The following is a 56731-nucleotide window of genomic DNA, read 5'->3' as shown; positions in this document are numbered from 1 at the left end:
CACGGTCTGTACTGCGCGAACAGTCAGAAGCGAGTTATGACCCTCCTCCTCCCTTCAAGTCCTACCATACAAGCGGGTTTACCCGCGAAGAGGCCGGCACAGGCTGCACATGGCCCCACAGTCGCGTAAACTACGCCGCCCATGTGGAGGCATCATGCAAGACGACGATTTTTCCCTGTTCAAGGCTGAAGTGCGCGGCGTAAAGCAAATCCGCCACGACCGTGCCGACGTCGGCAAGCCCAAGGCCGACCGCCAGAAGCTGGCTGGCCTGCGCCAGGCGGCGACCGTGCGCAGCGACAAGGCCCTGGTGATCGACGGCATGTCCGATCAGTTCGTTATCGACGTTGGCGCCGAAGACGAACTGATGTGGCGCCGCGACGGCGTGCAGGAAGGCCAGCTGCGCAAGCTGAAACTGGGGCAGATTCCGTTCGAAGGCAGCCTCGACCTGCACGGCATGACCGTGGAAAAGGCCCGCGAAACCCTGTGGGACTTCATCGCCGAAGCCACCAGGCTGGAGGTGCGCTGCGTGCGGGTGACCCACGGCAAGGCCGCACGCCTGGACGGCAAGCGCCCGATGATCAAGAGCCACGTCAACACCTGGCTGCGCCAGCACCCGCAGGTGCTGGGTTTTGCCTCGTGCAGCGCCCGCCACGGTGGCACCGGGGCCGTGTATGTAATGCTCAAGCGAACCATGCTCGAAGGCCGCGAAGAGTAACGCCGCGCTTGCAGCGCCGTCCGCACCGCCGTACCCTTCGTTTTTGCGATTTTTCCTACAGGTAGATCCATGTCCCTGGAACAGAACTACACCGAGATCCTCAGCCAGATTGGTGAGGACGTCTCCCGTGAGGGCCTGCTCGACACGCCCAAGCGGGCAGCAAAGGCGATGAAATACCTTTGCCGCGGTTATGAGCAAACCCTGGAAGAAGTCACCAACAACGCGTTGTTCAGCTCTGACAACAGCGAAATGGTGCTGGTCCGGGACATCGAGCTGTATTCGATGTGCGAACACCACATGCTGCCGTTCATCGGCAAGGCACACGTTGCCTACCTGCCCAAGGGCAAGGTACTGGGCCTGTCCAAGGTCGCGCGTATCGTCGACATGTACGCCCGCCGCCTGCAGATCCAGGAAAACCTCAGCCGCCAGATCGCCGAAGCCGTGCAGCAGGTAACCGGTGCTGCGGGTGTGGCCGTGGTGGTCGAAGCCAAGCACATGTGCATGATGATGCGCGGTGTCGAGAAGCAGAACTCGACCATGATCACCTCGGTGATGCTGGGCGAGTTCCGCGAAAACGCCGCCACCCGTAGCGAGTTCCTCAGCCTGATCAAATGATTGGCTGCTGACCCCAAGCCGACCCTGCAGGGTCGGCTTTTTCATTTCAGGAGTTGCCCATGATCGTCAAAGCCCTGCGGGTCGGCCTCGGCCAGCTTATCGTGTTCGGTGACTGGATCAGCCGCCCGGCCAAGCGCAAGCGCGATGCCGCCGCCCAGGCCCGCGTCGAACAAGCGGCCAAGGGCCTGGCGCTGTACCAATTCCATGCCTGCCCGTTCTGCGTCAAGACCCGCCGCGCCCTGCACCGCCTGAACGTGCCGGTGGCGCTGCGTGATGCGAAGAACGACCCGGTGCACCGCCAGGCCCTGCAGGAAGGTGGCGGCCGGGTGAAAGTGCCGTGCCTGCGCATCGAGGAAGGTGGCAAAGTGACCTGGATGTATGAGTCCAAGGCCATCATTGCCTACCTGGATGAGCGGTTTGCTTCGGCCTGACAGCTTGTAGTTTTCCTGCACAGGCCTCTTCGCGGGTAAACCCGCTCCCACAGGTACCCCACTGTTCTCAGGTCCAGTGATATCCCTGTGGGAGCGGGTTCACCCGCGAAGAGGCCGGTACAATTAAAAACTATCCCACCATCGGCACATGCCGCGGGTGGCTGCTCACGCGCTCCAGCCAGGCCCTTACTGCCGGGTAGTCAGCCAGGTCAAACCCGCCCTGCTGCGCCACGTGGGTGTAGGCATACAACGCCACATCGGCAATCGAGTACTGCTCACCCACCAGGTACGGCGTCATCTGCAACTGCCGCTCCATCACCTTCAGCGCCTTGTAGCCACCCTTGTGCAGCTTGCGGTACTCCTCCAGGCGTTCGTCCGGCAGCCCCAGGTAGAACTGGATGAACCGGGCCACGGCAATATACGGCTCATGGCTGTACTGCTCGAAGAACTGCCACTGCAATACCTGCGTGCGCAGGCGCGGCTCGCTGGGCAGGAACTCACTGCCATCGGCCAGGAAGTTGAGAATGGCATTGGACTCCCACAGGTAGCTGCCGTCTTCCAGCGCCAGCACCGGCACCTTGCCGTTGGGGTTCATCGCCAGGAACTCGGGTGTTTCGGTCTCGCCCTTGAGGATGTCCACCGGGTGCCATTCATACGAATGGCCCAGCAGGCTCAACATCAGCTTGACCTTGTAGCAGTTGCCCGACTGGTAGTCGCCATAGACCTTGTACATTGCCCCTCCCCTTCCAAGCAGTTTTGCATTTGCGCCCAATAGTTGGCGACTGTACGGCTAAAAGCAATGGCCGCTGTATGGCAAGGATCAACCTTGCGCGCTGTAGTCTGAAAAAACTGCTTACACCTTTACAAGGACTTTGTTCATGACCGATGCCACTTCCGCACGCCTGCGGCCCCTGGCAGACACCTCCCCGTCGGCGGTGGTCGCCGGCTTTATTGCCATGCTTACCGGTTATACCAGTTCGCTGGTGCTGATGTTCCAGGCCGGCCAGGCGGCCGGGTTGACCAACGCGCAGATCTCGTCATGGATCTGGGCGCTGTCGATCGGCATGGCGGTTTGCAGCATCGGCCTGTCGCTGCGCTACCGCACCCCGATCACCATCGCCTGGTCCACCCCCGGCGCGGCTTTGCTGATCACAAGCCTGGGCGGGGTGAGCTACGGCGAGGCCATTGGTGCCTACATCACCTGTGCCGTGCTGGTGCTCATCTGCGGCCTGACGGGCAGCTTTGAGCGCCTGGTCAAACGCATTCCGGCTTCGCTGGCCTCGGCATTGCTGGCGGGCATCCTGTTCAAGATCGGCAGCGAAATTTTCGTTGCCGCGCAGCACCGCACACTGCTGGTGCTGGGCATGTTCTTCAGCTACCTGCTGGTCAAGCGCCTGTCGCCGCGTTACTGCGTGCTGGCCGCACTGCTGGTAGGCACGGCGTTGTCCGGCGCGCTGGGCCTGCTGGACTTCAGCGGCTTCCACCTGGAAGTGGCCAAACCGGTATGGACCACACCAAGCTTCTCGCTGGCGGCAACCATCAGCATTGGCATTCCGCTGTTTGTGGTGGCGATGACCTCGCAGAACATGCCCGGGGTGGCCGTGCTGCGTGCCGACGGCTACCAGGTGCCGGCCTCGCCGCTGATTTCGGCCACCGGCTTTGCCTCGCTGCTGCTGGCGCCTTTCGGTTCGCACGGGGTAAACCTGGCGGCGATCAGTGCGGCGATCTGCACCGGGCCGCATGCCCATGAAGACCCTGCCAAGCGTTATACCGCGGCGGTGTGGTGCGGGATTTTCTACGGGATTGCCGGGGTGTTCGGCGCGACTTTGGCGGCGTTGTTTGCGGCCCTGCCGAAAGAGCTGGTGCTGTCGATTGCCGCACTGGCGCTGTTCGGCTCCATCATGAACGGGCTGACCGTGGCCATGAGCGAGGCGCGTGAGCGGGAGGCGGCTGTGATCACCTTTATGGTGACGGCTTCGGGGCTGACCTTGTTCTCGATTGGTTCGGCGTTCTGGGGGATTGTGGCGGGGGTTTTGGCCCTGCTGATCCTCAACCCGCGCAGGGCCTGAGACCTGCGCGATCCCCTGTAGGAGCGGCCTTGTGTCGCGAAAGGGGTGCGAAGCGCCCCCGGGATTTTTGCATCGCTGCAAATATTGCTGGGGCCGCGTTGCAGCCCTTTCGCGACACAAGGCCGCTCCTACAGAGACCGTGTCTCGACCCAAAATGGCTAGAGGCTGAAATGCCTCACCATCCCCTTCAGGTCGCTACCCAGCTGCGCCAGTTCGATACTTGACCTGGCATTGTCCTGCATCGCCAACGCCGCCTGGTCGGCACTGCCGCGGATCTGCGTCACGCTACGGCTGATCTCTTCCGCCACCGAGCTCTGCTGCTCGGCCGCCGCCGCAATCTGCTGGTTCATCTGCTGAATCAACGACACCGCCGCCGCAATGCTGCCCAGTGCACTTTCAGTCTGTAATGCGTCAGCCACCGCCAGGCGCACCAGTTCGGTACTGCCACGGATCTGCGCCACCGATTGCTGCGCGTTACCGCGCAAGCTGGCGACCAATGCCTCGATCTGCTCGGTAGACTGCCGGGTACGCCGCGCCAACGCACGCACCTCATCGGCCACCACGGCAAAACCGCGCCCCTGCTCACCCGCGCGGGCGGCTTCGATGGCGGCGTTCAGCGCCAGCAGGTTAGTCTGCTCGGCCACGCTTTTGATCACTTCCAGCACATCGCCGATGGTGTGGATTTCGGCACTAAGGCTGTCGATGCCGGCGCTGGCCGTCTCCGCCGCCGCCACCAGTTGCTCGATGCGCTGCATGCTCTGACGCACTACCTGCTGGCCAGAATCGACCTTGTCGTCCGCCGCCTGGGCTGCCTGCGCAGCTTCTTCAGCATTGCGCGCCACGTCGTGCACGGTGGCCGTCATCTGCTGCATGGCAGTGGCGACCTGCTCGGTTTCTTCCTTCTGGCTCCCCACCTCGCGGTTGGTCTGCTCGGTCACCGCAGACAACGCCTGGGCATTTCCGGCCAGTTGCTCGATGCCCTGCTGCAAGCCGCTGACAATGCCCGATAGCCCCGCCGCCATCTGTTGCATGGCTTGCATCAATTGCCCCACTTCGTCACGGCGCGGTGCCTGGGCGTCAAACGCCAGCTCGCCGGCTGCAATGCGCCGGGCGCGGGCAATCACGTGCTTGAGTGGGCCCACCACTGCACGGGTGATCAGCCAGGCCGCGAGCACACCGACCACCAGCGCCAGCACGGTTGCCAGGCCGATGGCCAAGGCATTGCGCTGCAGTTCGCCCTGCAGGGCCTGCTCCTGCCCCAGATAGGCCTGGTCGACCCGCCCGGTCACCTGCTCGGCACTGGCTTGCAACTGGGCCTTCAGCCCCTGCTCACGGGCCAGCTGGTCGGTATATTCGTTGAGCTTTTCCGAAAAACTGCCAATGTGCCCGGCCACTTCACCCAGCACACTCTGGTAGCCGGCATCACTGACCGCGCCCTGCAACTGGCCGACCAGGCTGGCGGCCTCCACCGTCTGGGCAATGCGTTCCTGGCTTACGCTCCCTTCGCCCTTGCGGCTTTTTTCCAGCCGCACCCGCGCTTCGTCCATGGCCTGCAGCATAAGCCGCGACACCTGAGACACCTGCGCGGCCTGCTCCAGAAACTCGCCGCCCTGCTGGCCTTGGGACTGTTTGAGGGTATACACACCGTCGTCGGCCAAGCCGGCCTGCAACACATCCAGGTTATTGGCCACGCTGGATACCGACCAGCTGGCCATGTCCAACGCCAGCTCTTTGGCCTGCACCGCCGACACAAAGGCTTCGAACGCCTGGCCGTAAGCTGCCAGGTCGGCTTCAGCCGCCGTCAGTGCCGGCAAGCCGCGGACGCGCTCGGCCAGGCCCTGCAGCCCGCTGCGCAAGGCTTCGGCCTGCTGGATGTCGGAGCGCAGGGCAAACGCCTGCTCATGCTGACGCAAGCGCAACAGATCAGTATTGAACTGGGCCAATTGGCGCAAACTGTCGAAGCGCTGGCCAACGCTATGTAACGCGGCGATGCCGATGGCCGCCACCGCCAAGGTCAGCACCAGCACCAGGGCAAAGCCCAGGCCGAGTTTGCGGGCCATGCCCAGGTTGGCCAGCACACCGTGCTTGCTCGCGCCCATGCCGATTCCCCTTCTGTGTGCCAGGTTTTCCCGAAGGCCAAGGGTGGCAACGTTGCCAACCGGTGGACAAGGGCCTGGCGTCAGAATAGTGTCAAATAGCTATGAGCGTGTCGCTAACAGGTTGGTAGAGGTCGTGGTGTGTGCGGGTGGGCAGTATGGGCTGACATCAGCGTTGGCAGGCCCGGCCTCTTCGCGGGCGTGCCCGCTCCCACAAGGATCGCACCCAACCCGAGGCCAGCGCTGTACCTGTGGGAGCGGGCGAGCCCGCGAAGAAGGCGACGCGGTCCGCGCTCAAATCGCCGTAGCCCCACCATCCACCGTCAGGCAATGCCCGGTAGTAAACGCCGCACCGTCACTGCACAGGTACAGCACCGCGCTGGCAATTTCCTCGACCTTGCCAATACGCCCGACCGGGTGCATGGCGGCGGCGAACTCGGCCTTGCGGGGATCGGCCTCGTAAGCGCGGCGGAACATGTCGGTGTCGATAACAGCCGGGCACACGGCATTCACGCGGATGCCCTTCTTCGCGTACTCGATGGCCGCCGACTTGGTCAGGCCGATCACCGCGTGCTTGCTGGCACTGTAGATGCTCATCTTCGGCGCCGCCCCCAGTCCCGCTACCGAGGCGGTGTTCACGATCGCCCCACCGCTTTGGGCCAGCAGCAAGGGCAGCTGGTATTTCATGCACAGCCACACACCCTTCACGTTCACGCCCATGATGGCATCGAACTCCGCCTCGCTGCCTTCAGCGAGGCGGTTTTGCTCTATCTCGATGCCGGCGTTGTTGAAGGCGTAGTCCAGCCGACCGTATGCGGCAATCAGACGCTCGTGCAACTGGCGCACCTCGGCGTCCCGGGTAACGTCACAGGCAATGAACAGCGCTTCGCCACCCGCCGCCTGAATTGACGCCACGGTCGCCTCACCGCCAACCGGGTCAAGGTCGGCCACCACCACTTTCAGGCCCTCACGGGCAAACGCCAGGGCGGTTGCCCGGCCAATGCCGGCGGCAGCGCCGGTAACCAGGGCTACCTGGCCAGAAAAGGTCATGCTCATCGCGTGCTCCTGTGAAGGTCTGATGGGGTTCAGAGCATAGTCAGGCACCGCTTGGCCGGGCAGCATCATCACCCCACCGGTTGGGCTACCATGCTTGTCAGTGATGTTAACCACCTGCCTACATCAACAAGGTAGATTGAACCCCTGAATCCCTCCACTGCCCACAAGGACCCGCCATGACCCAGACCAACCGCCGCTTCCTGCTCGCCAAACGCCCGGTCGGCGCCGTGCGCCGTGACGACTTCACCTTCGAAAGCGTACCTGCCGAACAACCTGGCGAAGGCCAGGTGCTGGTGCGCAACCTGTACTTGTCGCTGGACCCGGCCATGCGCGGCTGGATGAACGAAGGCAAGTCGTACATTCCACCCGTGGCCCTGGGCCAGGTGATGCGTGCGCTGGGCGTGGGCGAAGTGGTTGCCTCTAACAACCCTGCCTTCAAGCCGGGCGACCACGTAAGCGGCGCGCTAGGCGTGCAGGACTACTTCACCGGCGAGGCACAGGGCCTGCACAAGATCGACCCCAACCTGGCGCCCCTGCCCCGCTACCTGTCGGCGCTGGGCATGACCGGCATGACCGCCTATTTCGCCCTGCTGGACGTTGGCCAGCCAAAGGCCGGCGACACCGTGGTCGTCTCCGGCGCGGCCGGTGCGGTGGGCAGCATTGTCGGGCAGATTGCCAAGGTCAAAGGTTGCCGCGTGGTCGGCATTGCCGGTGGCGCCGAGAAGTGCCAGTACCTGCTGGACGAACTGGGCTTTGACGGGGTGATCGACTACAAGGCCGAAGACGTGCTGGCCGGCCTGAAGCGCGAATGCCCGAAGGGCGTGGACGTGTACTTTGACAACGTTGGCGGCGACATCCTCGATGCCGTGCTGACCCGCATCAACTTCAAGGCCCGCATCGTGATTTGCGGCGCGATCAGCCAGTACAACAACAAGGAAGCCGTGAAAGGCCCGGCCAACTACCTGTCGCTGCTGGTGAACCGTGCGCGCATGGAAGGCTTTGTGGTGATGGATTACACCAAGGACTACGGCAAGGCCGCGCTGGAGATTGCCGGGTGGCTGGGCAGTGGGCAGGTGAAGAGTAAGGAGGATGTGGTGGAGGGGTTGGAGACGTTCCCCGAAACACTGCTGAAGCTGTTCAGTGGGGAGAACTTTGGCAAGTTGGTGTTGAAGGTTTGAAACGCAGTTACTGGTGTTTGGCGGGGAATGGATAACGGCTGACAGGTGTTTGCCGCGGGTTTGAGGTGATGCGTAGATCGAGCGCCGCGCGGGCGGCGCTCGATCTAATAGGCGCTGCGGCACTTGAGGCGTACACCTGTCAGTCCCTCCAGAATCGTCAGACTTTCCTGAACCTTGCCCTCCCCCCTTCAGTTCGGCGCAACAAGCGAACTATCCTACGCAACGGTCAGAAGCAGCACTGCCTGAAAGCAAGCGATATCCCTGTGGGAGCGGGTTCACCCGCGAATACCGGCGCAGCCGGTGCCATGCACCGCGTCGACTTCTTCGCGGGTAAACCCGCTCCCACAGGGTGTCGCGGTAAGCCCTAAAATCGCACGATCCAGCACCAAACAGGCGGAAACAAAAAAGGCCAGCACTCGCGTACTGGCCTTTTTCGTCAACACGGGCTACTTACCCACGAATCTCCGCCACCACCGCAGCCAGCGCCTGCGCCGGGTCCGCAGCCTGGCTGATCGGCCGGCCGATCACCAGGTAGTCCGAACCTGCATCCAGTGCCTGACGCGGGGTGAGGATACGGCGCTGGTCATCTTGCGCGCTGCCCGCTGGGCGAATACCCGGGGTCACCAGTTGCAGCGACGGGTGCGCCGCCTTCAGCGCCGGGGCCTCCAGTGCCGAACATACCAAACCGTCCATCCCCGCCTTCTGTGCCAATGCCGCCAAACGCAGCACCTGCTCTTGCGGGTCGACATCCAGGCCAATGCCAGCCAGGTCTTCACGCTCCATGCTGGTCAGCACGGTTACGCCAATCAGCAACGGTTGCGGGCCACTGCGCTTGGCCAGCTCTTCACGGCAGGCGGCCATCATGCGCAGGCCGCCAGAGCAATGCACGTTCACCATCCACACACCCATCTCGGCAGCGGCCTTTACCGCCATGGCCGTGGTATTGGGAATGTCGTGGAACTTGAGGTCCAGGAACACTTCGAAGCCTTTGTCGCACAGGGTTTCGACAATGCCCGAAGCGCTGCTGGTGAACAGCTCCTTGCCAACCTTCACCCGGCAAAGCGCAGGGTCAAGCTGGTCAGCCAGCTTCAGGGCGGCCTCACGGGTAGGGAAATCCAGGGCGACGATCAGGGGCGTCTGGCAGGCGGACATGGGCAGGGTCTCTTGGCAAGTCGAAAACGGCGCGCATTGTAAACGAAGTAACGCAGGCTTTGGGGCCCGCGGGTCACGGAATTGGCCCGGCACGGCCTGGCTCCTATAATTGAACCATTGGAACGGGCAATTGCTCAAAATTCGTACAAGCGTTGCCCATTACCCCACGCAAGGAGAACGACAATGCCCTGGTATGCCTGGCTGATCCTCATCATAGCCCTCGGCTCCATCGTCGGTGGGTTGATGATGCTGCGCGACACGGCGAAAAAACTGCCCCTGACCGAAGAGCAGCTGCGCAAGGTGCATGAGCGCAATGCCGAGGCCGATGCCAAGGATGCGCAAGACCGCTGACAGGCCCTTGTGAGGCACGGCTGCCTTGCTGTGGGAGCGGCCTTACGTCGCGGAAAGGGCCGCGCAGCGGCCCCCGGCAACAGATGCGGCGACGCTGAAAACCTGGGGGCGCTTCGCACCCCATCGCGACACAAGGCCGCTCCTACAACGGCCCCGTCAAAAGTTACTAATTAGTTAGCCTGCTGACGCATAGCCAGCTAATAAAAATTACGACCTGTTCATTTTCAACAGGTTAAAGAGTCAAAGGGTTAAAACGTCAAACTTTTAGTTATCAGAGCCAGGGCAAAAATGCCCTAGCCCTTCCCCCTCTTACTCCACCATCACCCTGTCCCGGTTGCGCTCCAGCAACGCGTTGCCAATCCCCTTGATCTCCAGCAATTCATCCACCGAAGCAAACGGCCCATTGGCCTCGCGGTAGGCCACGATCGCCTCGGCCTTGGCCTTGCCTATCCCGTTCAGCTCCTTCTGCAGGGTCAGCGCATCTGCCTTGTTCAGGTCCAGCCGTGGCGCCTGCTGGGCCTGCGCCTGGGCCACTACCGGCACCGGCTCGGGCACCGCCGTGGCGCTGGCAGGTGCAGCGCTGAGGGAGAACGACAGGCTGGCGAACAGCGGCAGCAGCAGGTACGACAGAACGTTGTTACGCATTGATGAACACTCCTTGGGTTGGTCATTTTCCAGCAGCTGTTTTCCTTCGGCTGCGCAATCAACCCTAGCGGTTCTGCGGTTATCCCAACAGGCACTTGGCCTGTTCAAACGTAACCAGATCAATCATTAAAAAAACCAACTTCGACCACTCAAAAATGATGGCGTTCCGCCATATTTCCAGTTAACTTCATGAAAAAAAAGCGATAGCAAATCGCCGCCAGGTAAATTCCCGTTTAACCTGGCTTTCATTCAGACCAAACGCTGTTGTTTTTCCTACAAGCCGTGCTGGACAAGGCCCCCACCCGTTCGTCGTATACCTTGGTGATATTGATTTTGTTGGCATGATGCCTGAATAACATCAAACAATCGTTTTTATTGATCGTTTATACAAAAATAGGATCCAATCCATCGATACTTGTAGGCAATTTCCTACGATCAGGGGAAAAAAACGTGCCAGATGGGATGTCATAGTGATGACGAAATGATAAATTTGCGGAATTAGGACAACCGCTTCGCTTGAAGGATCCGAGCAGAATGAATTTTTTTTCACCTCCCCCACTGGCCCTGCCCGATTTCCATCTTGCCGCGCCAGCAGGCCACCCCCGGCCGACCTGAGTTACACCCGAGATCCTCGCCCGTAGCACCCGTTCCAACCGCCTTCACTACACTCACAGAAGACCGTCGCCGTGTCCCTCAAGACCCTTATCGTATTTGGCACCCGCCCAGAAGCCATCAAAATGGCACCACTGGCCCTCAACCTTGCTCAGGACGACCGTTTCGAGTCGCGCGTCTGCGTAACCGGCCAGCACCGCCAGATGCTTGACCAGGTACTGGAACTGTTCGAGATCAAGCCCGACTACGACTTGAACATCATGAAGCCCGGGCAGGACCTGACCGACGTGACCACTGCCATCCTGCAGGGTCTGAAACCTGTGCTGGCCGAGTTCAAGCCCGACGTGGTGCTGGTGCACGGCGACACCGCAACAACCCTGGCCACCAGCCTGGCGGCTTACTACCAGCAGATTCCGATCGCCCACGTGGAAGCAGGCCTGCGCACCGGCAACCTGTACTCGCCATGGCCAGAAGAAGGCAACCGCCGCCTGACCGGCGCCCTGGCTGCCCTGCACTTCGCGCCGACCTCCACCTCGCAGGACAACCTGCTGCGTGAAGGCACCGACGCCGCGACCATCTACACCACCGGCAACACCGTGATTGATGCGCTGCTGGAAGTGGTCAAAAAGCTGGAAAGCCCGGCCCTGAAAAACCAGTTCGAAGCCCAGTTCAGCTTCCTGAACCCGGAGCGCCGCATGGTGCTGGTGACCGGCCACCGCCGCGAAAACTTCGGTGGCGGTTTCGAGCGTATCTGCCAGGCGCTGGTGCAAACCGCGCGTCAATTCCCTGACGTGGATATCGTCTACCCGGTGCACCTCAACCCGAACGTCCGCGAACCGGTGAACCGCCTGCTGGCTGACGTCAACAACATCCACCTGATCGAACCGCTGGACTACCTGCCGTTCGTCTACCTGATGACCCGCTCGTACCTGATCCTCACCGATTCCGGCGGCATCCAGGAAGAAGCCCCTGCGCTGGGCAAGCCGGTGCTGGTCATGCGTGACACCACCGAGCGCCCGGAAGCCGTGGCTGCCGGTACCGTCAAGCTGGTCGGCACCGACGTCGAATCGATCACCGAAAACCTGGCAAAACTACTTACCGATGACGCGACCTACCGCGAGATGAGCGTCGCCCACAACCCCTACGGCGATGGAAAAGCGTGCGCGCGAATCCTCGACGCACTCTCCGACTTCTCGAACTCCAAGGACGCAGCATGAGCTTCAATAAAATTTCCGTCGTAGGCCTGGGCTATATCGGCCTGCCAACCGCTGCCGTTTTTGCCGCACGCAAAAAGCAAGTCATCGGTATTGATGTGAACCAGCACGCGGTCGACACCATCAACCGTGGCGAAATCCACATTGTCGAGCCTGAGCTGGACATGGTGGTACACGCTGCCGTGACCGAAGGTTTCCTGCGCGCCTCCACCGTACCGGAAGCCGCCGACGCCTTCCTGATCGCCGTGCCGACCCCGTTCATGGACGACCACCAGCCGGACCTGAGCTACATCGAGTCCGCCAGCAAGGCCATCGCACCCGTACTGAAAAAGGGTGATCTGGTCATCCTGGAATCCACCTCCCCTGTCGGTGCCACCGAGCAGATGGCTTACTGGCTGGCACAAGCCCGCCCAGACCTGAGCTTCCCGCAAACCCACGGTGAAGACTCCGACATCCGCATCGCCCACTGCCCTGAGCGCGTACTGCCAGGCCACGTGCTGCGCGAGCTGGTGGAAAACGACCGCATCATCGGCGGCATGACCAAGAAGTGCTCCGAAGCGGCCGTGCGCCTGTACCGCACCTTTGTTGAAGGCGAGTGCATCATCACCAACGCCCGCACTGCCGAAATGTGCAAGCTGACCGAAAACAGCTTCCGCGACGTGAACATTGCCTTCGCCAACGAACTGTCGATCATCTGCGACAAGCTGAACATCGACGTGTGGGAGCTGATCCGCCTGGCCAACCACCACCCGCGCGTGAACATCCTGCAGCCTGGCCCAGGCGTAGGTGGCCACTGCATCGCCGTGGACCCATGGTTCATCGTCAGCCAGACCCCAGAGCAGGCGCGCCTGATCCGCACCGCCCGTGTGGTCAACGACAGCAAGCCTGAGTGGGTGATCGACAAGGTCAAGATGGCCCTGGCCAACTTCCTGATCAAGAACCCGGGCAAGTCGGCCCAGCAAGTGAAGATCGCCTGCTACGGCCTGGCCTTCAAGGCCGACATCGACGACCTGCGCGAAAGCCCGGCCCTGAGCATTGCCGAGCGCCTGGGCAATGAGCTGGAAGCCACCCTGCAACTGGTCGAGCCGAACATCGAAGCACTGCCGCAGCGCCTGGCGCGCCACGAGCACGTGGACTTCGACTACGCCCAGGACAGCGCCGACATCCACGTGCTGCTGGTGAAACACCGCGAATTCCGCGGCACCTTCAACGTACGCGACGCGGCCTTTGTGATCGACGCCGCTGGCGTTACCCAGGCCTGATGGACCCAACCGCATGAACAACCCCACGCTTGAGAAACCTACCGTGAACACAGAGCTGCCTTCACCTTTGGCCGATATTCATGACCGCGTGATGGAAGCCTATTACGGCAAGCTTGGGGACCAGTTCATGCGGGAAACGCAGTCCCGCATCCACTGGATCTGCGCCCAGGTCAAAGGGCGCCGGATCCTGGATGTCGGCTGCTCGCAGGGTATCGTGCCCCTGCTGCTGGCACGTGAAGGCTGCCAGGTCACGGGTGTGGACACCAGCCCGCAGGCCATCGAAGAAGCCAAGGGTTACCTGGCTGCCGAACCGGCCCATATCCAGCAAAACGTCACGTACATCAATTCTGACTTCCTCGCGCTGGACACGCTCGAGGTTGAACCGGACACCGTTGTCATCAGCGAAGTGCTCGAACACCTGGTACGCCCGGAGCTGTTCGTGGAAAAGGCCAACGAACTGCTCAAGCAGGGTGGCCGGCTGGTGATCACCGTACCGTTCGGGGTCAATGACTTCATTGACCACAAGCACACGTTCTACCTGATGGAACCGTTCCGGCTGCTGGCCGAGTACTTGCAGATCGTCGAAGTGAAGATGCTGGGCAAGTGGCTGGGCATTGTGGCGGTGAAGAACGAGGCGCATAAGCCGGGGACCATCGACTCGCTGACAGTCGAGCGCGTGCGCGAACTGGAGAAAGCGTTTGAGTCCATTGAGCGCACGCTGCGCGGGAACCTCGGCGATATCGGCAAGCGCCTGGAAGAGGCGAACAAGAAGTATCGCGCTGCTACTGAGCAGATTGCCCAACTGAGGCCTGACGCGCAGAAAGCTGAAGCGCTCGCCAAGCAACTGCAAACTCGTGACGCAGACATTACGACGTTACAGCAGGCCAACCGCGACATTCTCGACGCCAAGGCAAAACGGGTGCAAGAGCTTGAGGAGATCAAGGAGCGCTTGGACGACGCCAACAGAAAGTATCGCTTGGCCACTGAGCAGCTCTCCCTGCTGAAGCCTGAAGCCCAGAAGGCTGAAGCCCTGACTCGCCTGCTCCAGGATCGCGACGCACATATCGTCTCTCTCGAGCAAACGAACCGGGAAGCCCTCGAAACCAGCGCTCGTAGCATTCAGGAACTGAATACTGAGCTGGATTCGCTTAAATCCCAACTGGGTGAGGCCAATGACAAATGCCTCGCGACTGCGGAGCAGTATGCCCAGTTGCAACAGCAGATCGCAGTGCTTGAAGAAGCTCAGGGGCAACGAGATCAGGAACTCGACACGCTACAGCAGTCACTGCTATCTCTAGAAGAACAATTGCTGGCCACCGACCAGCAACGGGCGGCCGCAGAAGCGCTGGCGGCCAACGAGACGACAAAAATTGCAGTATTGCAGGCTCAACACGACGCGCTGGAAAACCAGCTTCTGCAAATAACTGAGCTTCAAGCTAAAGGCCAAGCTGACAATGCGGCACTGAACGAAACCGTATCAGGCCTTCAAAAGCAGCGTAACGAGCTGGGAAGCCAGCTTGAAGTGCTATCTGAACAGCTTGTCCAGGCTCAGCAGCTCAACGATGGGCACGTAGAAACCATCACGGTGCTCCGAGCGCAACAGGCTGCCTTGCAAGCCAAACTGGAAAATCAGCGACAGGCTGCAGATGAACGGCAGTCGCAGGCCGAGCAGACCAATGCAGGCCATGTAGACACCATCACTGCTCTGCGCGCTCAGCAGGCCGCGCTGCAGGATGCCCTGGCAAACCAGCAGCAGGCTGAAGTTGAACTGCAATCGCAAGCTGACCAGACCAATGCAGACCATGTAGACACCATCACTGCCCTGCGCGCCCACCAAGCAACTTTGGAAGCTGAACTGGAAGGCCAGGCACAGGCAATGATTGAACTGCGCGAACATGCAGGGCTAGCCGATGCAGCACGCTTAGAAATCATTTCTTCACTGCAATCCCGTGTCGAAGAACTGGAAGCGTTGATAGGCACTGCTGTCGAGTCAAGAGACAAGACACTCGAAGCCAACACGGATCACATCAATACCATTGCAAGCTTACGCGAACTCCAAACGGCGATGGAGACCGCGCTAGAGAATCAGAAACAGGCCTTGAGCATCCTGCAATCCGAGAGCAGCCAGGATATTGCCGAGAAAGACGAATGCATCGCCACGCTACGCAAGCGCCAAGCGGAACTGGAAGCCGAACTTGAAAGCGAGTTGGAGTATATGAACGAATTGCAGGCCCAAACCCAGCGGGCCGACGCTGCACAGGCTGAAACCATTGCGCTGTTAAAAGCACGTCAAGTTGAACTGGAGGCCGATCTGGGTGACCAGCGCCAAGCGATGAAACAGGCTTATGCAGCCCATGCGGAAACAGTAACCGCACTGCAAAACCGCCAGACTGAACTGGAGAGTCAGTTGCTGGAAGTGAGCGAAACACTAGCACGTGGCGAGCGCGAGCATGCGGCCCAGGCGAACACCATCAATACACTGGTGGAACTGCGCAATGGCATTGAAGAGCAAGTGCAAGCACTGACCCAAGCCAACGCCCAAGCGCAAGAAGCGCAGGCTGAACAAGCTGAGACGATCGCCTCGCTGAATCAGGCCAAAGACGCACTGGTCGAACAGTTGATGCTCGAAACCGCCAGCCGTCAGGCAGCAGAAGCGAGCCTGGCGGCCACCAATGAGCAATGGCAAGGCTTGCGCATGCAACTGGAGAACGAGCTCAACTCCTCAAAAGCAGGCTTGGGTGCGGCTAACATGAAGTACCGCACTGTAAGCACTGAGCAGATTCCTCAACTGAAGGCCAATCTCAATCAGCTGCTGCAGCGCAGCGCGGCGCAGCAGCGCAAGATCGATGAGCTCAATGCCAATCTGGAGCGAGCCAATACGCAGCGCCATCTGGCAGAGCAACGCCTGGTCAAAACCCGCACCAGCATGACCTACCAGTTGGGCTATCAGATCAAGAACAGCGCCAGCTCCCTGGGCGGCCTGGTCAGGCTGCCTGTGCGCCTGCTGCGCCTGTACCGCAAGGCCAACCAGCAACGCCAGCAGAATGAACAGAAGCGCATCGCCAACGAGCCTATGAAGGCCCTGCTGCCTCCTGCGCCGGTCATTCAGGATGAGAACTACCTGAAATTGCCCGCAGCCCTGCCGACCAGCGAGCAGAGCCGCTCTATCCTGCTGCGCCAAGCCGACCAACCCGCAAGCCGCCTGAAAGTGGCATGTGTAATGGATGAGTTCACCTTCGGCTCCTACCGCTACGAGTGTGATCTGATGCAGCTCACACCTGCCAACTGGAAAGCGGAGCTGGAAGGTTTCCGCCCTGAGCTGCTGTTCATCGAGTCTGCCTGGCGTGGCAAGGATGAGCTGTGGGGGAGCAAAGTTGGCCACAACAGCCAGGAACTGCAGGACATGCTGAACTGGTGCCGTCAGAACAAGGTGCCGACCGTATTCTGGAACAAGGAAGACCCGGTTCACTTCGAAACCTTCCTGACCACCGCCAAGCAGTTCGACCACGTGTTCACCACTGACATCGACTGCATTCACCGCTATAAAGGTGCGCTCGGTCACGACCGCGTCTACCTGCTGCCGTTCGCTTGCCAGCCAGCGCTGCACAACCCGATCGAGCTGTACGAGCGCAAAGACGCATTCTGCTTTGCCGGCGCCTACTACGCCCGCTACCCAGAGCGTACCCGCGACCTGGGCAACTTCGTATGCGAGCTGCCTAAGTTCCGTCCGCTGGAAATTTTCGACCGCAACTTCGGCAAGAACGACGCCAACTACCAGTTCCCCGAGGAATACCAGCCGTACATCGTCGGCACCCTGCCCTTCGAAAAAATTGACACGGCTTACAAAGGCTATCGCTACGCGATCAACCTGAACTCGATCAAGCAGTCGCAATCGATGTTCGCACGTCGAGTGTTCGAGCTGCTGGGCTGCAACACCATCACCGTCAGCAACTTCTCGCGCGGCGTGCGCCTGCTGTTCGGTGACTTGGTAGTCACCACCGATAACGGCGAAGAAATGCTGCGCCGCCTGCAGCTGCTGGCCGAAGACCCACTCAACAGTGACAAGTTGAAGCTCGCCGCCCTGCGTAAAGTGATGCAGGAGCACACCTACACCCAGCGCCTGGAATACGTGCTCAGCAAAGTCACTGGTACCGTAAAGGCTCAGCGCCTGCCGGAAATCGTGGTCGTGGGCGAAGCACAAGATCGTCAGCAGTTCGACATGCTGCGTGCCCACCTGAACCGTCAGACCTACAGCCAAGTGCGCATGGTCATCATCACCGATGCTTACCAGAGCAGCATCGTGAGCGACGACCCACGCATTCTCGTGCTCAAGCCCGCCCAACTGAAGAAAACCAGCCTTGGCGAGCTGGTCGGCAATACACCTTGGGTTGCCGGCTTTGTACCGGAAGACTACTACGGCCCTAATTACCTGCTGGACCTGGCGCTAGCTACCCGCTACAGCCAGGCACAGGTTGTTGGTAAAGCAGCCCACTTCACCTGCAATGGGCAAAATGCGCAACTGCAATCGAATGGAATGGCGTACCGCCCCGCTCAATCATTGAGTGCACGTCGCTCGCTGGTGGCCACCGAGATCGTTGCCGGCCAGCCACTGCGCAGCTGGTTGAAGAGCTTGCCTTCGCTTCAATACACCCACGAGCAAGGCTTGGCGATCGACCCGTTCAACTACTGCGAAAACGGTGCAGCACAGCACGAGGCTATCAGCGCCAAGGTGGACGACCTGGAGCTGAACCTCGGGATGACCATTGACCAGCTCCAGGCTCGCGCACAGGCTATCGCTCCTTTGGAGGACAGCCACGACTCTCCGGAAATCAACGGTCGTGAGCTGGCTGAGATGTTCGGTGCCAAGCACAGCAAGTTCCTCAACCTGTCGGTCGATGTAGATAACTGGCGTGTCAGTTCCACGTTGGCAGACGGCAAGCATGAATATGTGTATGCCCTCAAAGAGGTCAGCTTGGACCAACTGAATCTCGAGGATCGCCAGCTCAAGCTGTACCTCGACTGCACGCCCGGCCTGAACCTGCAATTGGTGGTGCTGTTCCTCGATGTTGAAAAGCAGCGGATCAGCCATGTGATGCAGCATGCCAACCGTAACCAAACCTCCGAGGTACCACCGGAAGCCGCCTTCGTGCGCTTTGGTCTGCGGGCGTACGCGGCTGGCAGTAGCGAGATCAAGGCATTGGTGCTTGGCCACCGCGACCTGCAACCTTCGGAGATGCTGGGCCGCTCGAAGCATCTGGTCGTTACCAACCACTACCCGGCTTATGCTGACCTGTATCGCAACGGCTTTGTACACAGCCGAGTGATGGCTTATCAGGAACAGAACCTGAATGTGGACATCTTCCGCCTGCGCAAGAACGAGACTGTCAGCTATCACGAGTTCCAGAACGTAGACGTGGTAACCGGTTGCCAGTCCACCCTGACCAAGATGCTAGAAAGTGGTCAGTACAAGAGCGTACTGGTGCACTTCCTGGACCCTGAAATGTGGGAAGTGCTCAAGCGCTTCACCCACATGGTCAAGGTAGTGGTTTGGGTACACGGCGCGGAAGTACAGCCTTGGTGGCGTCGCGAGTACAACTACTCGGATGAGAGCCAGTTGGCAGTGGCGAAAATCGAAAGCGAGAAGCGCATGGCGTTCTGGCGCGAGACGCTGCAAAACGTGCCTGCAAATCTGAAATTCGTTTTCGTATCTCGCTACTTTGCAGAAGAGGTGATGGAGGACGTGGGCTTCCGGATTCCGGAGGAAAGCTACGAGATTATCCACAACCCTATTGACACCGATATTTTCGATTACAAGAAAAAGCCTGAAAACCAACGTTTCAAGGTTCTTTCCATCCGCCCTTATGCTTCAGCAAAATATGCGAATGACTTGAGCGTAGCTGCAATCAAACTGCTTTCGAAAGAGCCATTCTTTGAGAAAATGGAGTTCCGAATGATTGGTGATGGCGCCCTGTTCGAGGAGACCCTGGAACCACTGAAGGGCTTCTCAAACGTCACTATCGAACGAGGCTTCTTGAGGCACAACCAAATCGCGGCATTGCATAAAGAGTACGGGATGTTCCTGTGCCCAACCCGCATGGATGCCCAAGGTGTTTCTCGCGACGAAGCGATGTCATCCGGACTCATTTCAGTCACCAACGGTGTTACAGCCATTCCAGAGTTCGTGAGCAATGACTGCGGCATTCTTGCAGGTGCAGACGATGCACAAGGGATGGCCGATGGCATCAAGAGAGTTGTCGGCTCTCCAGAGCTGTTCAACAAGATGTCCGCTGCTGCTCACCACCGAGTCATGAGCCAAACAGCGAAGAAAAACATCATCGATAAAGAATTGGCACTTATCACCCAATAAAACCCACCCCTAACTTTTAATGACGAACAACACCACTATGAAAACCAACATCAAAACCGCAGCAGCACTTCTTATGTCACTGGCACTTTTCGGCTGCGGCGCTGAAAAAGAACAAAAAGCCACCCAAGCGCCTGCCTCGCAAAGCGCTCAAAGCAGCTCTATCGTTCTTCAGAACGGTGAAAAGCTGAATACCAACGGCGAGATTTCCAAAGAGTACGAGAAAGAAACCTCGAACGGCAAGATGAAACACTATGAAGTCAACGCTAACACGCTTGCCAAAGTGGCTGAGAATGCCATCTACAATCAGTTGAAGAGCCAAGGCTTCCAGCGCACCGTAATGGAAGACAACCCAAACCAATTCAAAGTTCACTACAAGAAAACCGGTTACTCTACCATTGGTGCTATTTACACAGAATCGAGCGCCAATAACGTCAACACGACAAAAATGAAAATCTACTGGACCGAGACCTGAGTCTTACCAGAATAACGCCCTGAACACCCTAGCGGGCATAATCGAATAGCAGGTAAAGCAGTGAAAAAAGTTGCAATGATTGTGTGGAATGAATTCGTCAATGACGCACGAGTATTAAAAGAAGCACAAACACTTGCCAACTCAGATTATGCCGTTAGGGTCTTCGCATTACATACGCCAGGGAAAACTGCGAAAACAGAGATCCTACAGAAAAACCTCGATGTATGCCGGGTAGAAAGGTCGCCTTTGTGGCGCTGGAGGAAATCGAAACAACTCGACTCCAAAACACCATCGCCTTCAGCAGTAACAACCTCTAATAACGCCCAGATCTCAGTTTTAAGGGTGATCAGTCGCGCATGGACTCATATGATGCTGCTTCTCAACATCATACGTTATCGGCCCTCTGTCGTTCACTCCCATGATGTAAATACCCTTCCTACTGCTTGGCTAGCCTCAATCATCAGTCAAGCCAAACTCATATATGATGCGCACGAAATAAGCACTAGCAGAGAGGGCTACGGAAAACTCTCAAAAATTGTTGCGCACATTGAAAAACTATTGATTCCTCGCGCATCCGCAGTTATCACGACAACTGAAACTCGAGCCAAATATCTTGCTCGACTCTATAAAATAGCAAGACCTGCAGTACTTCAAAACCGCCCCAGATATGTTGCCGTCCAAAAAAGCCGCTTACTTCATCAAGCACTAGGCATACCACAAGAGTGCCCTATGATCCTTTACCAAGGTGGCCTTCAAAGCGGAAGAGGCTTAGAAAAATTAGTGCGTTGCACTTCACGCCTAAAAAACGCTCATGTCGTACTGATTGGTGGGGGACGTTTAACACAGCCGCTTATCGACTTACGTGACAGTCTAGACTTACAAGACCGTGTTCACTTTATTCCAACAGTAGCACTGTCCGAACTCCCGAAATATACTGCAGCGGCCGACATCGCTGTGCAGCCGATAGAGAACACTTGCTTCAATCACTTCAGCACTGACTCCAACAAGCTGTTTGAGTACATTATCGCAGGAGTACCATCAGTAGCCACTAACTTCCCTGAAATCCGGAAGATAGTAAATCAATATGGCATTGGACTGTTGGCTGCCGAAGGCAACGAAGACGACCTAGTGAACTGCCTGAACAGGCTCATCGAGGATCCTGAATTACGTGCAAAGCTGGCCAAAAACTCAGCGATTGCGGCAAAGGATCTCTGCTGGGAAAGTCAGGAAAATCTCTTGGCAGAAATATACAAAAAAGCCACCTCTACCGGCAAATTTGAAGCGGCCTGAACGTGAACATCCTGATACTGAGTTTTTATTATCCCCCTGATCTTTCTGCAGGCTCATTCAGGACGAAAGCATTAGTCAATTCACTTTTGCAGAATTCTCAGAAAAAAATCACGATAACCGTGCTGACGACACAACCGAGCAGATACGATAGCTATGCCCCGAGTGCCTCCTCTATTGAAAGCCGCGAGGGGCTAACGATCAAACGAATTCCAGTTATTTCGCGTGGCGGTGGAATTCTTGGCCAGGCCCACCTATTCGGCCAATATGCGCGAGGTGTGCTGAAAGCGGTCAAATCGAATGAGTATGATCTTATCTTTGCTACCTCATCGCGCATGATGACCGCTACCTTAGGGGCTTGGGTAGCCAAATGCGTCAACGCACCACTTTACTTGGATTTTCGGGACCTACTGACTGATATATTGCCGGATTTGCTACCTTATCCAATCGGAGCACCCACAGCATGGTTCTTCCGCCACATTGAGCGTTGGACAGTGAAGCAATCACACTCAGTCAATTTAGCCTCTCCAGGGTTCGTCAACTACTTTAAATCACAGTACCCGAACAAACCATTTACTGTTTACACAAACGGCGTTGATGATCTATTCATTGAAAACCCCGCCGCAATGGAAGAGCGCACCTCACGCCAGATCCGTATTTTATATGCAGGCAACATAGGCGCGGGACAAGGTCTGCATCATATCCTGCCAAAATTGGCAAATAGACTTGCAAACAAAGCAAAGTTTGTAATAGTCGGGAGTGGCAGTGCAATAAAGCAACTAAAAACGGCACTAACTCAGCATAACGTCACAAATGTAGACCTCATTGAACCCATGAAACGAACTGACTTGCTATCGTACTACAACACGGCAGACGTTTTGTTTTTGCACCTCAATGATCTTCCTTCGCTGAAGAATGTAATCCCTTCAAAGTTATTTGAATACGCCGCCACCGAAAAACCTATTCTTGGAGGACTTAGCGGCTACTCCGCCAAGTTTGCAACTGACAACATTAAAAACATGAGCGTCTTCCCCCCGTGCGATATAGAGTCAGCAATTACGGCCCTGGAAAGCCTAAACATTGAAAAAACTGATCGACGCGACTTTGTAAAAAAATATTCGCGAAAATACATTGTAGCAAGCATGGCGACTGAACTTCTGAACCACACACAAAACACTTAATGTTTTTCTTATCGGGAAATAAACTGAGAAGGAAAAGCATCGATAGCAACTAGAGATCTTAAGAGTGAAATTTCGTGAGCCATTCAAGTCGACGTACATATCTCGCACCGAAATACTGACCATCTGTTAAGCAACCCATATGAAAGCACACCTTAATACAGAGCTAAGCCAATGCTTACGCTGGTCTTTTTCCTTAGGCAAAAAATTCCTGAGGAAAGCGTCCTTGCACACAGTATCAGTGCAGTTCATCTATATATTTAGCCAATTACTTTTGCTTTTAGCCTTCTTCCTTCCTTTAAAAGCAATTATCGTCCTCAGCTCTGGCGGCATCCCGAGTTACTTTCCTGAATTCCTGAAAGCTTACGCTCAGGACACCGTTGTAATCTGGTTGAGTTTAAGCTCCCTAGTTGCATTTGCAGCACACCTTACATTCGAACTAGTTGCTACAAAAATCACTGCAGCGGGCGCACGTCTACTCATAATCAGAACAAAGAAAATTGTTCTCTTCGACAACCAAGACCTCATTGCAGTCAACGCATATTCAAAGTTCACGCGCGGACTTTCAGAACTACTATTCTTTTTAATATCAGTTGCAATTCTATGCGCAATTTATCCACTAATTTTCTCCTTAGTCGCGACAAGCATCATAGTCTTTTATACATTTACCTGCCTGGCATACAACATTTCATCGAAAGCACGAAGCGCACTAACAACCCACCACCAAGCAATACTTAACTCAATATCCGGATTTGTCTTTCTAGTCGTATTCTTCGGAATAATCGGAGATTTTCTTTATTTCCACCCACCATCAGCATTCATGGCAATAATATCGCTACTACTTATCAGGCAAGCCCTGCAGCGACTCGTGGGCTTCTCGACCAAACTGATATTATTAAGATCGCAACACTCGCGAGTCAGTGCGCTATTCTTCCACAACCAGCCACTCTTACTTGAAACCACGCAGAAGAGTGACGGAATTCACGCTCTTTTCTCGCCCGAGCAGCGCGAGCGCTGGATTCCGCAGGTCTTATCCCCTCTTTTCAAAACCGCCTTCACTGTCGAAGGCGTTAAAAACTTTCAGTTAGGCCACCCCGACATATACTGCTACGAAGTTGACTGCTGCTCCGAGAACACACTTAAAACTTACATTATTAAACTGTTTGACGAGAGCCGAACTTATCCCGCCGCTCAAGAGAGCGCACTAATCGCTCAGTTTAAAGACCTGCCCTGCCCGCCACTCAGAGAGACTGGGAAGTTACAGGATGTGACTTATCATATTTTTGAGTGGTCAAAAGAATGTAAAATGACTGGCAGGGAGTACACTCAAGGAACCTTGACGCTCCTCGGGGATTTGATGAAGCTAACGCCACCCAAGTCGCTTCTCAATAAATACGAGCGTTCCAAAAGCTATTTAGAATCTCGCCTAAACAGCGAGATGCTGGAAAACCTAAAGCTCTACGCAGTTACCGCAGAGGACCAAAAAACCATAGAACAACTGGCAGGCAGTCTTGGCAGTATAAAACTACACTTAAGCAAACTTCCCAGGCAGCTCATTGTCCTTGACCTCAACTTTGACTCTTTGCTTAAGAAAGAAAGCGGAGAGTTATCAGTTATCCATTGGGGCAACTGGATTTTAGAGCCCGCAGGTACGTATTGGCCTCTTACCGCACATTCGAAACTTCTTGAGTGCACCCAAGAAGCTCAAGCCATCAGAACTGACGCACAGAGCCTAAGCAGTGACGGCACCATACTTGCCTCTTATATGTTTTCCTTTGAAAGACATATCAACCGAAGAGATTACCAGGCGGCGCTGAACCTTATTCCAGGTATTTTAAAATACACACAAAGCCTCGACGAACAAATAATATAACTCATCGCCACATAGCCGAAAGCCCTACGCAGCATCCTCTTTTGCTTGAGCGACTTCCTGAGCAAATGAGGATGTGGCCACCGATTACTTATTGAGCTTCTAGCCATTACCAACTTCGCAGTAAACGCCGCGCCCTACACCTTCTAATTGACTATGCCTCTGAAATTGATCAAGTAACTTTTATTAGAAGTCACCTCCCCCAGACTTAAGCCAGTGCAAAGCCATCGGATATATTGCTGCGATGACTTGGCACTGACCACCATCAAGAGTAATAACTACATGCCATGAGTAAATTGCATCACCTTTCAAGTTGAAGAGGCCAACGTTATACCCTCTTTAGAACATAGCTTCTCATCAAATTCATCCTTATAAAAAGCGGCAACTTCTAATCGCCCAAGATGATCAGGGATAGCAAAACGAGCTCTCGGTGATTTTTCATACCATCGCGTGGCATGACGAACACCATCAACCAAGAGATAAAATGCAAAATCACCGCCCTCACACGCCTGATCATTCAGACTCAAAGAGCAGTGCGCATAGATTTCATCATCAACAATGTGTGCAGCCACATTGAGCTCCACACCAGAAGAAACCGGAGGAGGCTGTATCGGCGCAAGTTCCACACCGTGGGATATATCAGCGCTATTTTTCTCAGATTTCTTTACAATCTGAGCCAGCGCTTCACGGTAATACATTTCGCAATAGTGAAATGGCGACACACCCCAACGATGGAATTCATCAGCGGTCAAAAGGGCATTATCAAAATTCAAAAACTGGCGACTATCAAGCAACCTTTCCATGGCGCCATACATCCACTCAAGCTCTTCGTTAGCCTTATCGATTTCCCCACGACCCACAGGAAAAACAGACTGAGTATCCAACTCAAAGCTCGAGGCCCAATACACCTTATTAACTAGCACAGCGTCAAGCCTGTTTAAATCCTTCAATAAATCGAAAAATTTATGCATTCCTTGCAGCCACAACTCACGGCGTTCGTAAGTACCTTGCGGTATAATCCTATACCCTTCAATACTCTCTTCAGCTAGCAAGCCGCTTTCAGCAAGCTCATTTGAATGAGTAATCAATTCACCTGTAGGCAATGCTACCAGATCAAATCTCTCGTCAATCAAATCGATAAGAATCAAATCTGCCGATTCTAGCTTATCAACCGCAGCTAGCAAGTTTTTAGAAAAGTCATTGGCGACCATCCTTCGACGGAAAGCTGACTGGATACGCTCTAGTGCCTCTGTATTCTTGTAAGGTGCACTACACAATGAAGCCATCGAAGATCGAGCAAAATAATCTGAAATCGTGAAACCGGAACTCTCTTCCAGATTGTAAATATCTCTTGAAACACAGCTACCATAAATTAATAAATTCTTGACCACTACTAGCAACCTTGTAGGATTTATACTTGAAAACTACACCACCTAGCCAATTCGCAACATCAACAACCTATCAAACCGCAGAGTTCTGCTCATCATTCAACTGCGCAAAGACTTAATAGCAAATAAGCATGCGCCTGATTATAGCACCAAGCTCGCCCTTACCTAACATCTTTGAGCTCCACCAAGAGCCCGAATTCATAGCTATGTGAAACCATGAACATCTTGCGTTTGGTATGAGAGCGGTTGCGGCGGCGAGCGCAGCAGCTACGTAACCAGACCAGCGAGGCCTACCATGGGCCTATTTTCAGCCTTTCCGTTCCTATCGGAATTGACTGATAGCCTTGGACTCCATCGAATGGTCACATCCATGCTGGTTGCTCGTGACGATGGGGGAGCGCTTTTTCCGCAAATTCCGCTCACCGCCCCTGACAGCATACCGGCATCATCTGTAGAATTCGCATCTTCCTTCACTCTTTACCAGGGCCTAGCCCTCAGAAAGGGATTTCATGAGTAACAAAGCACTCGCCTACCGGCCCGACATAGACGGGCTCAGGGCTTTGGCCGTTCTGGCCGTTACCATTTTTCACTTCAATAAGCAGTGGCTTCCAGGCGGCTTCGTAGGCGTCGACATCTTTTTTGTGATCTCTGGGTTCCTGATTACCGGGATCGTTGCCAGACAGGCGGCTGCTGGAAGCTTCTCGTTCGCTGATTTCTACATGAGAAGGGTGCGACGCATTCTACCAGCGGCTTTGTTCGTGACGCTGGTGACCCTCCTATTCGGCTCGATCTTCATGCTTCCTGACGATGCGAAAGCCTTGTCACTGTCGGCTATCGCTTCCACGCTGTCAGCTGCGAATATCTATTTCTGGAAGTTCCTCGATACGAGCTACTTTGCAGCGTCCTCCGACACCGTTCCCTTGCTCCACATGTGGTCGCTAGGTGTAGAGGAACAGTTTTATCTTATCTGGCCAGCCCTGCTGCTCCTTACTCTGAAAGTTGGTGGCCGGACGATGACGGTGGGTGTTGCGACAGTGATCGCAGCCGCCTGCTTCTGGTATGGCCAGAGCAAGCTTGCTGCAGATCCAACCTTTGCCTACTACATGCTCCCATCCAGGGCCGGTGAGCTATTGATCGGTGGTATGACCTTCTTCATGACCGAAGCGATCAAAGGTCGCATAGGCCAGCGCGCAGCTCAGGTCATGGCTTTGGTGGGCGCTCTAGTGCTTGCATGGTCGCTCGCCTACATCCGGGAGACTGAAGGCTTCCCGGGCTTTATATCGATAGCTCCTGCAGTCGGCGCATCCTTGATACTGGCCGCCGGCAGCTTCAGCAAAACTCTGGTAGGTAAAGTCTTGGCCTTGCGCCCGATGGTCTCTATTGGGCTAGTTTCGTTCTCGCTCTACTTATGGCATTGGCCGGTGTTGGCGTTTTACCGTTATGCCTACGGCGAGCCTGACATGCTGGGCAATCTGATCTGCCTCTCGGTACTGGTGGCAATGACGCTGTTCAGCTATTTCTTGATTGAGGTGCCGTTCCGTGCCAACAAAGGCTGGAAGTTCACCATGGCCACCCCAGCATCAGCAGCCCTTGCCCTCTCATTTGCTGGAGTAATTTATGCCAGCAATGGCATCATTTCACCTATCAGCCCGAGCGGTTACCAGGATTCTCTAGCAGAAACACGCTCAGGCTCCGCGCCAGCCTCATCTGCTCCCTACGTTTGCCAGAGCGTTTACAAGCCTGAGTATTTTTCTTCGGCAAAATGTATTGCAGGAGACACATCTAAGCCACCAAGCGTGCTTTTAATCGGTGACTCTAACGCAGCTCACTACGCTGGCTACTTAAGTGCGATAGCCAAAAATGAAGGCGTAGCAATTAGAAACGTTGAGCACCATGCTTGCCCACCTTTTCCAGGACAGCGCAGTGCAAGGTATATTAAAGAAGGATACAAAGTAAGCTGCCCTGCGTACAATGCCGAAGCATTTAAACAAATCTCCAACTACGACACGGTTATCGTGGGCGGCAGTTGGCCAGCATACGAAGCTGTCGACAAGGTGGCATTCTTGGCTGACTTCGACGCCATGCTAGACACATTGAACCAAAGCGGCAAAAAAATAATCATCGCTCTCAAGGTACCTACATTCAATTCAGTAGACCGGCAGTGCACTGAAAAGGCATTGAAAATTCCGCTTATCAACTGCGAGCAGAAAACTGTCGTGTCTGATACTGGGGAAAATCGACTCAATCAGGAAATTATTAAGCGAATTTCTGCCAGAGCCAACTTCTCTTACTTTGGCGTTCGCGACCTCATCTGCAACGGAACAACATGCTCGGCCTTCGCAGGAAAAACCCAGCTCTATTACGATGGCGGGCACCTCAGCCGAGAAGGATCTGAGAAGCTCGGGAGTATTGCAGTTGAAACTGGCAGAGTTCCCGCGTCACTTTCAAACATCACCCAACCAAAACTAGCAACCAATTAACAGGAACACTACTTTGGTACAGCCTCACAGATGTGTTAGGGTCTGTATGAAAAGAGATGTCGCAAACACCGCATGGAACAAGCCAGTGAGACCATGACGGCATAACTTTTCGCGAGCTTGTCGAAGCGGGTCACGATCCGGCGGTTCTCTTTCAGCCAGCCAAACATGCGCTCGATGATGTTGCGCTGTCGGTAACTGGGCCGGTCAAACAGTCTTGGTAAGCCAGGCTTCGGCCTGCGCTTCATCGAGCGCAACGGGATGACGGGTTGCATTCGATATTGGTCGCAGTATCGGCGTAGCGCTGCGGCGTCATAGCCTTTTTCCGCAAGCAGCCATTTGCAGCGCTTGCGCGGACGGCCACGTTGGCCGGATGGAATGCTGACTTCTTTAAGAGTGGCTGAGCGTAGCTGATGGCACTGACTTGACCGCCAGAAAGAAGGAAGCGCAACGGTATCACGTTGGCGTCGCAGAGCATGTGGATTTTGGTTGTCAGGCCGCCGCGACTGCGGCCTAAAGCGTGATCGGCAGGCTCGTCAGGCCGCCTTTTTCCCGAGCGCCTGATGAGGCTCGGGTTGCGCGTACCGCAGTTGAATCGATCACCCAGGTTTGCAGATCGATCAAGGCTTGCTCATTCAATCTCAGGTGCAAGCGTTTGAGCATCTGTTCGAACGTGCCCTGATTTCGCCAACCCCGAAACCGTTGATACACCGTTGACCAAGGGCCAAACCGTTCCGGCATGTCACGCCAAGCAGCACCGGAGCACAGAACCCACAATACGCCATCAAGCATCAGGCGGTCGTTCAAGCGAGGCCGCCCCCGCCCATGGGTTTCGATGAAGAGATCGGACACCACGGCCGAGGCCTCGTCCGAGGGTTCATAACGCTTTGCCATCACAGAATTCCTTTCCGTTGATGGCAGGTGACTCTACAAAATCTCAGCGTGCGACGGGCACCAATTGGGTTTCTCGGGATTTCGTACAGAGCCTAGGTACATTGACCTGCGTTCCTTCTCGCTCGCACTGGCCTGTTCTCGCTTTCTATCGCTACACCTACGGTGAGCCGACGCTTGTCGGTGGGATCATCTGCCTCGTGCTGATGGGCGTATTGACACTTACATCTTCCAACCTGATCGAAAGCCCATTCCGCGCGAGAACGCCAAAATGGCTATTCACGAAGGCTGGCCAAATCGTCGCCACCAGCGCAGCTGGTTATGGTTGTTGGGTATATTTTGGTCGAGAACAGTGGATATTGGCCAACTGCTGGAAGCTATACGTTCAAAAAAGAAATCTACACTCACAATTTCAACACGCTGCCAGCTAGCAAATTCCCATTTAATTGCCAGATGAACAAATATGAACCGGCAAAATGGAAACTCGACCAATGTGTAAACGGAGACAAGTTTGTAGAGCCGGAAACTCTGCGTTGGGGTGATTCGAGTGCTGCGCATTATGTCGGTTACCTGAAGGCAGTTGCCGAGAGCGGCCACTTCTCTATCCGCAACATCTCACATTCGCCGTGCCCACAAGTAAAGGTTGCAGATGGCGTAGTGTCCCCAGCACTTGAAAATTCGTGCAAGGCTTTCAATGAGAGCGCCTTCGCGGAATCGAAAAAATACAAAACTGTGATTGTCGGAGCCGCGTGGGAAGGGTACGCCAAGAGGGGTGGTAGAGCGCAGATAGCGAAAACCATCTGCGAGTTGGCCGCCAACGGTAATCAGGTAATCATCGCGCTAAACGTACCAGTGCTCACTGGACTGGATCGTATGTGCAGTGCAAAAGCAATTCGGATCCCTGGGATGGACTGCCCGTCGCGAGCAGTGATGCTGGACAAAGGGGACAGTGAAGTAAATAATTCCCTGAAAGAGCAAGCGAATAGATACTCGAATGTCACTACATTTGATGTTCGGTCGCAAATTTGCAAAAACGGAACTTGCTCTGCTTACGACCAAGGCACCCTACTCTATTACGACTCTGGCCACATGAGCATGGTTGGCTCAGAGTTGATCGGCAAAGCCGTAGTGAAATCTGGCCAGGTCCCTCTACCCATTGCAGCCCATAGCCCGGCGACTCACCATGTAGGCCAGAACACTAGCCAATTAGATCGCATAGAGGCTTCACTGGCATGACAGTACAGAAGCCTATAACTGCTTTTGGTACTCATTCCTCTACCTCATCACTGCCAGCAGAACTCGCAACCTATCAAACCGTCGGTCTTTCACCGACCGACGGTTGCCCAAGGATTCATAGGTGCATCGTAAATGCTCTAAAAAAACTTCCTGAATCAACATCATCAGCCATGTAATTGCGACCTAAAGCTGCACGGCAGAAACGCCTCGTAATCTTCCAGTGAGCACGCCTCCATTCAACCAATTAAAATACTGAACACACTGCCCTCACCTTATTTTCTTCTATTTTTTCTTTGAGCAGTCCCTACACCACAAATAGCTATTAATGTGATAGACCTCACGTATTTTTACCTCCCCCTGCTCCCTCCTGACGGTGATCGCAATCTGCATCCCGCGAACCGTATTTTTCGATACCAATTTTTCACGCAATTTTCAGCCCCACATCAATTGGATCCTATATTTTTATTTCTTTTGCCCCCGCAGCAAAATGGTCAGGTGGTCGCAGAGCCTGCGTTGCATTCCTAAGCGATCTATGGATAATGAGATTCCGCCACCGCTGCGTGACATTTTGGTTACTGCCAAACTGTCCTCCATATTGGGCACGGAGCGAACTGAAAGGCCTGATGGAACAGGACCCACACCCATTTATGTGAAGCATGAACAAAAAGGCTGAAGAATACAGTGACCAAAAACTTAACTATTTACGGCAGCTGCGTATCTAGAGACATATTTAACCTAGAAGAAAGCCAAGCATTTAAGTTAACGGATTACTTTGCAAGATCTTCAATGGCCTCGCTATGCAGCTCTTCATACGAAAATGAAGAGGCACTTGAGCGCATACCTTCTGCATTCAGGCGACGTATGGTCGCATATGATTTTTCGAAACAAATCCTCACGCAGCCTAAAGCATTCCAAGATGCCGACATAATACTAATCGATCTAATCGATGAGCGATTTGACCTTGCAATCCTACCCTCCGGCCACATCATTACAAACTCCAATGAACTGGCTGAAAGTGGTCTATTGAATGACAGTAATATCAAAGGCTTCCAACTAATCAAACCCGGCACACCTGAGCGCCGAGACCTGTGGACTCAAGGAATGCACAAATTCCTTGCAGTTCTAGAGAAGCACAAAAAACTCGACTGCTTAATCATCAACAAAGTCTATTGGGCCTCACGCTTCGAAAATCCAAGCAATACTAATTTCCCAGTTCCGTTAGCAACCATTGAGAAGGCCAACCAGGAGCTGGAATGGATGTACAAGGCGCTGGAAAAAAAGCTCGGCAAGCATCAATTTCTGTATTTCCCACCACAGCTCTTAACATCAGACGAAGATCACCACTGGGGCGTGTCCCCCTTTCATTATTGCGAGCAGTATTACAAAGAAGCTCTCGCACAATTAAATTTTATAACATCTGAGAACAGCGCGAAGGGCCTGTTGCGTGAAGACCTTACGCAGGAGAAATCGCTCCTTATCTCTGAAGGTGCAACCATCACTGTCGCTGCATTCAAATCCGAGCATGGAATTTTTGCGCAGTGCTCGTTGGTAATGGATGGAAGCATACATGAGGGTGGCGAATTCGCGTTCTATTTGCTAGTCGATGGGGATCGACATGACGTCCGTTGGTACGACGCGTTATCGAATGCTTGCTTCCCTATTCCTGACACGCTTGGAGAGCTAACCGTAATAGCCTTCTACCAGGATTCTTCAGGTGAAAAATTTTCATCCCAATGCATCGTAAGCCCCCTAAACTTTTAGATGATTAGCAATTGCATCGGCGACATTCAAGTGCTAGTCACTGCAGAACTTTAAGGATACTGAAAATAAGTCGCCCAGCAAACGACGATGGGCGACTTGGGATATCAGAAAAACTGAATACACAGGTGCATACTCTTAAACCCCGGGCAATAGCCTGATTACCAGGCCATACGGGCGCACCTCTCCTGCAGCAGCCAATAAATTCGGTTCTTCACGGAATCCCGGGAAAGACAGAAACAAGAACGCCGGTTTGATGGATGATGTTCGTGCGAGCAAACACATCTACAAACCGGCTTCTTATGCACGATATTAATACGTTTCTGCCCTTTTGGGAGGGCTTTCTGTCATCGCCATCAAGCCTGACGGCGATGACCTGCTGATCGACCTGATCCCTCAGCCCACCAGATTCCCCACCTGCAGCGGCTGCCATCGGCCCAGCACCACCATCCACGAATACTGCCAGCGCTCAATCCGCGACCTGCCCATTCTTGCCCGCGCAGTTCGGCTGAATGTGGGACTGCGGCGTGTGGGGTGCAATGCATGCGGCAAGCGAATGGAGTCAGTCAGCTGGCTTGACCGCTATTCGCGCATGACCAAGCGTTTTGCTGAAGCCGTGATCCAGGCTTGCCGACGTCTGCCCACCCTGCACGTCGCCGAGCTGTTTGGTTTGCATTGGGACAGCGTGCGTTTGCTGGAGCGGCGGGCGCTACAAGCCGCATTGGAGAAGCTGCCGAACGCCCAGCCCAGACGTTTGGTAATGGACGAGTTTGCTTTGTTCAAAGGGCATCGCTACGCCAGCGTGGTGCTGGATGCCGATACTCGCCGGGTGCTGTGGATCGGCGAAGGACGCAGCCGAGCTGCCGTCAGGCCCTTCTTCGAAGCGCTGGGGCGTGAGGGCTGTGCGCGGATCGAGGCCGTTGCAATGGACATGAATACCGCATTTGACCTGGAGGTGCGCCAGGACTGCCCTCAGGCAAGAGTGGTCTACGACCTGTTTCATGTGGTCGCCAAATATGGCCGAGAAGTGATTGATCGTGTGCGATTCGATGAGGCTACTGCGCCATGACAAACCTGCCCGCAAGGTGATCAAGCAAGCGCGGTGGCTGTTGCTGCGTAATCCGGAGAATCTCGAGCGTGAAGATCAGCAGGTGCGCCTGCTGGATCTGCTGGCAGCTAACCAATCGCTGATGACTGTTTATCTGATGAAGGCAGAGCTCAAAGCCCTGTTGGCTCCGACCACAGCCTGGGGCTGGCGTTCAGCCTGGAAGCACTGGTTGCGAATGGCTGATGAAAGCGCAATACCGGCTCTGAAGCAGTTCGCTAAACGCCTGAAGAACTACTGGCGCGGCATCCTGAGCAGGGTGCGCTGGCCCATGCACACGGGGCAGTTGGAGGGCATCAATAACCGGATCAAGGTGATCAAGCGGATGGCTTACGGCTACCGGGACAGCGAATTCTTCTTCATGAAGATCAAGAATGACTTTCCCGGCAGTCCGTGAAGAACCATAAATTCCAGATCTGACAATGAGCAGACGATTAAGGCGCGCATGCAGCTCCTACTTCATCGTCAACTTCAGATAGCCGCATAAATTAGCGTTAAAGGCCTGCTTCAATAAACCCTATCCCCCACCAACCGCTTCAAATACTGCCCATACCCATTCTTCGCCAACGGTCCAGCCAACCTCAACAGCTGCTCCGCCCCGATCCACCCCTGCCGGTAAGCCACCTCTTCCGGGCAAGCCACCTTCAACCCCTGCCGCCGTTCAATGGTCGCGATATACCCGCTAGCCTCCAGCAGCGAGTCATGCGTCCCCGTATCCAGCCAGGCATACCCACGCCCCATGATCTCCACCGACAACCGGTTCTGCTCCAGGTACACCCGGTTCAGGTCAGTAATCTCCAACTCGCCCCGTGGAGATGGCTTGATGCCCTTGGCAATCTCGACCACGTCCTTGTCGTAGAAGTACAAACCGGTCACGGCGTAGCTGGACTTCGGCTTGGCCGGTTTCTCTTCCAGGCTGATCGCCTTGCCCTGCTCGTCGAACTCGACCACGCCGTAACGCTCGGGGTCATGCACGTGGTAGGCGAACACGCTGGCGCCTTCGTCGCGGCCCATGGCGTTGCGCAGCAGCTGCTGGAAGTCATGGCCGTAATAAATGTTGTCGCCCAGCACCAGCGCCGACAGGTCGTTGCCGATGAAGCTTTCACCAATCAGGAAGGCTTGCGCCAGGCCGTCAGGCGAAGCCTGCACGGCATAGCTGATGTTGATGCCCCACTGATGGCCGTCGCCCAGCAGTTGCTCGAAGCGTGGGGTGTCTTGCGGGGTGGAGATGATCAGGATGTCCTGGATGCCCGCCAGCATCAGTGTGGTCAGCGGGTAGTAGATCATCGGTTTGTCGTACACCGGCAGCAGCTGCTTGGAAATCGCCAGGGTCGCAGGGTGCAGGCGGGTACCCGACCCGCCTGCCAGAATGATGCCTTTACGGTTCATGGTGGTCATTTCTCGTGTATTTCCGTGAGCATGCGGGCCACTCCCTGGCGCCAGTCTGGCAGGGTCAGGGCAAAAGCCTTCTGCAGTTTGTTGGTATCAAGACGCGAATTGGCCGGCCGTTTGGCTGGGGTCGGGTAAGCGTCGGTCGTAAGCGGGTTTACCTGTTCGGCTTGGGCTTTCAGCACTACACCTTGTGTCGCCGCCTGCTCCAGCACGTAGCGGGCATAGCCGCACCAGGTGGTTTCGCCGCCGGCCGCCAAGTGGTAGAGGCCGGCCAAGGCCGGGTTGCGACGGGTGGCGGTGATTGCGTGGGCAGTAATGTCGGCGATCAGTTCAGCACCGGTCGGGGCGCCAAACTGGTCGTCAATCACGCCCAGGCTGTCGCGCTCTGCGGCCAGGCGCAGCATGGTCTTGGCAAAGTTGTTGCCGCGGGCGGCATACACCCAGCAGGTGCGGAAGATCAGGTGCTGGCAGCCAGCCGCCTGGATGGCTTGCTCGCCAGCCAGCTTGCTTTCGCCGTAGGTATTCAGCGGGCCGACGCTGTCGTCTTCGCGCCAAGGCTGGGTGCCCTGCCCCGGGAACACGTAATCGGTGGAGTAATGCACCAGCAGCGCGCCGCACTCTGCGGCGGCGCGGGCCAGCACGCCGACGGCTTCGGCGTTTACCCTGAAGGCTTGCTCGCGCTCGCTCTCGGCCTTGTCGACGGCGGTGTAGGCCGCAGCGTTGACGATGACATCAGGGGCGTAGGCGCGCACGGTTTCGGCCAGGCCTGGCAGGTTGGCCAGGTCGCCGCAGTGGGCCTGGCTACGGGAGTTCAGTGCCAGCAGCTGGCCCAGCGGGGCGAGGCTGCGTTGCAGCTCCCAGCCCACCTGGCCGTCCTTGCCCAGTAGCAGAATCTTCATGCCGAACGCCCTGCGTAGTTTTTCTCTACCCAGTCGCGGTAGCTGCCGGACTGCACGTTCTGTACCCATTCCTGGTTGTCGAGGTACCAGGCCACGGTCTTGCGAATGCCGGTTTCGAAGGTTTCGGCCGGCTTCCAGCCCAGCTCGCGCTCCAGCTTGCGGGCGTCGATGGCGTAGCGGCGGTCATGGCCGGGGCGGTCGGTTACGTAGGTGATCTGCTCGGCGTAGGGCTTGCCGTCGTCACGCGGGCGCAGCTCGTCCAGCAGCGCGCACACGCGGTTGACGATTTCCAGGTTGGGCTTTTCGTTCCAGCCGCCAACGTTGTACACCTCGCCGAGGGCGCCGGCTTCCAGCACGCGGCGGATGGCGCTGCAGTGGTCTTTCACATACAGCCAGTCGCGAATCTGCTGGCCGTCGCCGTACACCGGCAATGGCTTGCCAGCCAGGGCGTTGACGATCATCAGCGGGATGAGTTTTTCCGGGAAGTGGTGCGGGCCGTAGTTGTTCGAGCAGTTGGTGGTCAGTACAGGCAGGCCGTAGGTGTGGTGGTACGAGCGCACCAGGTGGTCACTGGCAGCCTTGCTGGCCGAGTACGGGCTGTTGGGCTGGTACTGGTGGGTTTCGGTGAAGGCCGGTTCGTCGGCTGCCAGCGAGCCGTACACTTCGTCGGTGGACACGTGCAGGAAGCGGAACGCCTGGCGGGCCTGTTCATCCAGGCCGCCCCAATGGGCGCGAACGGCTTCCAGCAGGCGGAAGGTGCCGACGATGTTGGTTTCGATGAAATCTTCCGGGCCGTGGATCGAGCGGTCGACGTGGGACTCGGCGGCAAAGTTGACGATCGCCCGCGGCTGGTGCTCCTTGAGCAGGCGGGCGACCAGTTCGGAATCACCAATGTCGCCGTGCACGAAGATGTGCCGTTTGTCGCCCTGAAGGCTGCTCAGGGTCTGCAGGTTGCCTGCGTAGGTGAGTTTGTCGAGGTTGACCACGGGCTCATCGCTACCGGCCAGCCAGTCCAGCACGAAGTTCGCGCCAATGAAGCCCGCACCACCAGTTACCAGAATAGTCATCGTTCAGTTCTTCCCAATTCCTGCTTTCAAACTTCGCAACGGCTGAAGTTCATGTTGGCGCTGCTTTACGGGCAACGCCTGTTCTGTTTGTAGGTACAGCGCTCAGGGCTCCAGGCGCCGGCGCTGGTACAGCCAATCCACAATTTCCCCGCCGGGCACATAGCCGCTGACGGTGTCGCGCAGCAACTGGCGCACGGTGGCAAAGTCATCCACCGCGGTGGCGGCACGCAGTGCATCCAGGCGCTGCTTCAGCACATCCCAGGGCAGGAAGTCTTCATTGGCGCTCATGATCATGGGGTGGCGCGTGGCAATCACGTTGTCGCCGATCAGCAGTTCTTCATAAAGCTTCTCGCCTGGGCGCAGGCCGGTGAAGTTGATGGCGATATCGCCCAGCGGGTTGCGCTCGGAGCGGATGCTAAAGCCGGACAAATGAATCATCTTCTCTGCCAGTTCCACGATCTTCACCGGTTCGCCCATGTCCAGCACGAACACGTCACCGCCCTGCCCCATGGAGCCAGCCTGGATTACCAACTGCGCAGCCTCGGGGATGGTCATGAAGTAGCGGGTGATTTTCGGGTGGGTAACGGTCAGCGGCCCGCCGTGCTTGATTTGCTTGTGGAACAGGGGAATCACGGAACCTGACGAGCCCAGCACGTTGCCGAAACGCACCATGGTGAAACGGGTTTTGTTCACCTGCGACACATTGCCGGTGTCGCCCATCAGAACGGGGGCCAGCTCTTTACTCAGGGCCTGCAGCACCATTTCGGCCAAGCGCTTGGTACTCCCCATAACATTGGTGGGGCGCACGGCCTTGTCGGTGGAAATCAGCACGAAGTTGGCCACGCCTGCCTGCAGCGCCGCCTGCGCGGTGTACAGGGTGCCGAACACATTGTTCGACAGGCCTTCGGCAATGTTGTGCTCGACGATGGGCACATGCTTGTAGGCGGCGGCGTGGTACACCGTGTCCACCTGCCAGGCGCGCATCACGTCCAGCATCTTGGCCTGGTCGCGCACCGAGCCGAGGATGGGGATCAACTGCACGGCCAGGCCTTCGCGCACGATCCGCTGCTCCAGCTCGCCGGCGATGGTGTACAGGTTGAATTCGCTGTGCTCGAACAACAGCAGGGTGCGCGGTGTTTGCCCCAGGATCTGGCGGCACAACTCGGAGCCGATCGAGCCGCCAGCGCCGGTCACCATCACGGTCTGGTCGATGATGCAGTGCTGCAGCAGGTCACCTTGCGCAGGCACCGCGTCGCGGCCCAGCAGGTCGGCGATATCCACTTCCTGAATGTCGTCCACTTTCACCCGGCCGCTGGCCAGGTCCATGAAACCGGGCACACTGCGTACGTGCAGTGGGTAGCCTTCGAGCAGGTTCAGGATTTCGCGGCGACGGCTGCGGCTGACCGAGGGCAGCGCCAGCAGGATTTCTTCGGCGCCGGTGTCGTCGATCATGCGTTGCAGATGGTCTGGCTGGTAAACCTGCAGGCCAGCGATCACTCGGTCGGTGATGCTTGCATCGTCGTCGATGAACGCTACCGGGCGCATGGCCTTGCCCATGCGCAAGGCGGCCACCAGCTGGTTACCCGCAGAGCCGGCGCCGTACACGGCAACCCGTGGCAGGCCGTCGTCACGGTTGGCGAAAGGTACGTGCTGTACGGCGGTGGCGAACCAGTCACCGAGAAAATACTGGCGCATGGCCAGGCGCAGGCCGCCGACCATGATCAGGCTCAGCCACCAGTAGTTGAAGGTGATCGAGCGCGGTACCACATTTTGGTGGTTGCTGGCCCAGTAGATGATAAAGCCCAGAATCAATGCCGACAGGGTCACGGCCTTGATGATGGCGATCAGTGCGTCGTTGCCGAAATAGCGCATAACCGCCCGGTACAGACCAAAGCGGATGAACAGCGGGATCGAGATGATAGGCGCCGTGATGAACAGCCAGGTATGGTCCAGCACGGGGTTGGCCAGGTCATCTATCCCTAAGCGCACGACAAACGCCAGCCAGAGTGCGAACCAGACCAGAATCACATCAGTCGCTACCTGAACCAGCCGTTTGTGGCGTCGAGGCAGTCCAAGCAGTCTTGAGCGCAGCTTATCCATAAAACCTCTTAGGGCATTCCAAAGTGACATGTCTACTGTCTTCGTCCTATCACTTTAGCTAGTGTTCGAGCTCACCGGCGCGCCAGCGCACGGCCAGATAGGCCAATGGCAGGTAGGCGATGATCACGCCCCACACGCCGTCCAGGCCCAACAGCAACACACACAGGGCTACCGGCAGCAGCCAGAACAGGTTTATAGCTGCCACCGCCAGGGTTACCGGCAGGTGCCTGCCATAGTGACGAGAGGCAAACTGGTAGGCATGGCTGCGGTGCGCTTCGTACACCTTGTCACCGCGCAGCAAGCGGCGGATGAGGGTAAACGTGGCATCGACCACGAACACGCCCAGCAGGATCAGCCAGCACCAGAACAACTGCGGTGAGGCCCAGGCTGCCTGCAGCGACAAACCCGCCAGCACGATGCCGAGAAAGCCGCTGCCAGCGTCGCCCATGAAGATCTTGGCCGGCGGGAAGTTCCAGAACAAAAAGCCCAGCGTTGCTGCGGCCAGCAACAGCGGCAATGCCATCAACTGCGGCGTACCGGCCAGGGCCGATAGCACCACCATGCCCAGGCAGGCAGTGACCGCCTCGATGCTGGCAATGCCATCAATGCCGTCCATGAAGTTATAGAGGTTGAGCATCCACACGGTGTAGAACGCCGCCAAAATGAAGCCGAACCACTGCAGGTCGAGGGTAAAGCCGAACACCTGCAACGGCGCCAGGCCGCCCAGCCAGTACAACATCCACGCGGCTGCGGCGAAATGGCCAAGCAGGCGCCAGCGGGCAGCAATGTGGCCGTGATCGTCCATAAAGCCGATTACCGCAATCAGCGCCCCAGCCCCGCCAATGGCAACCAGCGTCGCCAACGGCACGGCACCGGCCATGCCCAGCACCGGCAAGCTGGCCAGGAAGCTCAGCACAATGGCCACACCGCCACCCCGCGGCGTGGGCACGGTATGCGAACTACGCGCATTGGGTACGTCGATGATCTGTTTGTTCAGGGCGTAACGCCGCAGCGCTGCTGTCAAAAGCAGGGATGCCCCTGCGACGAGGGGAATAAGCCACCAAGCCGTCATTTGTCTTGCCCTTTCAAAAAGTTGAGTGCCGTGACCCTCAGAGCCTGGTCCACATCCAGTGGGGGCTGCCAACCCAGCAGAGTACGGGTTTTGCCACTGTCTACCTGCAGCGATCCGCACAGCCGCTGGGCAAGCCCGCCCTTGCCGGCAAGGGTCGCCGCCCCTTTCAACCAGGTGGCGGGCACCGGCAGCAACCTGGCGGGTTTGCCCAGCGCCTTGCCCAGCCGTTGCAGCAACTCAGTGGTAGACAGGTCATGGCCATCACTGGCCAGGAAGGTCTGGTTGGCGGCGGCGGGGTGGTCGATGCAGGTCACCAACAAGTCCACCAGGTTGTCCAACGCCACCAGGCTGCGCTTGTTGTGTATGGCGCCAAACGGCAGCGGCACACCTTTGCTCAGCCAATTCATCATGCTGCGGAAGTTGGCCTTTACACCAGGGCCGTACACCAGCACCGGGCGCACGATCACCACTTCCAGGCCGGTTTGGGCAGCCAGTTGGCGCAGGCCGTCTTCGGCTTCGCGTTTGGAAATGCCGTAAGGGTCTGATGGCGCAGGTGCCTCATCAGCGGTGAAGGGCTGGCGGCCGTCAGTGGTTTCGCCGTTCACCTTCACCGAGCTGACAAAAATGAAGCGCCGCACACCTGCCTGTGCCGCAGCCCGGGCAAGGCTCAGGGTACCTTCCACGTTCACCCGACGGAACTCGGCAAGCGGATCAGCGGCGGTTTCCTGCATGACGTGCACGCGGGAGGCCAGGTGAATCACGGTGTCCACCTGCTCGAAATGGCCGGTTGCCCTATCCACCGCCGCCAGTTCGCTGAAGGGCCGGTAGTCGACCCCGGCCAGCCCCTGGGCGGGCAGTTGCCGCACCAGCGCGCGCGGCTCCCAGCGTGGGTCGCTGGCAAGCCGCTGCAGCAGCACCTTGCCGACAAAGCCACTACCACCCGTGGCAAGAATGCCCTGCCCAGCCATCAGCCTTTCCCCAGCAGGCGGGTAAAGACACTGCGGTACTGCTCGGCCACCACCGACCAGCGGTAACGGCGGTTGGCAATTTCATGCAGCCGCATCGACAGTTGCGCACGTGCGTCGGCATCGCCCATCAGCGCCTGTACGTGGTTGCGCAGCGAGGTGCTGTCGGCAAAGTACAAGGCCTGGTCTTCAGTTGTGGCGCGGTTGAACGACACATCGAAGGCCACCACCGGCAAACCTAGCCACATGGCTTCGACCAGCGAAGGGTTGGTGCCGCCGGCACTGTGGCCATGCAGGTACACCGTGGCATTGCTGCGCAGCGGGCTCAGTTGCTCGACGTCGTAGATCGGGTCCAGCAGGTGGATGTTGCTCACCCCTTCGTACTGCTTGCGCAACTGCACGCCGTACTCGCTGTGGTTCCAGTTGCCGATGATCGCCAACGGCATGCCCGACCCGGCAAAGGCCTCAAGAATGACGTGGATGTTGTTTTCCGGTTCGATGCGGCACACCGTGAAGGCGTATGGCGCACCCAGGAACGGGTACGCCTGGCGGGCTTGCTCGGTTGGCTCCCCGGCCCGGGCCTGGTCACCACCGTAGGCGATGAGTTCGCTGGGCTTGTTGTATTCGGCGGTCACATACTCCTGCAGCACCTTGTTATCGGTGATGACCGCATGAGCAAAGCGCACGGCTACGGCTTCAGACAGCTTCAGGAACCAGCGGGCGAAGTTGGACCATTTGGCGCGCTTCCATTCGTAGCCGTCGATGTTCACCACGATCGGCTTGCGCGTCAGCAGGCGCATGAATGGCAAGGCGATACAGCCGGAAACCCCCAGAATCAGCATCAGGTCATGCTTGCGGTAAGCGTGCAGCATGCTCAACACATCATAGGGGATGCTTTGCACGCCATTGGCTTTGAGGTTCAGGTAAACCAGGCGGGCACGTTCGAAAAACGCTGGGCGCTCGGGGTAATGCGGTGCGCTGCAATACACGGTGAGCTCGCAGTCACCCGGCAAGTTGCGCACCAATTGTTCGGTCAAAGTTTCCCAACCACCGTATTGGGCGGGCAATCCTACCGTACCAATCACTGCAATCTTATAGGTCATCAAACACCATCACGATATTCTTCTGGAAGTTGGCGGTGGAAAACTCACTCGCTTTCATGCGTGCGCGTTCAGACAGTGCCTGACACGCCTGTGGGTCCTGCGACAGGCGCGCAACCGTGCGCACCAGTTGCTGGTGGTTTTTCGAGTCGATCTGGTAGCCCTCTACGCCATCGCTCACCAGTTCCACCGGGCCGCCTGCTGGGGGCACGATGGTCGGGATGCCGAAGGCCATGGCCTCGAGTATGGTCAGGCCGAAGGTTTCGACCCAGCCATCCAGGTGGGACAAGTTCAGCACCAGGCTGGCCTCGCGGTAGAACTTCGCCACATCCGAACTGGCCGGGCTCAGCACCAGGTTGTTCGGCAGCGACTTGCCGGCAAAATAGCTGTCCACCTCCTGCGGGCTGGCGTTGAGCACCAGGGTGAACTTCAACTGTGGGTCGCCAGCCAGTGCGCTTGCCAGGGCAACGAACTCGCCCACCCCTTTGTAGCCTTTCAACGACGCCAGCATCAGCACATTGAAGCGGCCAGCGTGCATGTGCTGGTACGGCGTGGCCATCGCCTGCTGCTGAAAGCCTTCGGCCAGGCCGTTGTAGACGGTCACCGCCGGCACCCCAGCCACGCCCTCCTGCGCCTGCAAATACTTGGAAACGTACACCACCTTGCTGGCACAGCCGGCAATTACCCGGCGCAGGAACGCCTTCAACACTGCAGGCCGAATCGAGGTTTCGTGCACGTGGTAAACCACCTTGGCACCGCGCAAGCGGGCAGCCAGGGCAGCACCGAACGGCAGCATGGTATTGATCAGCACAACCTGCCCCGGCCGCACCCGGCGCAGCAGGCTGAAGAACAGCACCACCTGCGAGCCAGCGTAGGCCAGCAAGGTCAACCAACGGTTGTCGAAGCGCTTGTAGGCAAACTTGCAGGTACGTACCTGCAGTTCATCAAGTACACCGTTGCCGCTGCTACCCACATGCAGGGTGCAATCGGCGCCACTCTCCTGCAACGCGGTGATGGTCTGGTTCAATACCCGGGGGCTACCGCTGTAGTCATTCAACAGATGAACAAAGTGCAACGTTTTCATGCAATCCCTTCTTCAGCCACGCGCGCCTTGATGAACTTGGCCGGCACGCCGCCATAAATCGAGTTCTTGCGATACACACCCGCCGCAACCACCGCCCCTGCTGCGAATATGCAGCCATCTTCGATCACCGCACCGTCAAGCACGGTGACCTTGGCGCCGATCCAGCAGTTGCGGCCAACCTTGATCCCCTGGCGTGTAACGCCCTGCAGGCGGATCGGTTGCAGCGGGTCTTCGAAGTTGTGGTTCTCCGAGTGGAAGCTGACGAAGTTGCCGATGATGGTGTCGCTGCCAATCTCGATGCCGCCGGCACAGCCCAGGAAGCAACCGGCGCCCAGGCCGACGTTGTCGCCAATCACCAGGCCCTTGCCGATATTGGCCAGGCTGCCGGTGCACTCGATGATGATGTTTTTGTTCAACGACACGGCGGTGCCGAAGCGGATACCGTCGTTGGACAAGGCATCGACGAAGCAGCCCTGGTCGATCACCAGCCCGGGGCCGTACTCGATCTTGCCCACTTCCTTCAGCGTCACCCCCGCGCCGATAAACGCCAGCCGCCGCCGGCGCAGGCGGATCACGCCTCGGCAGGCCATCAGCAGCTTGCTCACGATCAGCCCCAGCAGGTAGCCCGAGGAGATCCGTCGGTCGATTTCCATTGGCCGTTTTTTAACCAGCAACACCAGTTTTTCGAGCAAGGCATGCATCATTTCACGGCCCTCACCTGGGTAAACAAAGCCTTGACGAAAGCCGGGCTGCGGTAGGCCACGGCCTTGCGCAGGGCGGCGTAGACCAGGTACAGGTCGAGCAGGCCGCGCTGCACCAGGCTGTGGGACTCGAAGCTGATGCGCAGACCGTGGATCATTTCTTCAAAACGGAACAAGGCGCGCTCGGGGGTATCGGCGCTGTGCTCGGACAGGTCGTGGGCAATTTCCACATTCAGCACGCAGGCCTTGGGGAAGTAGCCTTCATAGCGGATGAAAAAGTCGGTATCGGTGGCATAAAAGCGCAGCCGCTCGTCATAGAACGGTTTCATGCGCTCAAAGCACGCGCGGGTGAAGATCAGCCCGCTGTTGATGCCCAGCAGGTTTTTCGAATCCACCAGCCCGGGGGCCACAGCGGGGGTAAGGCGGCCCATGAACAACCAGCGCTGGCCGGGGCTGACCAGCTGCCCATGGCTGACCAGCCGCGGCATGAACACACCCACTTGGTCACCACCCGGCGCACTGCGCACCTGGCCGATCTGCGCCAGGCAGCTGGACAAGCGGATGTTGGAGTAGTTGGTGTCGTCGTCCGAAATCATGAACAGCTCGACCCCGGCAGCAAACGCCTCGGCAGCGACCTGGTTGTAGATCACCGAGAGCCGCTGGTTGTGCGCCTCGTACCAACGCACACCTGGGCACGGCTGTGCCACGCCTGGTGAGTTGTTCCAGACGTACAGTTGCAGGTTTATGCCTTCGCCTTCCAGCAATGCCTTTTGCGCGAGCAGTGACTGCAGGGCGATCGAGTCCTGGCTAGCTTTCCGATACAGAACGATCAGAACTGCCAAGCTCAACTTTTGTTCTTCTGTTTTCACCAATGATCACCATCACCACAATCGCAAAAATGTAAAGGACCACGCTGTTCGTATAGGACTGGAAAAAGAACGAACTGAGGAAAAACGGGTAACTGGCAATCACGAAGTTGCCCAGGCCGTTTTTCCACGCGCTGGCATGCGGCCTGTCCCGGACGATGATCGTCACCAGCTTGTGGTACCAAAGAATCAACCCGGCCATGATCAGCGCCCCGACCCAACCGCAAGTGGCCAGCAGGTTCAGCCAGAACGAGTCGAACCAGTACGGCTGCCCCGGGCCTACTGAGCCAAAGCCATAGCCCATGGGGTGCGCGCTGAGCACCTGGTACATGTGCAGCCACTGCCGCTCACGGTCCAGCGCCGACAGGTCCTGTGTGTAGCCCATAGACAGGTAGGCGAAAATCGCCACGGTCAGGCCAACGAACTGCAGGTACCCCAGCAGGGAGATCAGCCAGGCGGTGCGCAGTACCCGCGCCACCACCAGCATCGAGCAGATGCACACCAGGCCGATCATGGCAGTGCGCACCGAACCGATCGCGACCAGCCCGCACAGCAGCACGAATGCAGCGCTGAGCAGCAGGCGCCGGGTCAGCGACCATTTGCGCCCACTGAGCAGCACGGCCAGGGTCATGGCGGCGGTATTAAGGATGACTGCGGAAAACTCCAGAGTACCGGTGAAAAAACCGGAAACCCGCGGCAAGCCGTCACGCATCGAGTTGTAGGGCTGCAGTTCGTAGCCTTTGGCGCTCAGCAGCGGCCAGTACCAGAACTGCTCGGCCGAGGCGATGGTCAGGTACTGATACAGCGCATACACGCCGGTGAGCACACTCATGGCCAGCACCGACCAGTACACATGGCGCAGTTTTTTCTCGGTCGACACGGCCTGCGCCCATATGGCCACCGCCATGCCGACGAACACCGGCACCGCCAGCGCGCGGAACATGCGCACCGACGAGGCGCTGAGATCGCCGAACAGCAGGTACAGGAAGGCGAAGAACAGCACGATCAGCAACGATCGCCCCACCTCGAGGTTGACCATGCCGCGTGCCGTGACGCTGGCCAGGGCCCGCAGCAGCAGCCACATGATCACCAACAGGCTGATCATTTCGCGCCAGCCGGCAAAGGCACTGCCCAGCCCCAGCGTCAGCACGATGTAGTCGCTGAGGAACAGCAGGCCGAACAACACGCCGATAAAGATCTTGATCACACTCACCCTCTCGCTCTGGCAAGCCTGGCCAGCCGCAACAGCGTGACCTTGATCAGGATCTTGATGCGCGGCACCCAAGCGTAGGAAAGCAGAGTTCGCAGCGCCAGGTTCGTGTCGATGCGGCACAAGGCGTCGAAGACATCCGCAGGGATCATGCTAGTGACCTTACCTGTCGGTTTCATGAAATCGAGGTTGCCCGTCCACGGCAGCATGGCTGCCAGTTCGTTCTCGCAGAATTCGCCACGTTCGATACAGGCCAGGTAGCGTGCCTTGACCGCTTCTACCGAATTCACCCGCTGTACGGCCTCGACCACCGGCGCACTGGGCTGCGGCTGCTCGATGCTGGCCAGCAACTGGCCAACGCCGGGCACTTTCAGGCTGTCTGCCGGGGAATAGCCCTGGATCGGTGCCACCAGGCCCACACAGCGACGGCCTTTAAGCAACTGCTCGGCGAACGCTGTGCCGCCGGGAATGGGGTAGCTGTCCAGGTAGAAGTCAGCTTTTTCGGCAAATGCCAGGTAGTCCTTGTACGGCAGGTGGCGGCGGATGAAAAAGCGCGTCGGGTAACGCAGCTTGACCGTCCACCACCAGGTATTGGTCAGCGGGTTGGCGCCGATGATCCAGCACTCGGCTTTGGGGAAGCGCTCGAGAATGGCAGTGATCGACGGGCGCATGTCCAGGCCGCCGTGGGGCTTGTACTTGGCCGCGGAGGCTGCGCTGAATACCTTGATCCGCTCATGTGTCGGCGAAGCATCCGGCACCTTGGCCCCGTTGGTCTCGATCGGGATCGCCAGGAAGCTCTTCTGGCAGGTGAGGTGTTTTTTCTTGTCCAGGTGGTGCCCGTAGGCGCTGATCTCGAAATATACGTCGGCAACCGAGGCGCCAAAGCTGAACACGTGGTCGGCGTGGTTGACGAAATACACCGTCTGTGTGGCACCACGCTGCTGCTTCACCAGGCCGCAGGCGACGGTGGTGATGATGTCATCCGGGTGGATGTGCAAAACGACCTTGTCGTACCGGGCCAAGGTGTCGACGACGGATTGCAGGCGGGCACACGGGTCATCACCGTGCGCCACTTCAATATGGGCGAAGTAGCCCGCCAGGCGTTCAAGCACCTCGGGCTTGGCACCGCGTGTTACCAGCAGGTCCACCGGGCCTTCGTGCATGTGCGCCAGGCGCTCCATCAGCCGGGTATGGCCGCCCTGCATGTAAGGTTCGCTGACCACATGCAGGCACCCGCGCGACTCGCCGTTGCCGGCAGGCACCTTGACCAGGCTGGCGCACTGGGCCACCAGGTGGCGCTCCAGCGCGGCGGCCTCATAGATGTTCAGGTCCACGGCCCAGAGCAGCGCACCATAGACTTGCGCTTGAGCCAATGCTGGCCCTGGCGCTGCCTTCAGTATCCGTGCCTGCAGCTGCTCTACCACTTGCTTCATTGCTCAGCTCCGTGCCGAATCAGCGACAATCGACGGCAAACGCCGGAAGACTGCGAAATACATCACAATCGCATACAACAGGTAATTGACGGCGTAGGCAAGTGTGACCTTGTCATAACCCCAGAGTTGCGTGAGGTACACCGTCAGGCCGTAAAGCGAGAGGGTGGCGAGGATTTCGGTTACCAGGTAAAGCCGCGTCAGTGCCTTGCCCAGCATCAGGTAGGCCATCAACCAGCTGGCAATCTTCAGGCTGTCGCCCACCATCTGCCAGGCGAACAGTTCGCGCATCGGCAGGAACGATTCAGAAAACAGCACCTGGATGATGAAGTCGCGCAACAGGTAGATCACCAGCCCGGCCAGGATGGTCATGGGCAGGATCAGCTTGTAGCCCTGCAGCATCTCCCGGCGCAATTCACCAGCATCCTTGAGCTCGGACAGCCGCGGCAGGTAGTAAACCGCCAGGGTCGTGGTAATCAGCATCAGATACGCCGAACTCAGGCGCCACATGGCCTCCCAGTAGCCGGCTTGTTCCCAGCCAAAGGTATTGCCCAGGTAGTCACGCAGGAACACATGGCAAACCGGCAGCGAGCAGGCGGTGACCACGGCCATCAGCGCGAACTTCGACAGCCGCCCCAGGGCCTGGCGGTCCAGGCCACCAAAGAAGTCGCCAAGGCGGAACCAGGGCGTGCGCATGCAGATCAGCAAGGTGGCGACAAAGCTGATCGACTGGTACACCGCCAGCGCCACCAGGGCGCCGTACAGTCCCATCTGGATGGTCAACGCACAGGTGACAACCAGCGAAATCAGGCTGCCGAGAATGTTGGCCAGCACATAGCGCGGGACATCTTTCTTGCCGTTCAATACGCCCAGCAACAACGAGTTGAAGGCGAAGAACACCAGGGTGGCGGCAAACCACAACAGCACCGTAGCCAGCGATTCATCATTGAAGAACCAGTTGGCCAAAGGGTTGCGCAGCACGATGATCAACACCGCCAGCAGCAGCGAAACCAGTACCGACAGTGTGCCGGCGGTTCTCCACACCTTGCGCTGCTCTTCGGGCTGTTCGGCGAACTCGGCCGTGTACTTGGTCACCCCCGTGCTCACGGCACCGCTGGCCAGGGTGGTGAACATTGTCACCGCATTCTGCAACTGGCCAATGGCCGCGTAACCGGCCGGCCCCACGTACAGGGCCAGCACCTTGTTCAGGCCAAGCAAGGTGGCCATTTTTACTGCAACCGCTATTGCATTGAGCAGGCTGGTTCTGATCAGGGTCATACCTGGCACTCAAGGACGCGAAAAGCTGTTGCAGGCGTCAATGACGTGCTGGATGGCTTCGACGGTCAGGGTCGGATCCATGGGCAGGCTCAGCACCTGCTCATGCAGCCGCTCTGTCAGCGGCAGCGACAGGTCGGCCAACTGCGGATAGGCTTGCTGCCGGTGCGGCGGGATCGGGTAGTGCACCAGGGTTTGCACGCCCTGCTGCGCCAGATGCTGCTGCAATTGTTCACGGCACTCGCTGCGCACCACGAACAGGTGCCAGGCATGCTGGCCGGCCACGCCCGGGTCGGGCAACTGGATGGCAGGGTTATCGATACCGGCCAGGTACTGCTGCGCCACCTGCTGACGCAGGCGGGTCTCGTTGTCCAAGTGCGCCAGCTTCACGCTCAACAGCGCGGCCTGCAACTCGTCCAGGCGGCTGTTCACCCCCTGGTACATGTTCATGTACTTCACCTGCGAGCCGTAGTTGCGCAGCGCTTTCAGCGTTTCGGCCAGGGCATCGTCGTTGGTGGTGATCGCACCGGCGTCACCCAGCGCACCCAGGTTCTTGCCGGGATAGAAGCTGAAACCCGAGGCATCGCCCCACGCGCCGGCGCGGCGCCCGTCAAGTTCGGCTGCGTGGGACTGGGCGGAATCTTCCAGCACCAGCAGGCCATGGGCCTGGGCGAAGGCGTTGATTGCCGGCATGTCGGCAAGCCGGCCGTACAGGTGCACCGGCATGATCACGCGGGTACGCGGGCTCAGCGCCTGCGCCAGGTTGTGCGCGCCGAGGTTGAAGCTGCCTTCATCGGGCTCCACCAGCACCGGCACCAGGTTGTTTTCGGTAATCGCCAGAATGGTGGCGATGTAGGTGTTGGCCGGTACCAGTACCTCGTCGCCGTCGGCGATACGGCCCAGTTGCTTCCAGGCACGCAGGGTAAGAATCAGCGCGTCCAGGCCGTTGGCCACGCCAACACAGTGCTTCACCCCGCAGTAACTGGCGAATTGGGTTTCAAACTGCTTGAGCTTCTCGCCCATGATGTACCAGCCCGAGTCGATAACCTCGGTGCAGGCATCGATCAAAGCCTGACGGTACTGCGCATTCACACCTTGCAGATCGAGAAACTTAACCATTGCGGTCTATCACCCTGATAATTTTTGCTGGATTCCCTACAACAACGGCATAGGGCGGGACGTCTTTCGTCACCACAGCCCCTGCCCCCACCATGGCGTACTCGCCAACGACAACGCCTGGCAGCAAAGTGGCATTGGCGCCAATGCTGGCGCCCCGTTCCAGGGTAATGCCGTTGAATTGCTCCGGGTAAACCTTGGAGCGCGGCATCGCGTCGTTGGTAAACGTCGCATTGGGGCCGATGAACACGTCATCGGCAATACGCGTACCGTCCCATAGGTAAACGCCGGACTTGACCGTAACGTTATCCCCAAGCACCACATCGCCTTCAATCAGGGTATGGGCGCAGATGTTGCAATTACGCCCGATCTGGGCACCTTTCATGATCACCACGAATTGCCACACCCGGGTGCCTTCGCCGATAGCATCGCTTTTCACATCGGCCAGTTGATGAATGCTAGGCATTGCGCTTCAGCTCCGTGAACGTTGTGTAGTCACGAATGTAGTCGCCCTCGTCGTAATGGGCGTCTGCAAGCACCAACAGCACGCAGTCCGGGCTGAAATCATGCATTTCGTGCCAGACCATGGGCGGAATCAGGATGCCCTTGTTGAAGGCGTCCAGCCAATGGTCGGTGCGGGTGGTGCCGTCATCCATGAGCATGCGGCAGCGCCCGGACACGCAGATGGCCAGCTGGTTGAGTTCTTTGTGGGCATGGAAGCCGCGGGAAACCCCAGGCAGCGTCTCGGTCAGGTAATACACGCGCTTGATGGCGAATGGCACGTTGTCCAGGGCTTGCAGGGCCACCAGTTGGCCGCGGTGGTCACCCAGCACCTTGAACAGTTCGACCTGGGCCAGCGCCCCATCCTCGGCAGTGCTGAGGTGATGGCGGAACGACGGGGCCTGGTTGTCCTTTTCGCTGACGATTAGACCGTCGCGCATCGGCCAGTCAATGGCCAGGTCCGGGTCATCCCAGTGGATACTGCCTTCGGCAGCCTTGTTATAAACATCCGTGGTTTTGTAGAGGAAGTGCGTTTCGTCCTCGAGGGCAATGAAACCGTGCGCGAAACCCTCGGGAATCCACAGCATGCGGTTATTGCGCTCGGTCAGCTCCACCCCTACCCATTGGCCGAACGTGGGTGAGCCTGGGCGAATGTCGACGGCGACGTCGTAGGCTGCACCGCGCACCACCCGCACCAGCTTGCCCTGGGCATGCGGTGCGCGCTGGAAATGCAGGCCGCGCAGCACGCCACGATGAGACATCGAATGGTTGTCCTGGACGAACGCACGGGGCTTGCTCAGGCCGAGTTCGAGCAAGGCGCCATGAAAGCGGGTTTCATTGAAGGTTTCCGTGAACCACCCGCGATCATCCTCGTACACGGCGGGTTCCACTATGACTACATCGGGAATGTTCGTTTGAACAAGCTTCATCGGTAAACCTTTGGCGTGAATTTTTGTAGGGGCCAGTCACGCTGGCCCCCTTTATTTCTGCAGTTTCACCGTTCGCACGGCAAATGTCTCGCGGTAAATGTGAGGTAAGCGATGTTGTTCGTTTGCGCTCACGCCCGACGCCGTTGCAAATTCTGCAAGGCATATCGCAGGGTGGCAATCAGGCAACCGAGGCCAAGGCCAACAATCACACCCATGGCAATGATCAAGCTGCGTTTTGGTTTAACAGGTACATCCGGTTGTTCTATCGTGCCATCCAGTTGGTAGACATTAACATCGCGCTTTGCCGCGACCAGTCCTTGGTAAAACTGCTGGCGGGTTTGTACTTGCCGCAGGTCTTCAATAAACGGATCTTCGCTTTTACGCTGTTGCAAGTTGGCAATTTCTGCGGCCAGCGCCTTGCTGCCACGCATGTAAGTCAGTTCGCCATCCATTTTCGACGACAATGCCTTGGACACTTCGCCGTTAATCAGCGGTGGATTTTCCAGGCCAATGGCATTGGCAATACGCAGCGCCTCTTGCAGACGGGTAATCTTGTCTTCGCGCTGCCGCTGGCCGTTTTCACGCAAGTTCTGCAGTTCCAACTGCAGCGCGCTGGCGCGAACTTCGGCTTCCTTGGTGGCATCGTGCAACAGCTCGGCCTTGGCCGCTGCGCTGGCCTGGTCGACATAGGCGGCAGCCCACTCGGACGCCACCGCAGGATCACGCCCGCGGAAGGCGACATACGCCCGCGCCGGCTCACCTGCCAGCTGCACTACGTCGAATGAGCCGTTAAACGCTGCATACAACGCACCTTGCGCGCCCTGCCCCGCAGAAGCCGAAGGCAAGTAAACTTGCTTGAAGAACTGACGACGCAGCGTCTCACCATTCAAATGCTCGACGAAGATATCAAAAACCTTGCGCGAAGTGAAAGGCTCAAGGCCGGTCTGACTGGTACGCCCGTAGTTGAGGTCAGCAATATCGCTGGCAGAAGGCGCGGCCAGAAAAACTTTCGCTTCATAAAGCGGTTTAGTCAAAAGCGCGTAAGCCAGCGCCACTGCGGTAACTGCAAGCGTCACCAGAAAGATGAGAAGCTTTTGCCGCCACACCCCTTCCAGAAATTCAAGCAGGTCGACTTCCTCACTTGTGCTACTGCGGCGCTCAAGATCATTGCGCATTTCTTGTCTTTTTCCTTGGGTCTGACTGTGTACACGGTTTCTGGCATACCAAAACTACGCGAGCTACTGCGCGGGACCGGCTGAGGCATACGCCCCCCAGTGTAGCGGCATTATGCCAACAATTAACCTGTCCAGAACCTGGGGTTAGCCGCAGTAGATGAACCACACCTCGATTAGTTCCCGCCTTACGTCGCCGATGCCACAGTTGTCAGACCAAGGGTTCAGGCGATAGAGACTTGCAGGTCCCTCCCTGCCCACCCAGCCTGCCTGCGCAGAGCACCTTGCAGCGCCTGCTTTGCAGCCTCTTCGCCATGCACCAGCAGCACTTTGGCGGGCGGCTGATGGCCACCGAGGGCAAACCTCACCAGCCCGTCCTGATCCGCATGCCCCGAGCACCCCGCCAGCGTCATGACTTTTGCCCGCACCTGGTACATTCGCCCGTCCAGGTCGATCTGCACAAAGCCCTCAGCGCCCTCACTGGCCTGTATCACCGCGCCGGGCGTGCCCTTGGCCTGGTAGCCGACGAATATCACCTCGTGCCGAGGATCGCCCAGCATGCCCTTTAGGTAATTGACGATACGCCCACCCGAGCACATGCCGTTGCCCGCGATCACGATCGCTGGCCGGCCGGTGCTTTTCAGGTAATTGACCACCTGCTGATGGCGAGCATGGGTGTCCACGCTGATCAACTGGCTGAAGCCGAACGGATCGCGCCCTTCGGCAAGGCGTGCCCTGGCTTGTGTATTCCAGTAATCGTGCAGTTCCCGGTACACGCCAGTAATGCGCTGAGCCAGCGGCGAGTCGAGGATGATCGGCAACTGCGACCAATCGAGCGGGTCAGCTTCGGGGGACGAGGCCGATGCCGTCAGCAGGGACTTGCGATGCAGAATATCTTCCAACTCATACAGCAACTCCTGGGTGCGACCCAGACTGAAAGCCGGGATGAGGATGGTGCCCTTGTCAGCCAGGGCGCGATCGATGGCATCTTCAAGACGCTGCCTGCGGTCGCCCGCCTGCGCATGCAGGCGGTCGCCATAGGTGCTTTCCAGCACCAGTACATCAGCACGCTCGGGCGGCTGCAACGGCCGCAGCAAGGGGTTGCCACAAGCGCCCAGATCACCTGAGAACACATAGCGGCTATTGGCCTTGGCATGCTGCATATCGCACTCGACATAGGCCGAACCCAGCAGATGGCCGGCGCGCTGCAGACGAATACGGCAAGAGAGGCCAGGGCGCTCGACCACCGCGTGCCACTGCTCGAACGGCAGCGGCACGATAAGGTCGCGAATGAAATCGATATACCGAGCCACCCGCGCAGGCTCGCTGCTGATGCTCAGCCTGTACGCATCCTCCAGTACCAGTGGCAGCAGTCGTGCAGAGGGCTCGCTACACAGGATGGGGCCGCGAAAGCCGGCAGCCAGCAGCACAGGTATGCGGCCAACGTGATCAAGGTGGACATGGGTGATGATCAGGGCCTCGATGCCCTGCACACCGAAGCCAAGCGGCACGCTTTCAGCACCCGGTGCCGTATCAGCACCTTGCTCCAGGCCGCAGTCGATCAGCAGACTGCTGGATGGGTCGAGGTGCAGCTGGTGGCAAGACCCGGTAACGCCGCGGGTTCCACCGTGATGGGAAAGGCTGGGAAATTCCATGCTGCACACACTCGCCTGGGCCGAAAATGAAGTGGGCTATTACTCCATGACGGCCAGTGCATGCATAGGTGAGGCTTTCCTAAACAGGCGTAGGAAATTTCCTTAGTTGCCGCTCAGCGCAGCCTGCCGAGCAGACGCCCTGATTCTGCGCTTGCTCCGCTGTACGCCGTAGGCACCCAGCAATGGCCCGACGGCCAGACCAACGACCAATGCTGCCAGCACCAGCACGGCAACCGGCACTTCCGGCGCAGCCCAGCCAAACAGGACCAACGATACGGCCTGCTGGTTCTCCAGCACGAAGAACAGAACCACAGCCGCCAACAGCAGCACGAATACCGCCGCCAGGGCGCGCTTGAGGTTACGCATCAGATTGCTCCTTGAATGATCAGGCTTCGGCCTCGTCTTCTTCATTGACCCGGTCACGCAGCTCTTTGCCGGGCTTGAAATGCGGCACGAACTTACCTTCGAGGCTGACCGACTGCCCGGTCTTCGGGTTGCGCCCAACGCGAGGGGCGCGATAGTGCAGCGAGAAGCTGCCAAAACCGCGGATCTCGATGCGATCGCCGGTAGCCAGGCATTGCGACATCTGTTCAAGCATGGTCTTGATGGCCAGCTCTACGTCCTTGGACGAGAGCAGCCCCTGATGGGTGACAATACGTTCGATCAGCTCCGACTTCGTCATATTTTTCCCTTCGTTATCAAGCAGCTAGATCATTGCTTAACCAGTTTGTAGCACGCCGGGAAGGATTTGAACAGGGTGGAACTTGACTTAATAAAAAAATTCAAGATTGAAGTTTTACAAGAATGGTCTAGGCAACAAGCACCGACAGCCCCTGTGGGAGGGCTGGGTGATCCCACAGGAGAAGGTGCGACCATGGAAATCGAGACCTGCGCACACGATCAAGCCAACTGCTGTCGAGCGGCCGCCCGGGAGAAACGCTTGCGCATCGCCAGCGCAGGCTTTTCCACCAATACCCACGACACGTACCCCGCCACCCAGGAGGCCGGCACCGCGGCCAGCATCAACCAGTACGGCCCAGCCCAAGGCATCGCCCCCGCCAGCAATTGCTGGATCGGAAATGCATACAGGTAGATACCGTACGAGTAATCCTGCACCACAGCAGGCAACTTCACCTGCGGGCAATAGGCAATATACAAGGTCGCGTAAATCGTCAGGATGGCAAATGCAAAGACTTCAAAGCGCCCGCCCTTGCTCAACAGGAACAACGCGACACAGGCAAACAATAGCCAGCCGCTATGCGGAATCACCGACCGGCAGGAATAGAACGCCGAGCCTGCCAGGAAGCATACCACCAGCTTGAACGGGTACTCCCCATACCCCGGATGCAGGGTATGCAGCCCCAGCGCAACCAGCAGCGCCGCCACGGTAATGCCCGCCGTCGGCCAGCGGCAGAACCTGGCCACCAGCACCAAGGCCCCAAGTACCAGGTACATGCGCATTTCCAGCGGGATGGTCCACAAGCTGCCATTCACCGAAACCCCTTGGAAGCGTGGGGTAAAGGTCACCCCAGGCAGCACGAACTGGGCATTGTTGAAAATCAGCAGTGGGCTGTAGAAGTACTTGTACACCTGGCCTTCCGAGAAATACTCGGCAAGCGGCAGCGCGGTCGCCACAGGCCCCAGCACAAAAGCCATGAGGAACAAACACACCACAAGACCCGGTAGGATCCTGAGCGCACGCGCCAGGTAGAACTCCCTGATACTGTTGCGCTCACCACTGGCAGCGATCAGGAAACCGCTGACCATGAAGAACACCTCCACCCCAAGGCTGTGGACCGGCACCGGCATACCCAACTGCATTGCAGGGTCGGTGCAACTCAGGCACTCCAGATAGGAGAGCGCAAAAGAATGCCCAATGACCACTGCGGTTGCCGCCAGCAACCTGATAACCAGGAAATTGTTATCACGCCCGCGACCTTTCATGACGTCGCCAAACATCAACATAACCATCCCACTCCGACGATCATCGCCATTTCCGGCACAAAAAAAGGGCGACCCGAGGGTCGCCCTTTTTACCGATCAAACAGAACTCAGTTCTGCTTGGCCATTGCTTCGCGCAGCAGCGCAGCCATGGTGGTGTCGGCAGCAGCTTCCGGAGCGTTTTTCAGGCTCTGGATGGCTTCACGCTCTTCAGCGTCGTCTTTCGATTTGATCGACAGGCTGATCACGCGGGACTTGCGGTCAACGCTGATGATCTTGGCTTCGATCTCTTCGCCTTCCTTCAGGACGTTACGCGCGTCTTCAACGCGGTCACGGCTGATTTCGGAAGCTTTCAGAGTGGCTTCGATGTCGTCGGCCAGGGTGACGATGGCGCCTTTGGCGTCAACTTCTTTCACGATGCCCTTGACGATAGCGCCCTTGTCATTGACAGCAACGAAGTTGGAGAACGGATCGTCTTCCAGCTGCTTGATGCCCAGGGAGATGCGCTCGCGCTCTGGATCAACCGACAGGATGACGGTTTCCAGCTCGTCGCCCTTCTTGAAACGACGTACGGCTTCTTCGCCGGTTTCGTTCCAGGAGATGTCGGACAGGTGAACCAGGCCGTCGATGCCGCCGTCCAGACCGATGAAGATACCGAAGTCGGTGATCGACTTGATGGTACCGGTGATCTTGTCACCCTTGTTGAACTGGCCGGAGAAGTCTTCCCATGGGTTGGACTTGATGAACCCAGCCAAGGCATGCTGTACCGGCGCGAGGCCATGGTATCGCCGCGCGTCGAGCAAAATGTCCTCAGAGCCGTGCGTTTGCTGG

Annotated in this window: 44 protein-coding genes and 4 pseudogenes; 17 read left to right on the top strand and 31 right to left on the bottom strand. The window is 57.5% G+C overall.

Annotated elements, in window-relative coordinates; all coding sequences use genetic code 11:
• Nucleotides 1–154 precede the first annotated feature (154 nt).
• From ACQKPZ_RS21440 to ACQKPZ_RS21430, 3 genes are all read left to right on the top strand, one after another.
• Entirely contained in the window at nt 155–715 is a 561-nt protein-coding gene (locus ACQKPZ_RS21440) for a Smr/MutS family protein (RefSeq protein ID WP_427541930.1), read from the top strand.
• 69 nt (nt 716–784) lie between these two features.
• Entirely contained in the window at nt 785–1330 is a 546-nt protein-coding gene (gene folE / locus ACQKPZ_RS21435; protein WP_012271077.1) for a GTP cyclohydrolase I FolE, read from the top strand.
• Between the two features lie 59 nt (nt 1331–1389).
• A complete protein-coding gene (locus tag ACQKPZ_RS21430) occupies nt 1390–1761 on the top strand; it encodes a glutaredoxin family protein (protein WP_427541927.1) in 372 nt (123 codons plus the stop codon).
• 130 nt (nt 1762–1891) lie between these two features.
• On the opposite strand, the gene ACQKPZ_RS21425 is transcribed toward ACQKPZ_RS21430, so the two are convergent.
• Nucleotides 1892–2494, bottom strand: coding sequence for a glutathione S-transferase family protein (locus tag ACQKPZ_RS21425; RefSeq protein WP_427541924.1), 603 nt, complete (start codon nt 2492–2494; stop codon nt 1892–1894).
• A 145-nt stretch (nt 2495–2639) separates the two neighbouring features.
• Between ACQKPZ_RS21425 and ACQKPZ_RS21420 the strand changes: the two genes are divergently transcribed.
• Nucleotides 2640–3830, top strand: a complete 1191-nt coding sequence (locus ACQKPZ_RS21420) for a benzoate/H(+) symporter BenE family transporter (RefSeq protein WP_427541921.1) — start codon at nt 2640–2642, stop codon at nt 3828–3830.
• Between the two features lie 158 nt (nt 3831–3988).
• Here ACQKPZ_RS21420 and ACQKPZ_RS21415 read toward each other — a convergent pair whose 3' ends face one another.
• From ACQKPZ_RS21415 to ACQKPZ_RS21405, 3 genes and pseudogenes are all read right to left on the bottom strand, one after another.
• Nucleotides 3989–4852: a methyl-accepting chemotaxis protein gene (locus ACQKPZ_RS21415; RefSeq protein WP_427541939.1), complete on the bottom strand. Its 864-nt coding sequence runs from the start codon at nt 4850–4852 to the stop codon at nt 3989–3991.
• A pseudogene (locus ACQKPZ_RS21410) lies at nt 4850–5377 on the bottom strand (HAMP domain-containing protein); the annotation flags it as partial. The pseudogene ACQKPZ_RS21410 and the gene ACQKPZ_RS21415, both read right to left, overlap by 3 nt.
• 843 nt (nt 5378–6220) lie before the next feature.
• Complete coding sequence (locus ACQKPZ_RS21405) at nt 6221–6982, bottom strand: SDR family oxidoreductase (protein ID WP_427541919.1); 762 nt, start codon at nt 6980–6982, stop codon at nt 6221–6223.
• Nucleotides 6983–7158: 176 nt separating this feature from the next.
• On the opposite strand from ACQKPZ_RS21405, the gene ACQKPZ_RS21400 reads away from it, so the two are divergent.
• Entirely contained in the window at nt 7159–8160 is a 1002-nt protein-coding gene (locus ACQKPZ_RS21400; protein ID WP_427541916.1) for an NADP-dependent oxidoreductase, read from the top strand.
• 450 nt (nt 8161–8610) lie between these two features.
• Here the strand turns inward: ACQKPZ_RS21400 and pyrF are convergent, their stop codons facing one another.
• Complete coding sequence (pyrF, locus tag ACQKPZ_RS21395; protein WP_012271070.1) at nt 8611–9312, bottom strand: orotidine-5'-phosphate decarboxylase; 702 nt, start codon at nt 9310–9312, stop codon at nt 8611–8613.
• Between the two features lie 183 nt (nt 9313–9495).
• Here pyrF and ACQKPZ_RS21390 point away from each other — a divergent pair, with 183 nt between their 5' ends.
• On the top strand, nt 9496–9663 hold the full coding sequence (locus ACQKPZ_RS21390; RefSeq protein WP_003252762.1) for a DUF2897 family protein: 168 nt from the start codon (nt 9496–9498) through the stop codon (nt 9661–9663).
• 309 nt (nt 9664–9972) lie between these two features.
• Here the strand turns inward: ACQKPZ_RS21390 and ACQKPZ_RS21385 are convergent, their stop codons facing one another.
• A complete protein-coding gene (locus ACQKPZ_RS21385; protein WP_427541913.1) occupies nt 9973–10308 on the bottom strand; it encodes a ComEA family DNA-binding protein in 336 nt (111 codons plus the stop codon).
• 686 nt (nt 10309–10994) lie between these two features.
• Between ACQKPZ_RS21385 and wecB the strand changes: the two genes are divergently transcribed.
• The 7 genes from wecB (at nt 10995) to ACQKPZ_RS21350 (ending at nt 24573) form a co-directional block, all read left to right on the top strand.
• Nucleotides 10995–12137, top strand: a complete 1143-nt coding sequence (gene wecB / locus ACQKPZ_RS21380) for a non-hydrolyzing UDP-N-acetylglucosamine 2-epimerase (RefSeq protein WP_427541910.1) — start codon at nt 10995–10997, stop codon at nt 12135–12137.
• Complete coding sequence (wecC, locus tag ACQKPZ_RS21375; RefSeq protein WP_403202960.1) at nt 12134–13396, top strand: UDP-N-acetyl-D-mannosamine dehydrogenase; 1263 nt, start codon at nt 12134–12136, stop codon at nt 13394–13396. Before wecB ends, wecC begins: the two co-directional genes overlap by 4 nt.
• A gap of 13 nt (nt 13397–13409) precedes the next feature.
• Nucleotides 13410–19763: a glycosyltransferase family protein gene (locus tag ACQKPZ_RS21370; protein WP_427541907.1), complete on the top strand. Its 6354-nt coding sequence runs from the start codon at nt 13410–13412 to the stop codon at nt 19761–19763.
• 37 nt (nt 19764–19800) lie between these two features.
• On the top strand, nt 19801–20235 hold the full coding sequence (locus tag ACQKPZ_RS21365) for a hypothetical protein (RefSeq protein ID WP_427541904.1): 435 nt from the start codon (nt 19801–19803) through the stop codon (nt 20233–20235).
• Nucleotides 20236–20295: 60 nt separating this feature from the next.
• Entirely contained in the window at nt 20296–21525 is a 1230-nt protein-coding gene (locus tag ACQKPZ_RS21360) for a glycosyltransferase (RefSeq protein WP_427541901.1), read from the top strand.
• A gap of 2 nt (nt 21526–21527) precedes the next feature.
• Nucleotides 21528–22703 (top strand): glycosyltransferase family 4 protein, encoded by a 1176-nt coding sequence (locus ACQKPZ_RS21355; RefSeq protein ID WP_427541898.1) that lies wholly within the window; start codon nt 21528–21530, stop codon nt 22701–22703.
• 139 nt (nt 22704–22842) lie between these two features.
• Nucleotides 22843–24573 (top strand): hypothetical protein, encoded by a 1731-nt coding sequence (locus tag ACQKPZ_RS21350; protein ID WP_427541895.1) that lies wholly within the window; start codon nt 22843–22845, stop codon nt 24571–24573.
• Between the two features lie 305 nt (nt 24574–24878).
• Here ACQKPZ_RS21350 and ACQKPZ_RS21345 read toward each other — a convergent pair whose 3' ends face one another.
• Nucleotides 24879–25961 (bottom strand): DUF6270 domain-containing protein, encoded by a 1083-nt coding sequence (locus ACQKPZ_RS21345; RefSeq protein WP_427541892.1) that lies wholly within the window; start codon nt 25959–25961, stop codon nt 24879–24881.
• A gap of 506 nt (nt 25962–26467) precedes the next feature.
• Here ACQKPZ_RS21345 and ACQKPZ_RS21340 point away from each other — a divergent pair.
• Entirely contained in the window at nt 26468–28438 is a 1971-nt protein-coding gene (locus ACQKPZ_RS21340) for an acyltransferase family protein (RefSeq protein ID WP_427541889.1), read from the top strand.
• 35 nt (nt 28439–28473) lie between these two features.
• On the opposite strand, the pseudogene ACQKPZ_RS21335 reads toward ACQKPZ_RS21340, so the two are convergent.
• A pseudogene (locus ACQKPZ_RS21335) lies at nt 28474–29329 on the bottom strand (IS5 family transposase).
• A 318-nt stretch (nt 29330–29647) separates the two neighbouring features.
• Here ACQKPZ_RS21335 and ACQKPZ_RS21330 point away from each other — a divergent pair.
• The 3 genes and pseudogenes from ACQKPZ_RS21330 (at nt 29648) to ACQKPZ_RS21320 (ending at nt 33822) form a co-directional block, all read left to right on the top strand.
• Nucleotides 29648–30562, top strand: a complete 915-nt coding sequence (locus ACQKPZ_RS21330; protein ID WP_427541886.1) for an SGNH hydrolase domain-containing protein — start codon at nt 29648–29650, stop codon at nt 30560–30562.
• Between the two features lie 681 nt (nt 30563–31243).
• Complete coding sequence (locus ACQKPZ_RS21325) at nt 31244–32323, top strand: DUF6270 domain-containing protein (RefSeq protein WP_427541883.1); 1080 nt, start codon at nt 31244–31246, stop codon at nt 32321–32323.
• A gap of 299 nt (nt 32324–32622) precedes the next feature.
• Nucleotides 32623–33822: pseudogene (locus tag ACQKPZ_RS21320) on the top strand (ISL3 family transposase).
• A 110-nt stretch (nt 33823–33932) separates the two neighbouring features.
• Here the strand turns inward: ACQKPZ_RS21320 and rfbA are convergent.
• The 23 genes and pseudogenes from rfbA to ACQKPZ_RS21205 all read right to left on the bottom strand — a co-directional run.
• Nucleotides 33933–34814 carry a glucose-1-phosphate thymidylyltransferase RfbA gene (gene rfbA / locus ACQKPZ_RS21315; RefSeq protein ID WP_427541936.1) on the bottom strand — a complete coding sequence of 294 codons (882 nt, stop codon included), beginning with the start codon at nt 34812–34814 and terminating at the stop codon, nt 33933–33935.
• Between the two features lie 5 nt (nt 34815–34819).
• Nucleotides 34820–35716 (bottom strand): dTDP-4-dehydrorhamnose reductase, encoded by an 897-nt coding sequence (gene rfbD, locus ACQKPZ_RS21310; protein WP_427541880.1) that lies wholly within the window; start codon nt 35714–35716, stop codon nt 34820–34822.
• On the bottom strand, nt 35713–36783 hold the full coding sequence (gene rfbB / locus ACQKPZ_RS21305) for a dTDP-glucose 4,6-dehydratase (protein WP_427541877.1): 1071 nt from the start codon (nt 36781–36783) through the stop codon (nt 35713–35715). The genes rfbD and rfbB overlap by 4 nt, the downstream gene beginning before the upstream one ends.
• A 102-nt stretch (nt 36784–36885) precedes the next feature.
• Entirely contained in the window at nt 36886–38883 is a 1998-nt protein-coding gene (locus ACQKPZ_RS21300) for a polysaccharide biosynthesis protein (protein ID WP_427541874.1), read from the bottom strand.
• Between the two features lie 58 nt (nt 38884–38941).
• Entirely contained in the window at nt 38942–39955 is a 1014-nt protein-coding gene (locus ACQKPZ_RS21295) for an MraY family glycosyltransferase (protein ID WP_427541871.1), read from the bottom strand.
• Nucleotides 39952–40923, bottom strand: a complete 972-nt coding sequence (locus ACQKPZ_RS21290; protein ID WP_427541868.1) for a UDP-glucose 4-epimerase family protein — start codon at nt 40921–40923, stop codon at nt 39952–39954. The genes ACQKPZ_RS21295 and ACQKPZ_RS21290 overlap by 4 nt, the downstream gene beginning before the upstream one ends.
• Nucleotides 40923–42023 (bottom strand): DUF1972 domain-containing protein, encoded by a 1101-nt coding sequence (locus ACQKPZ_RS21285; RefSeq protein ID WP_427541865.1) that lies wholly within the window; start codon nt 42021–42023, stop codon nt 40923–40925. The genes ACQKPZ_RS21290 and ACQKPZ_RS21285 overlap by 1 nt, the downstream gene beginning before the upstream one ends.
• Nucleotides 42013–43104, bottom strand: a complete 1092-nt coding sequence (locus ACQKPZ_RS21280; RefSeq protein ID WP_427541862.1) for a glycosyltransferase family 4 protein — start codon at nt 43102–43104, stop codon at nt 42013–42015. The genes ACQKPZ_RS21285 and ACQKPZ_RS21280 overlap by 11 nt, the downstream gene beginning before the upstream one ends.
• The gene (locus ACQKPZ_RS21275; RefSeq protein WP_427541859.1) at nt 43101–43808 is read right to left on the bottom strand and encodes an acyltransferase; all 708 of its coding nucleotides are present in this window, start codon (nt 43806–43808) and stop codon (nt 43101–43103) included. The genes ACQKPZ_RS21280 and ACQKPZ_RS21275 overlap by 4 nt, the downstream gene beginning before the upstream one ends.
• Nucleotides 43805–44653 (bottom strand): hypothetical protein, encoded by an 849-nt coding sequence (locus tag ACQKPZ_RS21270; protein WP_427541856.1) that lies wholly within the window; start codon nt 44651–44653, stop codon nt 43805–43807. Before ACQKPZ_RS21270 ends, ACQKPZ_RS21275 begins: the two co-directional genes overlap by 4 nt.
• Entirely contained in the window at nt 44613–45878 is a 1266-nt protein-coding gene (locus ACQKPZ_RS21265; protein WP_427541853.1) for a hypothetical protein, read from the bottom strand. Before ACQKPZ_RS21265 ends, ACQKPZ_RS21270 begins: the two co-directional genes overlap by 41 nt.
• A gap of 2 nt (nt 45879–45880) precedes the next feature.
• On the bottom strand, nt 45881–47314 hold the full coding sequence (locus ACQKPZ_RS21260) for a hypothetical protein (RefSeq protein WP_427541850.1): 1434 nt from the start codon (nt 47312–47314) through the stop codon (nt 45881–45883).
• A gap of 3 nt (nt 47315–47317) precedes the next feature.
• Nucleotides 47318–48589 carry an O-antigen translocase gene (locus ACQKPZ_RS21255; protein WP_427541847.1) on the bottom strand — a complete coding sequence of 424 codons (1272 nt, stop codon included), beginning with the start codon at nt 48587–48589 and terminating at the stop codon, nt 47318–47320.
• 9 nt (nt 48590–48598) lie between these two features.
• Entirely contained in the window at nt 48599–49705 is a 1107-nt protein-coding gene (locus ACQKPZ_RS21250) for a DegT/DnrJ/EryC1/StrS family aminotransferase (RefSeq protein ID WP_427541845.1), read from the bottom strand.
• Nucleotides 49698–50168: an acyltransferase gene (locus ACQKPZ_RS21245; RefSeq protein WP_046615538.1), complete on the bottom strand. Its 471-nt coding sequence runs from the start codon at nt 50166–50168 to the stop codon at nt 49698–49700. The genes ACQKPZ_RS21250 and ACQKPZ_RS21245 overlap by 8 nt, the downstream gene beginning before the upstream one ends.
• The gene (locus ACQKPZ_RS21240) at nt 50161–50535 is read right to left on the bottom strand and encodes a sugar 3,4-ketoisomerase (RefSeq protein WP_427541933.1); all 375 of its coding nucleotides are present in this window, start codon (nt 50533–50535) and stop codon (nt 50161–50163) included. Before ACQKPZ_RS21240 ends, ACQKPZ_RS21245 begins: the two co-directional genes overlap by 8 nt.
• A 66-nt stretch (nt 50536–50601) precedes the next feature.
• Nucleotides 50602–51132, bottom strand: a pseudogene (gene rfbC / locus ACQKPZ_RS21235) (dTDP-4-dehydrorhamnose 3,5-epimerase); the annotation flags it as partial.
• Between the two features lie 128 nt (nt 51133–51260).
• Complete coding sequence (locus tag ACQKPZ_RS21230; RefSeq protein WP_427541842.1) at nt 51261–52307, bottom strand: LPS O-antigen chain length determinant protein WzzB; 1047 nt, start codon at nt 52305–52307, stop codon at nt 51261–51263.
• Nucleotides 52308–52528: 221 nt separating this feature from the next.
• Nucleotides 52529–53959 carry an MBL fold metallo-hydrolase RNA specificity domain-containing protein gene (locus ACQKPZ_RS21225; protein WP_427541840.1) on the bottom strand — a complete coding sequence of 477 codons (1431 nt, stop codon included), beginning with the start codon at nt 53957–53959 and terminating at the stop codon, nt 52529–52531.
• Between the two features lie 102 nt (nt 53960–54061).
• Nucleotides 54062–54325: a lipopolysaccharide assembly protein LapA domain-containing protein gene (locus tag ACQKPZ_RS21220; RefSeq protein WP_427541837.1), complete on the bottom strand. Its 264-nt coding sequence runs from the start codon at nt 54323–54325 to the stop codon at nt 54062–54064.
• Nucleotides 54326–54344: 19 nt separating this feature from the next.
• Nucleotides 54345–54641 carry an integration host factor subunit beta gene (ihfB, locus tag ACQKPZ_RS21215; protein WP_003252675.1) on the bottom strand — a complete coding sequence of 99 codons (297 nt, stop codon included), beginning with the start codon at nt 54639–54641 and terminating at the stop codon, nt 54345–54347.
• A 218-nt stretch (nt 54642–54859) separates the two neighbouring features.
• Nucleotides 54860–55930 carry an acyltransferase family protein gene (locus ACQKPZ_RS21210; RefSeq protein WP_427541834.1) on the bottom strand — a complete coding sequence of 357 codons (1071 nt, stop codon included), beginning with the start codon at nt 55928–55930 and terminating at the stop codon, nt 54860–54862.
• Between the two features lie 80 nt (nt 55931–56010).
• The coding region (locus tag ACQKPZ_RS21205) for a S1 RNA-binding domain-containing protein (protein WP_427541831.1) at nt 56011–56731 on the bottom strand (721 nt) is incomplete at its 5' end.

It is taken from the genome of Pseudomonas sp. NPDC089547, from assembly GCF_050280665.1.
Classification (GTDB): Bacteria; Pseudomonadota; Gammaproteobacteria; order Pseudomonadales; family Pseudomonadaceae; genus Aquipseudomonas.
This window is presented reverse-complemented; position numbering and strand designations above follow the sequence as displayed.

Excerpts from the sequence above, each read along its gene's own strand:
- ACQKPZ_RS21440 (WP_427541930.1), top strand. The coding sequence starts at position 155 with ATGCAAGACGACGATTTTTCCCTGTTCAAGGCTGAAGTGCGCGGCGTA.
- folE (WP_012271077.1), top strand. The coding sequence starts at position 785 with ATGTCCCTGGAACAGAACTACACCGAGATCCTCAGCCAGATTGGTGAG.
- ACQKPZ_RS21430 (WP_427541927.1), top strand. The coding sequence starts at position 1,390 with ATGATCGTCAAAGCCCTGCGGGTCGGCCTCGGCCAGCTTATCGTGTTC.
- ACQKPZ_RS21425 (WP_427541924.1), bottom strand. The coding sequence starts at position 2,494 with ATGTACAAGGTCTATGGCGACTACCAGTCGGGCAACTGCTACAAGGTC.
- ACQKPZ_RS21420 (WP_427541921.1), top strand. The coding sequence starts at position 2,640 with ATGACCGATGCCACTTCCGCACGCCTGCGGCCCCTGGCAGACACCTCC.
- ACQKPZ_RS21415 (WP_427541939.1), bottom strand. The coding sequence starts at position 4,852 with ATGGCGGCGGGGCTATCGGGCATTGTCAGCGGCTTGCAGCAGGGCATC.
- ACQKPZ_RS21405 (WP_427541919.1), bottom strand. The coding sequence starts at position 6,982 with ATGAGCATGACCTTTTCTGGCCAGGTAGCCCTGGTTACCGGCGCTGCC.
- ACQKPZ_RS21400 (WP_427541916.1), top strand. The coding sequence starts at position 7,159 with ATGACCCAGACCAACCGCCGCTTCCTGCTCGCCAAACGCCCGGTCGGC.
- pyrF (WP_012271070.1), bottom strand. The coding sequence starts at position 9,312 with ATGTCCGCCTGCCAGACGCCCCTGATCGTCGCCCTGGATTTCCCTACC.
- ACQKPZ_RS21390 (WP_003252762.1), top strand. The coding sequence starts at position 9,496 with ATGCCCTGGTATGCCTGGCTGATCCTCATCATAGCCCTCGGCTCCATC.
- ACQKPZ_RS21385 (WP_427541913.1), bottom strand. The coding sequence starts at position 10,308 with ATGCGTAACAACGTTCTGTCGTACCTGCTGCTGCCGCTGTTCGCCAGC.
- wecC (WP_403202960.1), top strand. The coding sequence starts at position 12,134 with ATGAGCTTCAATAAAATTTCCGTCGTAGGCCTGGGCTATATCGGCCTG.
- ACQKPZ_RS21370 (WP_427541907.1), top strand. The coding sequence starts at position 13,410 with ATGAACAACCCCACGCTTGAGAAACCTACCGTGAACACAGAGCTGCCT.
- ACQKPZ_RS21365 (WP_427541904.1), top strand. The coding sequence starts at position 19,801 with ATGAAAACCAACATCAAAACCGCAGCAGCACTTCTTATGTCACTGGCA.
- ACQKPZ_RS21350 (WP_427541895.1), top strand. The coding sequence starts at position 22,843 with ATGAAAGCACACCTTAATACAGAGCTAAGCCAATGCTTACGCTGGTCT.
- ACQKPZ_RS21340 (WP_427541889.1), top strand. The coding sequence starts at position 26,468 with ATGAGTAACAAAGCACTCGCCTACCGGCCCGACATAGACGGGCTCAGG.
- ACQKPZ_RS21330 (WP_427541886.1), top strand. The coding sequence starts at position 29,648 with ATGGTTGTTGGGTATATTTTGGTCGAGAACAGTGGATATTGGCCAACT.
- rfbA (WP_427541936.1), bottom strand. The coding sequence starts at position 34,814 with ATGAACCGTAAAGGCATCATTCTGGCAGGCGGGTCGGGTACCCGCCTG.
- rfbD (WP_427541880.1), bottom strand. The coding sequence starts at position 35,716 with ATGAAGATTCTGCTACTGGGCAAGGACGGCCAGGTGGGCTGGGAGCTG.
- rfbB (WP_427541877.1), bottom strand. The coding sequence starts at position 36,783 with ATGACTATTCTGGTAACTGGTGGTGCGGGCTTCATTGGCGCGAACTTC.
- ACQKPZ_RS21300 (WP_427541874.1), bottom strand. The coding sequence starts at position 38,883 with ATGGATAAGCTGCGCTCAAGACTGCTTGGACTGCCTCGACGCCACAAA.
- ACQKPZ_RS21295 (WP_427541871.1), bottom strand. The coding sequence starts at position 39,955 with ATGACGGCTTGGTGGCTTATTCCCCTCGTCGCAGGGGCATCCCTGCTT.
- ACQKPZ_RS21290 (WP_427541868.1), bottom strand. The coding sequence starts at position 40,923 with ATGGCTGGGCAGGGCATTCTTGCCACGGGTGGTAGTGGCTTTGTCGGC.
- ACQKPZ_RS21285 (WP_427541865.1), bottom strand. The coding sequence starts at position 42,023 with ATGACCTATAAGATTGCAGTGATTGGTACGGTAGGATTGCCCGCCCAA.
- ACQKPZ_RS21280 (WP_427541862.1), bottom strand. The coding sequence starts at position 43,104 with ATGAAAACGTTGCACTTTGTTCATCTGTTGAATGACTACAGCGGTAGC.
- ACQKPZ_RS21275 (WP_427541859.1), bottom strand. The coding sequence starts at position 43,808 with ATGATGCATGCCTTGCTCGAAAAACTGGTGTTGCTGGTTAAAAAACGG.
- ACQKPZ_RS21260 (WP_427541850.1), bottom strand. The coding sequence starts at position 47,314 with ATGAAGCAAGTGGTAGAGCAGCTGCAGGCACGGATACTGAAGGCAGCG.
- ACQKPZ_RS21255 (WP_427541847.1), bottom strand. The coding sequence starts at position 48,589 with ATGACCCTGATCAGAACCAGCCTGCTCAATGCAATAGCGGTTGCAGTA.
- ACQKPZ_RS21250 (WP_427541845.1), bottom strand. The coding sequence starts at position 49,705 with ATGGTTAAGTTTCTCGATCTGCAAGGTGTGAATGCGCAGTACCGTCAG.
- ACQKPZ_RS21245 (WP_046615538.1), bottom strand. The coding sequence starts at position 50,168 with ATGCCTAGCATTCATCAACTGGCCGATGTGAAAAGCGATGCTATCGGC.
- ACQKPZ_RS21230 (WP_427541842.1), bottom strand. The coding sequence starts at position 52,307 with ATGCGCAATGATCTTGAGCGCCGCAGTAGCACAAGTGAGGAAGTCGAC.
- ACQKPZ_RS21225 (WP_427541840.1), bottom strand. The coding sequence starts at position 53,959 with ATGGAATTTCCCAGCCTTTCCCATCACGGTGGAACCCGCGGCGTTACC.
- ACQKPZ_RS21220 (WP_427541837.1), bottom strand. The coding sequence starts at position 54,325 with ATGCGTAACCTCAAGCGCGCCCTGGCGGCGGTATTCGTGCTGCTGTTG.
- ihfB (WP_003252675.1), bottom strand. The coding sequence starts at position 54,641 with ATGACGAAGTCGGAGCTGATCGAACGTATTGTCACCCATCAGGGGCTG.
- ACQKPZ_RS21210 (WP_427541834.1), bottom strand. The coding sequence starts at position 55,930 with ATGGTTATGTTGATGTTTGGCGACGTCATGAAAGGTCGCGGGCGTGAT.